Here is a 54,513-nt window from a genome sequence, read left to right on the forward strand (position 1 = left end):
GATTCACCGAAATACGCAAATGGACTGTTTGATGAACTAAGTTTTCACCAACAAAATGACTATTACAGCAGGCGCGAGATGCTGCCAGGGATCGAGAATACCTATCGAAATATAAGGTATTCACTTGAAGAGAATAAAGACTTTGGATTAGCAAATGATTTTTTCGTAGGGGAGATGGAAGCTAAGCGAAGGCAGCTAAAATGGTGGCGGCGTTGGTTACTGAGTGTACCTGCTGCATATAAAATTTTTAGCAACTATGGGACCAGCCCATTAAGAGTGTTTTTGTGGTTGTCACTTCTCACTTTTCTAAATGCTTATCACCTTTGGGATTATTCAATTTATGCTAATGAGTCACTAATTGAGATTAATACTTCAGAAGTGAATATAAGCTCATTTGACAGTTTTGAAACGCTAATGAATTCCATCAAGATCAACGTTGAAGGAATTAGAGGGGTACTAACATATTCGATACAGACTTTGACACTTCAAAAAGATAAGCTTGAAATTTTTGATAATTTACCGAAAAACTCCCCCGTTTATTTAATAAATACGCTATACGCAGTTATAGGCCCTATTATTATTGCCTTGTTTGCCGTATCAATCCGTACGCGGATAAAACGCAACTAATCGCAATATTTACAGCATTTAGAATGCGTGAAATATGAAAGTTTTTAACTTGGGGGACTGCACCCATTTGTGCACTAGCAGCATATTTTGGCACCCAAAACGTAGTACTATGTATCACTATATAGTGTCGCTCTGACGGGAGTACCACTATATATTGCTATGTAATGTGATCAGACTATTTTCAAATCCTCTCACACCGACCAATCTCTCCTATTTTTCAATGACTTACCCCACTCATTGATTGCTCATGAAATGAGCGCCCCATAATTGCCCCATAATTAAGACATTTTTCGTTCAACGAAGCGCTTTAAACAAGCCCATTCTTTTTTTGCTGAAGCCTTAGTACCATCAAGAGTCAGGAAACTGGCAAACCAACCTAGTGTTAAAATCATCAGTACAGCTCCATTCGTGTCTTTATCATCAACAACTAAAGCCATAGCAAGCATTACGCTGGCCCATATTATCGCGTGACCGAGCACTAATGGTGAATCTGACGAGGAATTACCTTCAATTTTATTTAATACTCGACATATTCTATGGATAACTTTGGCTCGGTCAGAAGACGTCTTCATTTCTGCTTCGGGGTAGCCTAATTCACTGGTCGCTTTTTCGAAAGCGAGCTGTTCATTGGTACCTGAATTTACATCTTGTTCGATAATGCAATATAAGTGGTCTTTCAATTCATCAATTTTATCTGCATCCCAAATGTTGTGAGAGACAACCTTATTACACCAATTTTCAACAGCGTTATCGAGATCAAACATACGTTATTCTCCTTTGAAAGACATAAGTAAAGTGTATAGCTGATGCCACTGCTCTTGCATCTTGAGTAATTCTTTGCGGCCTTCATCCTGCAAGGTGTAATACTTTCGCTTTCTACCCGTGTCGGCCTTACCCCAATAGGATTCAATGAAGTCGTTTTTCTCCATGCGATGTAAAATGGGGTATAGCATTCCATCAGCCCATTCAAGCAAACCGTTTGAATGCTCTTTTACCTGCTGAATAATTTCGTAACCATAACTGTCACCATTCTTCAAAATAGAGAGTATTAACGGCGTTGCCGAAGCCGCGACTAAGTCTTTTGCAATTATTGAAGCCATAGCGTCTCTTTGCATAGAAGTGTTATGTATAACTTACATAATACTTCTATGCATGGCAATGGTTATTTTTTGAGCGGGAGCTAAGCTGTTAAAACGCAGGAGAAAATAGTGGTGTTCAGTAAGTTTATATTTGATTACCCGCTATCGGTGGGTGTCCAATAATTACCGCGTTCACTAGTCAGTTGAAACGTTCCCTCAAAATTTAACTGCTTTTAGTGTTTACTTATTGTGATATAAACACTTATTGAAGCCATTGTATTAATCGTTCAGGAGTACGTAAATGGAATTAGACACCTTACTAGGATACGTTTTTTCGTATCAAATTATCTTACTTGTGCTAATTGTTATTACCCTTAAATCGTCAATAAAATTTGTACCTCAAAACCGTGCGTACATCATTGAGCGCTTTGGTAAATACAACACCACCTTGGAAGCCGGTCTTAACTTTATTGTTCCGTTTATTGATAAGGTTGCTGCAAATCGCTCTTTAAAAGAGCAGGCAGGCGACGTTCCAGAGCAATCTGCCATTACTAAAGACAACATCACGTTAAGCGTTGATGGTGTGTTGTATTTCAAAGTGGTAGACCCTTACAAAGCCACCTACGGTGTAGAAGATTATACGTTTGCGGTAACGCAGTTGGCGCAAACCACCATGCGCTCTGAACTTGGAAAAATGGAATTGGACAAAACCTTCGAAGAGCGAGACTTATTGAATACCAATATTGTGTCTGCGCTTAACGAAGCCGCTGCGCCATGGGGCGTTCAGGTATTGCGTTACGAGCTAAAAGATATTAACCCGCCGAATTCAGTGCTAGATGCGATGGAACAGCAAATGAAGGCGGAACGATTAAAACGCGCCCAGATTTTAGAATCTGAAGGTGATCGTCAAGCAGCCATTAACCGCGCCGAAGGTGATAAACAAGCCATCGTTCTTGCTGCTGAAGCCGATAGGGAAGAGCAAATACTAAAAGCCGACGGTGAAGCGCAAGCGATTATTCGTGTTGCTCAAGCAGATGCAGAAGCCATTGAAACGGTGGGTAAAGCGGCCGCAACCCAAGAAGGGCAAAAAGCGGTGCAGCTTGAGCTAGCGAAAGGCGCTATTCAAGCGAAAGAGAAAATTGCAAAAGAGTCTTCCATTGTATTGCTGCCTGATAGTGGAACAGAAATAGGTAATGTTGTGGCACAAGCAATGACGATTGCGAACACAATAGGTAAGAAGGCGTAGCCATGGACAGTATGTTTACCAACTTACCGCACTTTTTAATTGGCATAGGCTTATTATTGCTAATTATCGAAGTATTAATGGGTTTCACCACAATACTCCTGTTGACGTTGGGCATTGCAATGATGCTGGTGTCAGGTCTTATGTATATTGGAATACTCAATGAGGCATTGTTAGATGCGTTTATTGCCATCGCGATTATTGATGCAATCCTTACATTAGTGCTTTGGCGTCCATTGAAGCTACTTCAAAAAGATCGTGCTCCTAAAGAGGTAAAGTCAGACTGGATAGGAACACAGTTCGATTTAGAAAGTGACGTGGCTCCTGGGGCGCCCGGTACCGCGCGATTTTCTGGCGTGGTATGGACAGTTAAATCTTCATCGGCCATAAAAAAGGGCGCAACGGCAGAAGTGGTGAAAGTGGACGTAGGCGTTCTACACGTTCAGCCGGTGTAACTAACATAAAAAAGGGTCAGAGTTAATTCACCATTTCAAAGTACTCTGATCCTCTTATCATCTTTCCATTTTCCTCCTTCACGCTTTCCCTCCCGTCAAATACTGGCAGTGGGTGTCCACAAAGCCTCTCTCAAATTTTAACTCGATTTCCACATCTTTATTTCCGAGTTTGGTGTAAAATACGGTTATCACGCATGAGGTGTTGTTCTAGTTTATTTGTGCGAAGGCATCTGAGTATATCTAAGTATAAAGGGTGCGCTTATTTCTAATCTTGCCATCATTTTTGAACGGTGCAGGAAGTTGAACCGCTACACATCTATTCACGTTGAAAGCTAGAACCGCTGTAATATTGAACATACAAAATATGAGATTTATAAATGACGAAATTTGATGACAGAGTTAAAGAGATAATCACTAAACACCCTAACTTAACGCAAGAAGAAGCGATCAAGATTGTAACCGACAAGAACGAGCGCAAGAAAAAGAAAAGAGCGGAACGTTCTGACAAGAAATAGCCCGTTTAAAGCCTCGCTATAAAAGTGGGTGTCATAGCCGTAAAATATAAGACAATGTGTAGTTAAATTCCCACGCATCTTTAAGATTTTTGTCTAATTTGAATCTAAATAATAAAGCCCCAAACACATCTGTTAGGGGCTTTCTTTTAGCTATATAAGCGTAACACTAAAGCGGCTCGGAGAAGCTACTTACTTTTTGCATATTGCCGAGCCTATAGCGTTAACAATCTGCTGCTATGATAGATTCAAGTATGGTGATAATAACATCCGGAAGGGGTTCACCGATAATTTGTTCGGCAGCTAACGACACTTTGTAATTGGCATTTTGCCCCTGCATAACCAGGGCTGCATTTATATCGTCAGATAAATAGGGTTGTACAAGAGTTTGAATGTCTGACCAAGCGATATCTTTGCATTTCACTACAATCTTGTGTGATTGTCGCGCTTGCTTGGGGTCAAAAGCGTAGCTGTTTACTGAAAGTGCCGTCAGTATTAATGCAAATGCAACGTACTTCATTGCTGGTGCCTTACAAAGATAATTAGGGGCGTAATGAAAAGTTACACTATTGAAGCAAACAATAGCCAGTAATAATAACGTTTTTTGTTCAGTTTAAGGCAATCGTAAAAGGCGCTTTAAATTGGGGTTTTGGTTTTCCATCTGCATCCGTTTTCCTAATTAACCACGCTTGAACAGTCATGTTCACTTTGCCGTCTATTTTGTTAAAACCAATTGTCATCATGTGTTCATTCGTTCTGTCTCGCCAGTATGAAGAAAACCATCTGCCTTTCGTTGTGGTGAGCTGGTATGGCTCATCATAATAGTTAACGTTACTTTCTGGCCAATTCACATCCAGCTTGGCTTTCGGGTCGGGAAATTTCTCGGGGAAATAGCTTGGCTTAGATGAGGCAACAGAGTTCACGCCAGTAAGGTTCGATGTTGGTGATGCAACGACTTCAATAAGTTTAACGCCTTGTGTACCAATATCTACTGAGCATATACGGCCAAAGTGCACGTCGCCCGACAGTACAACAATGTCATGGCTGGCAGTAGCAAGGGCATTTAAAAGCGCGGTGTATTGTTTTTTAAAGCTTAGTAAGTTGCGTTCTAGCTTATTTTCTTGGGTGACTAAAACCTGCGGAATGACCAATACCCCAGGTGTGGTAAGTGTGGTTATCCATTCAATGAGCTCAGCAAATCCCGCTTTGTTGATAAACTGGGTTTTTGACCGTGAAGAGCGTAAATCGGCGATGCAAAAAGATAAATCGTTACCAATGGTGAAGGTTTCAATCAGCGCTTTCGTTTGCTGAATGCGCTTAACACCATCTTCAGATGCGCCTTTCCACGCGGCGCGAATTTTAGGAATTCTCAACATGTATAGGGTAGGTACTATGCCATCATAAAACGGGTAATCATTCCAATATTCGTGGTCGTCCGGTAGCATCCAGGTGCCGCCACGAGAAAGCATGCTTCCAAGTGCTTGCCAATGCTTGGCGTAGTCATCGGCAATTCTAAGTCTTACTTCGTTGGTTAGCGGGGAAAGAGAGTCAGCACCAATATCTAAGTAAACTTGGTCACCTACCATGAACTTTATGTCGGGTTTAAACACCTTGTCATTGTTTGCGTACAGCGTTTTGAAGGCTTGGGCAGTTTGGCCATAGTCTTTGTGCTCATAGAAGCAGCTGCTTAAAGAAACCGTAAAAGCGTTTATCTCGCTGGTGGGAAGTGCTAAAGGTAAGGTACTGAAATAAGCCGTTTTTAACAGAAGCCAATCGCCAGCGTAATCCAGAGCATCGCCTTCTAGTTGTTGAAAAAAAACCACTTTGTATTCTTGATTTGGCAGCAAGTTATCCAGCGTTAAAAGCACATAAAATCGCTTGCTGACGCGGCGAAAAGGGCGTTGCCATTGATCTAGCGTAATATCTACTCGGCTTATCTCGGTATTATTTATATATACAATTATACGGCTAAGCGCCGGTTTTCTTAAATAAGGGAATAAAGTGCCCGTCCAAATTTCAGCACTGTGTTCTGAAACCTTATGAGGCACTAAGCTCCAAACCGATGTGTCTGAAAGAAGATCGGGTATCTCGTTCTCAATACTGCTCCGATTGACTATTTCCATATAGCAGCCCGCGTGAGTTAGGGGTGAATTGACAGTAATGGGTTAGTGCAATCTAGTATTAATTCACCAGTTGCGTGTTTACTTTTTATACTTTGTAGTGACTAAGCGCTTTGTCTATTGATACTGCGGTGTCAGACGTAGTTTGTGCCGATTTCGATGTTTCTTCTACATAGCGTGCACTGTCTTGTGCAGACTCGCGTATGGTCTCAATATTTACACTCAGCTGTTCGGTTACCTGGCTTTGCTCTTCTGCCACACTTGCCATTTCAATATTCGTGTTGCGAATGCTATCAATTCTGTCGTTTAGATTCGTGATTTCGTTCGCGATACGTTCACACTGTGCTTCTACATCTTCTGATAATGTGGAGCATTCAGTAATTGAGGTATTAACTGAAACCACCGCATTTTGCACTTTAGAAATATTGCTCTGGATTTCTTTTATCGATTCTTGAGTTCTCACGGCCAGTTGTCTAACTTCGTCAGAGACCACCGCAAACCCCCGTCCATGTTCACCAGCCCTTGCCGACTCAATGGCCGCGTTTAGAGCCAGTAAGTTGGTTTGATCTGCAATGGCTTCAATAACAGAAAGTACACTGCCAATATTGCTAGAAAGTTGGGTAAGGTTGTCAGAATATTGAGCCGTTTCAACTAATGCAGCACGTTGTTCTTTCGCTAAATTTGATGTATTTACCACTAAGTCTCGGGTAGAGCCAGCAACCCCCGTTATTTCTACCGAAAGGGTCTCAGCGGTAGCAGCGCTTTGCGCAACAGACTGTGCAGTGGCGTTTAGCTCTGCAATAGCCGTAGCCACTTGTTCAGTTTCCATTACTTGTTTAGATACTGCTTGATTAGAGCGCCGGGAAATATCAGAAAGTTGTAAGCAACTCGACGAAATTTGCTGAGTGGATTTTCTCGTTTCACAGATGGTGGCCTGCAGTTTGTCTAACAGTTGGTTAAAGCTGTTACTGATATCATTAATTTCCTCTGTGTGGCCCGTTTCAAAACGTTGCGTTAAGTCGCCATCATCGCCAGTTAAATCGCTTATACGTCTGGTTAGTGTATTAAGTGGAGTTGAAACAGTACGGTTAATCAGCCACACCAAAATAGCAATCAGTAGGGCAGAGGCTACAAAAAGTGAAACCAATAAAATACCTAATCTAGACATAACGCGAGTGGCTACTTCATCTTTAGAGTAGCCAATTGATAGGCTATAGCGCCACGCTTCGAACGGATAAGACTGAATGTCCCAGCGTGCACTTTCATTAGCATTGGCGCTAATTTCATGTTCGCTAATATTGTCGCTGTGAGCGCGGACTCTGCCTTTATCATCTTTAAGTACCACATAACCTTTAGATAACACACTGGCATTATTAATGGCTTTAGTCAGGGTACTGATATCTGCGCTATAGCCTACATAGAGAATGCCAATCACCTCGTTAGCGTTAGTTATGATAGGGCGATATGCAGTAATGTATGGCTTACCTAATATATCAACCTGGCCAACAAAGGTTTGCTTATTGTTGATGGCTTTCATTGCCAAACCGCCTTTAGACAACAGCGTACCTGTTGCCCGCTGGCCATTAGGCTTTGTCACGTTGGTGGCTATTCTCTTATAGTCATCGCCTTCACGAACGAAAACGGTAGCAGTACCATTAACTTGCCTAGTGACTTCATCTACCAGCGCATTTGAATCATTGATCAGAGTGTCACCAAAATACAACGAGGGAGTGGAAGCTGAGTTTGTGACAATTCTTGGTTCTCCTAGGCGCTGTGTATTAGCGACCAAGACATTTAGTGCAGCATCCACTTGCTGCTTCATTAAACTGTCGGTGATATCTAGCAAGCCTAACAATTCGTGTTTTAACTCTTGCCGTTCTTCTATGGCTTGTTGCTCAATATCTGTATTGATTGAAAACCACAAATAGCTAGAGATAGCTAGCCCAGTTATAGCCACCATTAAACTGATCGATTGAATTAGAATTTTGCTAATAGTTTTTGGCTTTGTTGCAGGGGGTGTCATAACTGCCTCTTACATCTGAAATAACAATTTTAAAGCTGTGTTGTTCAACCTTGTTTTCTGAATACCTCATGGAGAGTTAGTAAGCTTGCAAGTGCGATTAAACTAACTCGTTAAGGTAATAATGTTGAACTTCTTTTAGCCCATACAGAAAATAGTGAATCAACCTTAAACGTCGTGCTTGATAGAGTATAGATGAAAGTATAGTGCCCACCCATGTTAGGAGCTAAAATTTAATATTGTTTAAAACGCCGTTGATAACCCTCCTTTGGTTGAGTAAAGTGTTTGGCAAAAATAACTAGAAAAAATCAAAGGAATGAACTGCATGAAAGCTGTTGTACTAGCAATATTTGCCTTATTTTCTGCTGAGGCATTTTCAGAAATAGAACCCCTTGGACCTGATGAAGGATACGTTGCCATAGCGCTGTATTCTAAAGGCTATTCGGAAAGCATTGTTTTAAAAGGCAATGGCTTTGGAAACAAGTTTACTTTCGGCCCGTTAAACTACTCCCAGCATATCGAAGTCATTAAAATGCCAGCAGGTACTTACTCATGGACAGAGGTATTTGAACGTACTGGTTCCTTAGAAAAAGATAATTTATTAAAAATCTATTACGATTTATCTGACGATAATTTAACCTTTTCCGTAAAACCCGGCGTGTTGAACTACACTGGCTTACTGATGATTGAAAAGCTGGGCCGTCAGCTTCAAGTAAGACAGCTAAACAGAGCATCAATTATCCTCAAAATTCTAGAGCAAGATCACCCAGGTTACATTGGCAAATTCGATGTAGTAAACGGTATTTATCCGAACGATCACTATATTGATTTTTACCTCACTCATGCATTAAAAGAGGGAGAGTAAAATATGTCACGTTTTAAAATTATACTTTTAGTCATACTTTCAAGCTTAGTGTTCATTAGCTCATCTGTTCAAGGCGAAGAAAAAGAGGCTAAGAATGAAAATATAAGCGACTTTTTCAAAGCATCTAAGTACAAGTTATTTTCAATAAACCCTTCAGGCACAGCGGTCGCATTTATAGAGCCCAAAGCAGCCACGTACGATCTTGTTGTTTATGATCTGAAACGGGGCACTATGGACGACCCGATAACGTTCGAGCGTCAGCAGCTTCAAGTTCAACATAAAAACAAGATAATGAGTTGGGAAACTCACTATAATAAAATTTATGAGCTTAAGTGGCTCTCAGATAGCTTTCTTTCGCTTAAGCAACATTCTAATGGCCGTTTTCACCGCTATGTTCTTGTTGAGTTCGCAGACAGAAGCCAGCAACCGAATCCAGCTTTTAGGCTTTCATATCTTTCCCAGAATGGTTATTGGGTTGATACACTGCCTAATCAAGAACATAAGGCTATTTTTGCCCGTTACGAACATTCTGATGATTACGATTATTACATCGACTTATTTAAGCTCGATCTTACTGAAAAGATTTCTGAGTCAAATTTTCGTAGAAAACTACGACTTAATAAAACGGGGCCGAAACTCCATAATTGGGTATTTGACAGTAAAGGTTGGCGATTGGCTGGTACACGAACTGTTGATGAAGCCACTGAGCTGTTTGCAAGAACAGGAAGCAAGCCTAGGAAATACCGTTACAAGTCTGTGTGGGAAAGTAAAAAAGGTGATGTTCTAAAAGTTGTTGGTGGTAATGCGGAAAAGCTGCTTTTGCTCACCAATCACAATAGCGACAAAATCAATTTACGTACCTTTGATATTGAAACTCAACAATTTTCTGAGGTTGTTTTTGAGCACCCACTTTACGATTTAACTGCTGCCATTAGACACCCTGAAACGAAAGATATCATCGGTGTGTCTTTTATTGAAAAAGGCATGGCGAAACAGGTTTATTTCTCTGACGACTACAGCGCGCTAACCACTAGGCTCAGTAAATCAACGGAAATCGAAGGGGTTTATGCAGTAGATATGGATAAGTCGGGGAACAATATTATTTTCGTGGCTGATGACAGCGCGAACCCAGGCCAAACTTACTATTACAATCGAACTACTGACAGTTTCAGTCACCTTATTGATTTGTATCCTTGGCTTTCCAATAAGTCGCTTAGTAAAACAAAGCTACTGCGCTTAGAAGCGGAAGATGGGGTAACGCTAGAAGCGTTCCTAACCCTGCCAAGTACCAAAAATCCTCCCTTGGTGGTTATTCCTCATGGCGGCCCTATAGGCGTGAGTGACTCGCGTCATTATTCGGGCAATATACAAGTCTTAGTTGATGCAGGCTTTGCCACACTGCAAGTTAATTACAGAGGCTCGGCAGGTTATGGAAAGGCCTTTAAGCAACAGGGGCTTCAGCAATGGGGGCGCCTTATTGAAGATGATATTGAGCAAGCTCTCGCTTACACCAAAGAAAATTACGATGTAAACCCAAACCAGGTCTGTATTGTAGGGGGCAGCTATGGCGGCTACTCAGCCTTGTACAGTGTTATTCGTTCCCCGCAGCTTTATAAGTGTGCAGCGTCTTTTGCTGGGGTCACCGATCTTGCTTTACGGTTCCAACGAAGCGATGCCCAACGGGATGACATGATGCGAGCACTGACAGAGATAATGGGCGACCCTAAAACTCAGCAAGATGAGTTATTTAAATACTCACCTTTATATCAATTTAAAGGTATTACAAAGCCTGTTTTTATTGCCCATGGAACTGATGACAATATTGTCGATATTGAGCATTCTTATCGTCTGCATTTTGCATTAAAAGACCACGGTATAAAACACAAGTGGATGGTGATGGACAATGTGGGCCACGGCTTTTCAGATCCTGATGATGCAGGGGTGTATTACAATGCACTCATTGAGTTTCTAAATTCGCAACTTAACGAAGAATAAACTTTACTTAACCATTAATTTTTACTCCAGTTTTAGCACGGGTTATCGTTATCAAGATAACCCGTGTTCTCCAGCGATTTCACTTTATCCTTTTCGATTTCATCTTTTCCCATTTTAAATCAATGCCCTTGGCAAGTGTTTTGCTTTCTTCCATTTTGCTTAACAAAATAAACCCAGTGTCTTGCAGTGAAGCCTGAAAAAAACAAAACAGAACAAAACAAATCGAGGAATGGGCATGGTGAACAATAAACTAAAACGCCGAGCGTTTATGCAAGGTATTGGCGCAGGTACGATAGCTGCATCACTTGCCGGGTGTGCTACATCATCAAATAAAACCCCAACAAACCGCGTGTTTCAGCGCCCGTTTTCTCGAAAGCCTATGGTAGCCCCGAAAATCTCCGCCAATAACATTGTGACTGAAATTGTGGGGCATCGCCCTTACAGGCCCGAAGGTTTTGTAGTGAAAAGCGAAGCATTTGGGAATAAAACATTAGTGCACAATTACGGGCATGGGGGCGGTGGTATTTCCCTATCTTGGGGCTCTTCGGCACTGGCAGTGAATGAAGTTGCTAATGTTGAAACCAAAGAAGCGGCTATTATCGGTAGCGGGGTCATGGGGTTAACCACCGCGCGCTTACTACAAGAAGCGGGCTGGAAGGTGACTTTGTATACTAAAGCTATGCCTCGCTTTACCACCTCGCAAGTGGCAGGTGGAGAATGGGGCCCATACAGTGTGCACGACCCATTAATATCTAGCAGCGTGTTTAAAACCCAATTGCAGCAAGCAGCAAAAATAGCACACAGCACCTTTGCGAAGATGGTGGGGAAGGATTACGGCATTCAATGGAAAGAGCTATATACCGCCGGAAATAAAAAGCCAGAAAGTGAAGGGGGTTTTAGACAATATTACCCTTACACAAAGGTGTATGGCCCAGAGCAGCACCCATTTCCAACCGATTACTGCACATCATCAGCCACCATGTTGGTGGAAACCACCACATTTTTAAGGCGCTTAGTGACTGATATTCGATTATCGGGCGGTGAATTTGTGATACACGAATTTACCAGCCAAGACGATATTCACTCATTAGCTGAGCCCATTGTTTTCAACTGCACTGGTTTAGGCTCAAGAGCATTGTTTAACGATGAAGGTATTATGCCAGCCAAAGGCCAGTTGGTATTGTTACCACCAGACCCTGCGGTTGATTACCTCACGGTCGGTGGCGGTTCAGACGTTTTATACATGTTCTCTAGAAACGACTATATGATATTAGGTGGAACCTTTAAACTAAACGATTGGACTACCGAGCCCGATCCTATCGAGACGGCAAGGATCATCAGCGAAAGCCAAGCTTTCTTCTCTTCTATTACTTAACAAGAATCGCTAGCAAGCACGCGAGACTTGATTTCGTGAGTCGATATCGAGAACATAAACAGAAATATGCAGTTTGAAATGACTCGCTAAAATCAAACATCTAGATTTGGAAAATACGTGAAATTCATAAGTACTTTACTGCTTGTTTTAATAGTAAGCGGCTGTCAGGCTCATCAAAATGCGCAAGAACACAGTCAAAACCAAAACCAAAACCTAGAGCAGGCTCAGCAAGATATTCAAACATCAATAAGTACTTTGTCACCGGCTTTTAAACTTATTACCTTAGGTGACACGGGCGGTATTGAAGATGGAAACCTAAGTTCGTTTTTATTACGCAGCATAGAAGACGAGAACTTTATTAGCTTAGACGCAGGCTCTTTAGTGAACGGCATTAACGTGGCGCTCGAAAACAATGCTTTTGATAGCTTAACTACCACACCCGACCCTGCGTTAAACCCAAACGGTAATATTCTGCATCATCATGTGAAAGCCTACTTGCTTAGCCATGGGCACCTTGATCACGTCGCTGGGCTTTTGATTGCATCCCCTGATGACAGCAGCAAGCCTATTTATGCGCTTTCGTCGGTAAATCAAACCATGAGCGATACTTATTTTAATTGGCAGGCATGGGCTAATTTTACCAACCGTGGCATCGCGCCAAAGTTAAATAAGTACGATGTTATCGACTTAGCGCCCGAGGAAACGGTAGAAATTAAAGATACGGCCCTTACGGTAACGCCGTTCAGCTTAAGCCATCCGTTAGAGTCCACCGCATTTGTGATTGAGCATAATAACGATATGTTTGTGTATTTTGGTGATACCGGGCCAGATGAAGTAGAAAAGCAAGGAAAGCTAGATGCAGTGTGGCGTTATCTCGCACAGCAAATGCAGCATAAAACCCTTCGAGGTATTTCCATTGAAGTCTCGTTCGACAACACACGGCCTGACAATCTGTTATTTGGCCACCTTACGCCTAAATGGTTGATGCAAGAGCTCACCAAGTTTCATGCGTTGGTGGAAGACAAAGAACAACTTAGCAATATGAAGGTTATCATTAGCCACATAAAATACAGCTTGAAGAGAGGCACAGATCCGCGAGCTGTTATTGCACAAGAATTAGAAAGTGCGAATGCACTAGGCTTTAACTTTATATTAGCGAAACAAGGGCAAGTGCTCGCGTTATAAATTGATTTTTTGACTAAATGGTCAGTATTTTTATGGAGAGCATTGTTGTTTCAGTGCTAACTCGGTATAAAAGAGTATTACTTGCACCTAGGTCTAAGAATTGAATCGACTTTTACTTACCGCAATAGCGTTCGTTAGTTACATGATAATGTCGGGGTTACTCACTCAAATTGGCGTTATTTTGAATGCTGTATCGTCTTCGCTGAATGCCACGCCGGCAGCAACCGTTGGCGTGTTTTCTTGGCTAACTGGCGGCGCGCTGTGCGGTACATTCGCATCACTATTCTTGTACGCTCGCCATTCACTGAAGCAAGTACTCATTGCTAATTACACGCTGTTTTTGGCGATTATGCTGGTATTGGTCGTGGTAGCGCCTACTACCTATTGGCCGCTTGCAATATTGCTTTGGGGGCTTGGAGTAGGCTGTGGTTGTGGCCTTGCTGGTGGGGCGGTTGTTTTATCCAAGACTTATCATGAAGCAAAAAGAGCTTCGGCATTTTTAGCCACCGACTGCGCGTTCAGTGCCGCGGGGTTTATCTTTCCCTCTTTAGCCGCCGTAATCATTGCCGCGCAAATAGATTGGGTTTACAGCTATGGGGCTGTGGGGGCGTTGGCACTAGTACTTTGGGCAACCTTATTTTTTGTTCGCTTTCCTGCCACTGAGGCCGACGATACTAATGCGGCATCGGCATTGTCACAATTCAAACGGGTATTAACCCCTAGGGTGTGTTTAATTGCCTTGGGCGTTTGTGCTTATTTAATTGCCCAAACTACTTTTCTTACTTGGTCTCCCAATTACTTACAACATACGTTCGGGGTAAGCGAAAAAGTATCGGCGCAGGCCGTTGGAAATTATTGGGGTATGTCTATTTTCGGATTAATTACCGCCGCTATTTTCGTGAATAAAATTCCGCAGCGCTCGTTATTGATGTTGGTAACCGTGTTAGCAAGCCTGATCACTTTCACATTTATGTTAGCTTCCTCTGCGGAATGGTTTTTATTTACTAGCTACCTATTTGGGTTTACCACGACCTGCATATATAAAATTGCGATATCTGTTGGTTCTCAGCAACTAGCGTCAGCGCCCGCCGTGCTCGTCACCTTTTTATTATTCAGTGGCAATGTAGGCAGCACAATTGCACCCATTTTATCTGGTTGGGTGGTGCAGTTATTTGGCGTACAAAGCGCAATTATTATGACATGGGTTGGCTATACCTTTGTGGCGCTTGTGTTTGGTTTTTGTTTATTGTTGGAAAAACGTGAGCGGCGTGCCCACGCGTAAGGAATTAAAAATGGAAAAGATTATTTTTGATACCGACCCAGGTATTGATGACGCTATGGCGATTTTATTTGCCCAGGCAAGTGCCGATATTGATTTGCTGGCTATTACAACCGGCTTCGGTAATGCGAATATAGACACCGCCACGCGTAATGCCTTGTACCTTAAAAAGCGCTTTAATTTAAGCGCAGATGTGGCCCGTGGTGCAAAAGAGCCGTTAGTTATCCCGGTAGATGAGCCTGCCGATTTTGTTCATGGTGATAACGGCTTGGGCAACGTTGATATTGATGAAACTGACTTACCGAGTGAAGTGTCACTTGCCGCTCACGATTACATTATTGAAAAGGTGAAAGCCAGCCCCGGTGAAATTACGTTAGTAGCGGTAGGGCGTATGACTAACTTAGCGCTGGCACTTCGAAAATGCCCTGAAATTATTAATTTAGTGAAGCGTGTGGTGATTATGGGCGGTGCGTTTGGTTACCATGGTAATACAGGCAACGTAACCCCGTATGCCGAAGCCAATATTATAGGCGACCCGCATGCCGCAGACGAAGTGCTTACCGCTGACTGGCCGGTAACCGTAGTAGGGCTAGATGTCACTAAAAAGGTGATAATGAGTAACGATTACTTGGCACGCCTTGCTGAGTGTTCGCCTACATATGGGCCTTTTATTTATGACATCACCCGTTTTTACGCTAACTTTCATCAACAAACAGACCAAGTTGATGGCATATACGTACACGACTCATCAGCCATTATGCAGGTGATAGCACCAGAGCTTTTTGAAACTGTTGAAGGGCCTATTCGTGTGATCACAGAAGGCCCTGCCATAGGCCATACTATGCAAAAAACGGTAGCAAAGCGTTTTCCTATCGATGAATGGGCAGATTGTCCAGCGCAATCGGTTTGTTCAGACGTGGATGTAGATGCTTATTTGGCTAAGTATAAAGACATACTTAGCCAAGCCGGCTTTTGATTAACGGGTTGCTAAGTTACTAATAAGTTTCTAGATTAACTAACGAGTTGCGCCGCCACTGCCCGGTGGCGCGCCATTAGGGTTTGGGTATCTAACCCAATAATTTGCCCTTCTTTTACTCGCCATTTTCCGCCAATCATTACCTGTTCGGCTTTATCTGCGCCACATAGTAGCAGCGCAGAGATAGGGTCGTGACTGCCACTAAAACGTAGCTCATCGAGTTTGAAAAAGGCCAGGTCGGCTTGTTTGCCCACCGCTATTTCACCTATGTCACTACGGCCTATAAGCGATGCAGAACCTTTAGTCGCCCAGCCTAGAATTAATTCTGGGGTAATTTTCGCTGCACCATATTTTAAGCGCTGTAAGTAAAGTGCTTGGCGGGCTTCATACATCATGTTCGATGCATCGTTAGAGGCAGAGCCATCTACGCCTAAGCCAATAGGCGAACCGGCTTCAATCAGTTCAAGGGTAGGGCACATGCCAGAGGCCAAGCGCATGTTTGAAACCGGACAATGCGTTATGCCTGTACCGGCCGCACCCAAGCGGCGAATTTCATCTTCGTTAAAATGAATACCATGAGCTAACCATGTTCTATCGCTTAACCAGCCCACACTTTCTAGATAATCGACGGTGCGCATGCCAAACATCTTTAAACAGAAATCTTCTTCATCTAGCGTTTCAGCTAAATGGGTGTGTAAACGCACGTCTTCATCTTTCGCCAGTTGTGCGCTGTCGGCCATAATTTCTCGAGTAACAGAGAATGGAGAGCAAGGTGCTAAGGCTATTTGCATCCACGCGCCTTCACCACGCTCATGGTAGGTGTTTATTAGCCGTTGACTGTCTTTTAGTATTGCATCACCACTTTGCACGGTGTGCCTAGGGGGCAGGCCACCTTCATCTTCACCCAAGCTCATTGAACCGCGAGTAAGCAGGGCGCGCATGCCCATACGTTTTACTGAGTCTACTTGTACGTCTATGGCATCTTCCATGCCGGTAGGGAATAAATAGTGGTGATCGGTAGTGGTAGTACAGCCAGACAGTAATAATTCAGCTAACGCCACATCGCAGGCTAGCGACAACGCATTCGGGGTAAGTTTTGCCCAAACCGGATATAAGGTTTTAAGCCAAGGAAATAACGGCTGATTAACCACAGGTGCCCATGCGCGGGTGAGGGTTTGATAAAAGTGATGGTGCGTATTAATTAGCCCCGGAAGCATCACCAATTGAGAGGCATCTTCTGTTTCATCAATAGGCGTTACTGGTGTTTGACCAGCACCAACAAGCTCAACAATTTTGCTGCCTTGCACCACAATGCCGCCTGCGGCATCTAACTCGTTACCCGTAAAAACGGCTTGCGGGTTTTTAATCCAGAGTGTTTTTGATGTAGATGAAGGCTTATCTTGAGGTTTATTTTGAGGCTTAAACAAGGGCGATAATTCAGACATAACTTGGCTCCATAAAATAATAAAAATTAAAGATGCCAGCTCAGTTATGCCCTGTCTGCTGATCCAGGGGGCGTTTGTTGTTACAAACGACTGCTAATTAACCGAAATTTCCAACGGTTAATTCAATGAAGAAGTGTAATGCTAATGCATTTTAGGTTCGATTTAAAGCGCTTCTGCGAGGTGATAATTGTACTGTTGTGGTATTACGCTAAACTTCATTTTAACTGTTACACTAAAAGCAGCAGCTTAATGAAGAGATGGAAACCACATGCCCGATAATAAATTTAGACTAGTTACTCGAAGCGATTTTGATGGATTAGTTTGTGCCGTGCTATTGAAAGATTTAGATCTCATCGATGATATTTTATTTGTGCACCCTAAAGATATGCAAGATGGCAAAATAGATATTACTGAGAATGACATAACCACTAATCTGCCTTATGTGGCGGGCTGTCATATTGCGTTTGATCATCATCTTAGTGAAACAGTTCGAAACGCGAGTGACATTAAAAATCATGTAATCGACCCTGAGGCACCTTCTGCTGCGCGAGTGGTATATGACTATTACGGCGGCGCAGAAAAGTTTCCCAGTATTTCTGTTGATATGATGGAAGCCGTAGATAAAGGAGATGCCGCGCAATTTTCCGAAGAAGAAATACTAGAGCCAACCGATTGGGTATTGATGAACTTCATCATGGATGCCCGAACTGGTTTGGGGCGTTTCCGTGATTTCAAAATTTCGAACTATCAGTTAATGATGAAATTAATTGATGCATGTAAAGATCACAGTATTGAAGAAATTTTGGAAATGGAAGATGTTGCCGAGCGTGTAGCTTTGTATCACGAGCACAATGAGCTAGCGAAAGTGCAATTGGCCAAATGTGCAACCGTTCACAAGAACCTTGTGGTGCTCGATTTAACCGAAGAAGAAACCATTTACGCGACCAACCGTTTTGTGATTTATGCGATGTATTCCGATTGCAATATCTCAATTCACAAAATGTGGGGCCTTAAAAAGCAAAACGTGGTTTTCGCTATTGGTAAATCAATCACCAACCGCACTTCAAATACAAACGTCGGTGAACTATGCCTTAAGTACGGCGGTGGTGGCCACTTGAATGCCGGTACGTGCCAAGTAGAAACTAGTAGAGCGGAAGCTGTTCTAGACGAGATAATTGACACTATCACTTCAGATGGTTAATCCATACTAATAAAACCTCGGTAGGGGTGTTGTTAAAATCATTGGCAACACACCCTGACTTTTCCCTCGAATACATATCTATAAAAACAAACAATCCAATATCTGGTTAGCGCTTATTGCATACCTATCTAGCTGTGTTTACTCTATTTTAACAATTGAGTGTAATGACTGAGATAGGAAGTAAGTATGAATTTTGCTGAATTTGCTGCATCACGTAAAAGTGTACGTGGTTTTACCAAACAAGCTGTCACTAAAGAAACCGTGGATGCCATTATTAACGCAGCGAAATGGGCTCCTTCGTCTTACAACACCCAAACGTGGAAAATTCATGCGGTAGCGGGTGATGTGCTCGATAAAATTCGTGAAGGTAATACTGAGAGAACATTAGCCGGTACGCCGTACGTCAGAGACTTCCCTTACAAAGAAGACTATGACGGCGTTCATAAGCAACGACAGCGTGATGTTGCCATGCAGCTATTCGATGTAATGGGCATAGCTAGGGAAGACAAAGAAAAACGTATGGATTGGATGATGCGTGGTTTTAGGCAGTTTGATGCGCCCGTGTCATTGGTATTAACTTACGATAAAGCCCTAGAGCCTGCAGGTATCACGCAATTTGGTTTAGGCTCTTTAGCTTACGGTATTGTATTAGCAGCTTGGGATTTAGGGCTTGGTTGCGTAATTAACGGCCAAGGCATAATGCAATCTGATGTAGTGCATAAACATGCGCAAATACCAGACTCTGAAGCCATTATGATTTGTATTGCGCTAGGGTACCCAGATGAAAACTTTGCTGCTAACGAGGTAAGATCGGTACGTGCCGACAACGAAGAATTCGTCACGTACCACGGTTTTTAGTTCTAAATTAAACGTAAATTACGTCTCTAGCTAATCTTTGACGGCTAGCAATTGACGGCCAGCAATTGATGAGTAGCAATCGGCGGTTAATCTTCGTTAGTAATCACACCGTAGGCCGCCGTTCCCCATAAAGGTACTGTCGACAAGCTATGTTTATAACTTCCTGATGTTTCTTTTGTAGAATACGAAAGATACATCAAGGTTTGTGACTTGGCGTCGAATATGCGTCTTACTTTCATGTTCTTAAAGAAAATGCTCTTCGATTTTCTGAATATGATGTCGCCCGAATCGGATTTGTCGATATCTCTTAGCATTTGTGCGGTAATTTCACCGGTTTGACGACAAGCTATAGAGCTATCGGAAGGGTCTGACACATCTAAATTCGCTTCAATACTAGAGATATGGCAAGTCACGCCTGTTACGATAGGGTCTTGCATGGCGTCTAACTTAATATCCTTTGTGGTGAATACGCCTAACGACACATCTCCTACTTCATTATCGCTGCACGCGGCTAAGCTGGCTACCGCGACCATCACGGCAATTATCTTTTTCATTTTTATATCCTTTTAAAGCACGTTCTAATAGTGCATCTACCACTAATACGGTATTCAGTTAAAAAACGATTTTTTATCCCCAAATGATACAAGCACTCTAGCATAGGTGGTGCATAGTTTTATTGATTCACTTAAGCTTATTCACAATCAGCTCTGCCACCTGATCACAAAAATCGAAACCTGAATAGTCTGGATTGAACCCACTAATATACGGCACAGCCATAACAAAGTAGCGCTCGTTAAGACTACCGTTGGCTAAAATGGGTTGAAAGTCATCGTTAATAGCAAAACCACCTGTTTCTAAATAGTATTCGTTGTCGGAGCCTTTGCATACGCTATTAGGGGTCTCTACTAGATGCTTTTTACCTTGATACTTATCTTTAAACCTCACTTTAGCGACTAATGGCTCGGCACCTGCAAACATAGATTTAAAAGGGAATGCGTCTATTGGCAGTGACTTCTGCCCAGTGCAATCGATAAAAGTTTTATATGTGTTTACAGTAGGCTTATTGTCCTCGTCTTTAAAATGAAATTGAAAATCGCCATCACCTTCAATTTCTAAGCGGCTGCTGCTATCAACAGCAATGATATCGAGTACGCCGCTATCGTGCAGGGCAAGTAACTGGGCCGCGGACGATTGCGGAATATTCGCAATCATAAGGCCAATAAGAGGCAGAAGGTGATTGCGTAGTCGTAGGGTATCTTCTGCACTAAAGTACTTAGCTGGGTGGTTTATCGTGAAGCTTAATAATGCGAGGGCTTCTTTCCATTGCAATGTGCTCTGTTGTTTAATCGACTGCTCGGCTTGCAGGTACTCAATTTTAAATAAGGTGAAGGGCTCATACGCTTTACGAGAATCAAGCATCCATTGGCAAAACGACTCTATGTTTTTGTTCGCTATTTTTTGATAAAAAACAGTGTCCAGTTTATTTAATGCCGCTTTGAAGTTTCGCTCAAAAATAAAATCTAAACTTAAGAAACCATCGTTATCAGCCCTATGTTGAGCAATTTCTTGCTCGCTTAGCATGCCTTCATCAGACACTAGCGGGTCGTCTAAGTGAAAGCGAATATTCGGCAGTAAACCCTCTAACGAGTGCATGATTATCTTGAAATCTGGTACGTTGTCGAATAAACGGTATTTTAATTGGTTATCAGTTTGATAAAACTCACCATTAGCTTCGCTTAACGTACGAATAGCATCAATAGCGGTAAGGGAACTGCCTTTAAGCGCTATTGTATGGTTATATTTTTGCTGCAACTTAGTGGGCGGGTAGGGAGAATCAAAATACCCTTTTACTTTACCTTCGTGGGTCTTGGGCCAAATATGACCAGTACAGATCGCCACCTTATCGAATCCTGTTACCCATCCCGTGTCAGTTAATATGTTAGTGCCAGTGCGACTGTCGGTGTTTGTAGGCTCAGGGCTCTTTTGGCGCTCAAGGCTGTTATTACGCTCAGGGCTGTCTACACGCTCAGGGCTGTTTTCATCTGCAGTGGTGGGTTTAATGTCCAAAACGTTGCACTGAAGATGCACGTTAACGTGTATCCCTGCTGCACGGCATCTGCCAATTAATTCACAAAATTGGGCCTGTAAATATTCCCCAAAGAGCAACCGGGGCACCACGTGTTTTTCATGCAGTTTAGTTTTTTCAATTTGATATTTAGCGAGGTACTCGGAGCTTTGCTGACGCAACCATTCAAGCAGGGTTTCATCAAACGGAGCCAGTTCATCAGATGAAATATTGGTAATATGTTCCCACGACGCGCCATCTTTACTGTAAGGCATGCCTTTGCCCAGGGCGGTATTACGCTCAAAGATATCGAAGGTTAAATGAGGCGATGCTCTGCCATTTACACTCTCGGCATCATCAAGCTGCTTGTCAAAAAAGCGCAATGCTTTTTTAAGAATAGAAAGGGCGCTGGGGCCGCCACCAATTAACGCAATCCTTGTTTTTGTCATCATCATCCTACCCTTAATAAAGCACGAACAAAGCACGCTATTTATTAGAAACGTATTATTTCCACGGTGTTGTCGAGCCTGTATTTCAAGCACCTAACGCAGGCTATTCACATTGGCAAACACGGGGAATAAGTTAGCTAGTCATCATAAATAAGCAGGTTATATGCCTTATTTTCAAGCTGCATTGTACTGGCTTTTTACTCGGCTGTAGGGGGGCGGTTAAACAGTACTGATTTATATCAGGGTTGAATCTGGCTTCGACGTTCAATATTGACTGGATGGTGGGTAATACGTGGTGGATTACTGATTTATCGGCAGCACAATGTCAACGCTTAAGCCGCCATCGGCAGGGCGAGTCATTTGTAATCTTCCACCATGTTTTTCAATGGCTTTTTTCGCAATGCTCAGCCCTAGTCCGAATCCTGATGTATGCATTTGGTTGCCTGCACGGTAGAAAGGTTGAAGCAACTTTTCTATTTCCTCACTATCAACACCAGGACCATGGTCGCGCACGGTAATTACAGCCGTGTTACTCCGTTTTTCCGTGCTCACCTCAACCAATTCACCGCGAGATGAATATTTACAAGCATTGCCGATAATATTTTCCAATGCCTGATGAAGGGCTTCTGCATAACCTGAAATTGTCACATTAGGCTCGCAGTTAAGGGTTAGTGGAATGCCCGGGTAATGCACTGCCATATCATCGGCTATACGTTCACACAGTGCGTTAATATCGCACGCTTCTGGGCTTGGGTTACCTTTTTCTAACTTTGAATAATCCAAAATCTGTTGAATAAGTGCATCCATACGAACGCAATCATTATGAATTTGCTTTACGTGACGACTATCTGGCGTGTGCTGCTCGATAATAGCTGCCGATGCTTGCAAACGAGCCAGTGGCGCGCGAAGTTCATGAGATACATCATGCAACAGTTGTTGCTGATTGGTGGCAGCTTGATGCGTTTTATTGACCATAAAGCTAATATCAGCGGCTAAGTCGCCCAGTTCATCACCACGAGTCAGAATGGCTTTAGGCAGCGTAGCAACTTCTTGTTGGTCGGCATAACGGCGACTAAACGCACCTAAGAAGTTAATAGGGCGTACGATCCCCCAACTTAATAGCGCACTGACAATGGCAGAGGCAATAAAGATAAAAACGAACTGCAATGATTGAAACCGGTAAAGTACTTGTTTATAGTTGCGAGGCGCCTCTGGCAATCGGGTTTCAACGCGATAGGGTAGTGCAGATAGGCCATATACTAATTTTACTGTGCGATCCCTTTGAGGCACCTTGTTCATACGATAGTGATAGATGGTTCTACCCGTGTTATCTGATATCTGCATAGCAATGAGATCGCTACGATGTCTGACATTATGGCTTATCCAGTCTTTTATCTTGCCTTTGGGTACGTTCCCGCTAGCTAAGTCTTGCTCATAACGCCATACAATGCGCTCGGCTTGGCTAATTACACCATTAAAGTAACGCTGACTATATTCGTCAGACGTATATTTGCTAACCAGTACATATCCCGTGGCAGTCATCACGAGTAAGCTAGCGACCCAGAATGTAAGGAATATTCGCCAAAACAGGCGTTTAAACCCAAACGTCTGTTTTATTGAATGCCAAACCTCTGAATGCTTCATGCTATACCTTACTGTTGTGCTGGTGGGGTTAGCATTTGATAACCCACACCACGAACCGACTTAATCACGTCGTTTATACCTACCGCAGTCAGCTTCTGGCGTATTCGGCTTACGTGTACATCCATGGCACGGTCATAAGCTTCAAGCGGCCGATTAAGCACTTCTTCTGTCATTTCTTGTTTTGTGATGGTTTGCCCAACGCGTTCCATTAACAAGCTTAGCGCATTGAACTCTGCGCCCGTTAAAGGCAGGGGAGTGTTATCGACAAGCGCCGTTCTCGCGCCGCTATCAAGCACAATGCCGTGAAGTTCAGCATGCACAACCGTTTGGGTTGGCGCATTGCCATTTTGGGTCCGGCGTATAATGGCGCGAATACGCGCGCCAAGTTCCCGCGGGTTACAAGGCTTCGCTAGGTAATCGTCGGCGCCCATTTCTAAGCCAAGAATTCTATCTATGTCATCACCACGACCGGTAAGCATAAGAATAGGCGTCTGTTTTTTAGCGCGCACATTTCGCAACACATCTAGGCCTGACATACCGGGCATCATAATATCTAACACTACCGTATCGAACTCATCGCTTTGCAATAAGCGGGCAACGGCGGCATCGCCACTATTTAAGGTTTCAACTGCAAAGCCGTCGGTTTGCAGGAATTCACTGAGTAGCGCGCAAAGTTCTGCGTCGTCATCTACCAGTAAGATTTTGTATTTTTCATTTTCCATAAAATAGAGATTAACCGTTTTATTTTGAGGACTTTTCAACTTTACCGAACTTTACACTAGCTTAACCCTACTTATCGAATCGTTTATGCATACTTAGCTCCGTTGATGAAACAAAACGTTTCCCCCATGTCATGCAGCATCATGACCAAAACAAGTAGGAATATTAAGATGAAAAAATTAATTGCCGGTGTTTTATTGAGTGCATGTATCGCCACGACTGCTTATGCAGGTGGTAAACATTCTGATGACCGTAAAGGTCCTGACTTCTTCCCCATACACAAAATGACGAAAGTGCTAGATTTAACTGACGAGCAGCAAGATGCGCTAAAAGCACTGAAGGCCGAACTTAAAGCGGAGCGCAAAGCAAACCGCCCAGAGAAAGGCAGCGAAGATTCGTTTAGAGCGCAATTTAAGGCACTCGATCCGTCAGACGCTAATTACGAGCAAGACCTAAATGAACTTGCAAACCTAAAAGCCGAAAAAGCGAAAGCACGTTTCCTTAAAATGGCCGATGTACGTGTCAAAGTAAGCGAAATTCTAACCGACGAACAGCTAGAAAAGTTCGAATCGATGAAAGAAAAGCGTGGCAAGCGCGGCGACAAGCGAGAAAGAAACAGTTAGTCGTAACATAGACAATTGTTTTTAATAAAAGCCCCCGCAGTTGGAAAGCCCAACGAGCGGGGGCTTTTTCGTTGACGGCTTTCTATATTCAGTAAAATAAAACTCGGTGTTTTTATTATTGCAGTGTCGTAGGTTGTTGAACTTGCGCGTAGGTGAAAATAGATGAAGGCGCGTTGGCAACCTTTTCTAGTGCCTTTCGGTCTGTGCTTGATGGAATAGACGTTAAGCCCATCCATGTGTTGCGGCGATTATTTTTCGCGCCATAAAGCGCAGTATCAGCAAAGCCTATTGTGGTTTGCCAATCAAAAATATCATAATGCTGTTGAGAAAGCGGGTAAGCCGCATAGCCAATTGAACAGGTAACATGCCTTTGTGTACCTTCTGAAAGTTGGAACGCACGTGAACCTACAATATCCACTACTCGCTCAGCCATCACATAGGCATCTTCTCTAGGGGTGTTATGGACGACGACAAGAAACTCTTCACCTCCCCAGCGTATAAGGTAATCAGTTTCACGAAATATATGCTTTAAGCGATTTTGTGTTTCTACTAAAACCTTATCACCAGCCTGGTGTCCATAAGTATCGTTGATGTTTTTAAAGTGGTCTAAATCGATAACGAAGAACAGTATATCGTGCTGGTTTTTGGGAATAGAATAGGTTTGTGCACAGTTTTCGTAATAACGCTGCACGAGAGCAATGTCGCGCTCAATGTGTTGTGCTAAATAGCGTCTGTTGTGTAACCCGGTCAGGGGGTCAGTCAAGCTAGCCTCTTTCAGCGCAGTGGCTTGCTCTTTTAGTTGTTTATTCGCGGCCAACAATTCAGCCGTTCTCGCGTTTACGAGCTTTTTTAAAAATGCCTGACGTTGTCTATGGTGTCTTACTCCCAATAAATGACCTAGGTAGACGGCGATACATAAAAATACAATAGCCACAAATTTTGCTAGCAGGGTTTGATACCACGCTGGCATAACAAGTAACTGCCGATGCAATGCATTTTTTTCCCACAAGATCCCATCGTAAGAGTACTCAATTTGCAAAGTATAGTCGCCAGGTTGTGGCATAGTAATAACGGCTAAACGTTGCTCAGCATTTGCCTGAACCCAGTTTCCATCCAATCCTAATACGCGATAGCGATAGTGGGTATGTTCAGGGGTAAGATAATCAAGCGCGGCAAATTCGAAAGTAAGTCGTTTTGCTAACGGAGGAACGGTTAAATCAGTCGCAGTTAGCCCCAGTGATTCAATGCTATCGTCCTGATTAACCAACGTTATATCAGTAAGCACTATGGGAACAGTCGGCCTCGAAAACGTAAAATTAGCACTGTCAATAATGGTTAAGCCGTTAACGCCCCCAAAAACAATGTCGTTCTCACCTGTCGTTGTCGCCGCTGAATGTGCATAAGGCGCATTGGCCATACTTGGTGCGGTAGCTGCGCGGGTGACATCAAAGGTATAGCGGTTTATTGCCGCAATGCCTCGAGTCGTACTCACCCAAATATGATCTGCATTTTCACCTGCGATAGCAGCAATATTATTGCCAGGTAAGCCATTAGCGCTCTCTATTTGAATCCAATCAGCTTGTTGAGGTTTAACAAATACACCTGCAGAGCCCGTTCCGACCCAAAGGTAACCTTTTTCGTCAACGAATAAACTTGATATATATTGTTGTTTTAAAATGGGGTGAGTAATTTGGGTTGTCGCTAAATTGATAGTTTGGCCCATGTGAATATCGCCCTTTACCAATCCTTGCCACGTGCCAATCCATAAGCGACTTTCATCAATGGCCAATGAGGCGATACGTCTCTCGTTAATACTGTTAGCAAATTCGATTTGTTTTTCTGTACCCTTGTGTCGCACCCATAAGCCGTCTGTGCCGCCTAGCCACAAACTCGTCTCGGTCGATAAAAAAGCAGTGGTAAATGTTGAAGGTTTACGTATACCGACTGCCAGTGGAAAGTTTTGTTTAGTGGCAGAGTCAATTTTCACTGTTGCAAAGTTGCTTGAAGCATATACATCTCCATCTTTAGCGGCATGTAAGGTTTCTACGGGATTTTCTGATGTTTCCCACAGCTGCCCTGTTTTGCCATTTATAGGAGATAGTATTTCGATTCCGGCGTTACCCGTGCCCACTAAAAGTTCGCCATCATGAGACTGCACCGAATGTACCTTTCGGTTACCCAAGCTTTTATCAATATTTGCACCACCAAAAATGTTAATTATCGATTGGTTATTGGCATCAAAAATGTTCAGGCTGTGCCCAGCGCCAATCCATACTAGCCCCTTGCTATCGGTAAAGGTAGACCAAACATTGTCGTCAGCAAGCGAGGCAGGTTGCAGTGGATTGTGCGAAAACTGGCGGATTTCATGAGTCTTAATATTCACTTCTATTAAGCCTTGGCCAAAAGTGCCAAGCAGCACCAAATCAGGTTTGATTTCGCTCATTGTGAAAAGCCAAGGCGATGTCGTGTTACCTAACGCGAATGGGCGAAACGGTGCATCGTCATTTTTGACAAACAAGCCTTTGTCGGCAGTACCTACCACGAGGGAGCCTGAAGCGGTCGAAAGAATACTACTGATACGAGGTTGCTTATAACTGCCAACTTCTACCAGTTGAGGAGAATGTTCTATGCCGCTAGTGGCGATATGAACAAGCGGGAAATGAAACAATCCTTGTTCAGAGCCAACCCACAACTGCTGCTTGTTATCTACATGAAGTGCGTGGATCCTCGCTCTATTAGGCAGTTCAAACCCCAATAGTTTTTTCGTTGTATCATTAAAAATGAACAAGGCTCTATCTGATGTAAACGCAAAAATTTTATTCTTGGCAACCGAGGTGACGTTAAGGTGAAGGATTGAAACTTTCGAAAGTAAACTTTCTTCATAAGCAATGAGTTGAAGTTTTTCTTGGTGTAAACGGTAAAGGCCTTGTTGAGTGCCTACCCATACTTCACCATTGTCTGTAGCAAAGGTGGCTTGAATTTGCGGCGAAGGCGTATCGCTTTGCTTATTTTCAAATGTTACCGCTTTCAATGACTGGGAATCCCACCGCCATAATCCTTTGGAATCAACCAACCAAATAAACCCGTCTTTAGTTTCCAATACCGAAAGGATAGGGCCGTCAATGAGTGAGGTCTCGGCTAGAGGCGTATAAAACGTAGGCTGATGAAGCGTATGCCAGCTGGTGGTAGCTAACACGGGGATACAGAAGAACAATGACAGCACCGATAAAGCGCGACACAAATTATAAACTCTAGTTAACAAAGTAGCGCACCACGTTAATCGTTACTATTAACCCAATGCATAGTGATGCACTAAATCATTTTTGTATCTTGAGAATAAAGCGTTGTTATTCGTGTTGCAACGAGAAAGAAGCGGTAACAGGGTTAACGAAGGCTACATTGAATAGGCGCTGGTTTGCGTAAAGATTACACATCATCCGTTAAATCGTTACACCTGTTCAAAGGTAGCGGTAATGTTTAAATATTCGAAATCCTATTAATTTATATATTTCATGTGGTTATAGCTAGTTAAGCACTAGTGGTGCAAATTATGCTCCTCTTAAAAATAAGTCGTAATGCACGCTCGTCTAACAATTACACGTTTACGGGTTTCAGTCATACGAATTTTAAGCAGAGAAGGAGAACGCTATGAAAAAGCTTACATTAACCGCCATGGTGGGTGCAGTCTCACTAGCCTTGAGCGCAAGTAGTTTCGCCGGTCATCATGAGGATGAAGGGAAAAAGATTATGATGAATAATCTTAAAACAGGCGAAGCTATCGGTAGCGTAATGGTAAGTAGCTACGATGATGATGGTGTGGTCTTTACACCGAAGTTATCAGGGCTTACACCAGGTATTCACGGTTTTCATGTACATGAAAACGGCGATTGTTCAGCAGCGATGAAAGATGGCAAAAAAGTGTTAGGCGGTGCTGCGGGTGGGCATTTCGACCCTGAAAATACGGGTAGTCACAGTGTACCTTGGTCTGAAGAAGGTCATGAAGGTGATTTACCAACTTTGTATGTTGACGAAAATGGTAATGCCACACAGCCTGTTTTCGCACCAGAATTAGAGCTTGAAGACATCGAAGGGCGCGCCATTATGATTCATGCCGGTGGCGATAATTACTCAGATTCTCCGGCCAAACTTGGCGGTGGCGGCGAGCGAGTGGCTTGCGGTGTAATCGGTAAATAGCGTACTGAAACTGGTATTATCATTTAATAATATTGTTAATTAAAGCGGCAGAAATGCCGCTTTTTTTGTGTTTGGGCTCTAGCAAAAGTTTAAGACGGCAAGCTTGAAAAGGGAAAGTTAGAGATAAGCAGGCTTGCGTTTTACGTCAATGCATTATTGAATACGGCATACGCTTTTAAGGAGAGATAAGGTGTTTGCAGATAAGTTCATGTTTAGTGTGCTAAAGCCAATATTAGCTGTATTAATAGTGATGGTCTCAACCAATGCTATGAGTGCAGATGACATTTCAGAGGTTGTGGGGGAAATGAGTGGTGAAGCCTTGCTTGCCCAGTATCCCGCCTTCATGGACGAATATAAGTCGTATCAACCTAGTGACGCTGAAATTAAAGCAGTATCTGCTTTAGAAGACGATACGCTACTCATATTGTTTGGCACATGGTGTCATGATAGTGAAAGAGAAGTGCCCCGACTTTTAAAAACACTAGATGCTAGCGGGTTAGATGTGCCTCAATTTACTTTATTTGCCGTTGATAGGAAAAAGAGCGATCCGGAAGGGGTGGCAGAAAAGCATGGGCTTAAATATACGCCAACCTTCATATTAATGCGCGATGGTGAAGAGATAGGGCGAGTGGTAGAACGTGCAGAAACCAGTTTAACCCAAGATTTACAGGCGTTAGCGGCAGCGGCCGAGTAAAATAGCGGAAAAAGAATTAATGGATAAAGAGCTAACGGATTAGGTGGGATTACATAAAAGAAGCAGCAGGCTTTCGTTAGCCTGCTGACTTATCCGCTATATTTTTTACGTTAGCTTAGTTCAAGAACTAAGCCCTGAAGCTACAAGTAAATAGCAGCGTGAAAAAGACGACTACTTCAACGTGTACTCAAGGGTGATTTTCGTATCTAAAAGCTGCGAGACTGGGCAGTTATCTTTTGCTTCCTGAGCAATTTTAGCAAATTCATCTTCGGTAATACCTTCAACGCTAGCTTCTAGGCTTAACGCTGACTGGCTAATCTCATAACCATCGTCTGTCTTATCTAAACTGATTTTAGCGGTAGTATTTAACTCTCCGTCATCATAGCCTGCGCCTGATAATGCAAAAGATAAGGCCATGGTGAAGCAGCTAGCATGCGCTGCACCAATGAGTTCTTCGGGGTTGGTGCCTTTGCCATCTTCAAATCGTGTATTAAATCCGTAGGGTTGATTAGATAATGCGCCTGTTTCGGTAGAAATACTGCCTTTGCCTTGTTTGCCTAAAGGTTTGTATGCCGCACTGCCTGATTTAACTATGCTCATTTACTATTTCCTTACGTTTTTGACCAAACTGGTTATACAGTTTGAAGTTTAAAAACGTAACGATGCAAGTGCTCTGCCGTTATCACTTATTTTCTGCAAGCCAAGGCCATGCGGGCGTTGGCGATAAAGTGATAATAGTAAGCGCCATTGGAGTAGTACGTTAATAGTCGTGTTATCACGTTTAGGTTACAGGGCTAAATGAAAATTTTACCCACAATTTTAATGAGACTGATAATGAAAGTTTCTAAGGCTTAATCCGTTCTGTATTTGTGAGCCGTATATTTTGTCTTCGATAGTTAATTTTAAGGTTAATAATGAAATCTATTTTGCACGCGTTATTGTTAAGCACGTTTATCGCTGCGCCAATTGCCACTGCTGACGAGACTGTTCTGGCTGGTGGATGTTTCTGGTGTATGGAATCTGATTTTGAAAAATTAGAGGGCGTAACCGATGTGGTCTCGGGTTTTACCGGAGGAACCGTGCCCAACCCTACTTATAATGGTAACCATAAAGGGCATTATGAAGCGGTGAAGATAACTTACGATGAAAGCAAAATATCGTATCGAGAGATACTCGACCACTACTGGGTGAATATCGACCCCTTCGATGCAAGAGGGCAATTTTGTGATAAAGGCCCCAGTTATTTAAGTGCTGTGTTTGTGGCAAGTGAAGAAGAACGTGCCATTGCACAAGACACTAAAAATGCGGTAAAGGCGCAATTTCCAAATCAAACAGTGGTTACGCCTATTTTAGATTCATCAACGTTTTATCCTATTAAAGGTGATGAGATAGGCCATCAGGATTTTTATAAGAAAAGTCCTGTGCGTTATAAGCTTTACCGCTGGAACTGTGGTCGCGATCAGCGCTTAGAAGAGATTTGGGGTGAGAAAGCGACCGGTAAGTCTTAGCCGTTCTCCTGTTGTCATCAATATTATGCAATGCTGCAGTAAAGTTAAACACAGGTCTGCTTTGTGCGGCATTGCAGAGTTTTTATTTTTATCTCGTAATTTTTTCTTTATAGTTAATTAAAAGTATATGTAGTCGTTGTTTAACCCTAAGTGGCGATGAAATAACCAAAACGGCTGGAAGTAGTACATGAAAAAGTACGGTGTAGTAGGGCTTATCTTGCTGTGTTTGGGATTTTTACCTTACTTTAGTGTGGCTGCACAAAAACAGAAGCCGCTGCCGCTAGATAGCGATACGCTATTAACCACTGGTGCAAGCTACTTCCCTTATGTCGATAAAAATGCGCAAGACGGTGGTTGGTCTGTTTCCTTAGTAAAAGCTGTTTTCAAGCACATGAATACTCCCATTTATATTGACATTTTACCGTGGCAGCGCGGTTACAAGTGGGCGCTTGAGGGCAAGTATCAAGGGACATTCCCTTATGTTTATACCGACGAGCGAGCTAAGTCGTTTATTTACTCTAAACAAATTAATTCAATTCCCGTACGTATTTATACCTCTAAAGAAATGAAAGTGAATACATTGGATGATGTGACAGGGGCTCGCCTGTGTTTGCCCTATGGCCATAGCTTGAGTCGTGAGCAGTCGGCGTTTATCAAAGCTTATAAACTTTCTGTTCAACGAGCGGTTGATGCAGGAGGGTGTATTGTTCAAGTATCAAAAGGGTGGGGCGAAGTAGGCTTTACTAACGGTTATCTGCAAGACGATCACAATTCAGAGCTCTTTGAGGTATTGGAGAATGTTAATATTATCGACATTCCTGTGGCCACTATTCCGCTTTATTACATTGTCTCTAAAGAGCTTGAAAATGCGCAAGCGCACATCGATAAATTTAATGCTGCATTAGCGTTTATTGAACAGTCCGGCGAGCGCCGCCAAATAGATAAGCAGTTTGAAGCCATAGCCAATCAAAAATAGCGCTGGATGAAAAAAGCTTTCAGTAATTAAGTGTTATCACTTCGCTCAATTTATCTGATTATGCGCAATAGGTATCGTCTTCAATCGCTGAAAACCACTAATTATATTGCGTGTTGGCTAATTTTAATTGACTGATATTTATGATTATCCGCATGCTAATAGCGTGATAAAGTGGGTCGAGGTAGTGTTAAGGGCAAGTATAAGGAAAGAGGGGCGATATGGTCATCGATGGTGTAGTGCTAGCAGGTGGGCTTTCAAGTCGAATGGGGGAAGACAAGGCGCTTTTGAAACGAGATGAGCGCGATATGCTTACTTACACAGCGGATTTAGTTTCTTCGTTATCTATTGAACGTTTATTGATTAGTCGAAATGAAGCTACCACCATTGGTTATCAGCCTAATGATGCTGATGGCGATGCTTATAACTGTGCTCATAAATCCGCTTATAATTGTGCTCATAAATTTGAGGTGTTCAATGATGTAGTGGCCGGTGTTGGGCCTCTGGGCGGAATATATTCTGTTGCTATTCAAAGCAAAGCTGATGCATTGATTATCACGCCCGTCGATTTGCCTTTATTGCGCACAGAAGATTTAGAGCAGCTTATTAACGAAGGCTCCAGCGCGAAACGGCCCGCGTATTTTTCTCATCACTACTTGCCTTTGTTTTTGCCGTTGACTAAAGAGGTTCGTCAGTACCTTGATGATGTTGTTAAAGGCAAAGTGCCCCAACGCTCAGTCAATACAATGTGTACAAATTTTGGTGCAATTGAAGTAACACCTAAAAATAATTCGCGGCTAACCAATGTGAATACTCCAGCACAATGGGATGCCGCAAAAAAATTGCTATCACTGGCCGGAAATTAACGACACTTTAACGAACATGACGTACTTGTTAGTGTGTTTAATAATCAGTTGGCTTATGATTTAAACGTTTATTATCAGAGTGCTCGAACTAACGAGCTTGTGCTAGAGCGCTAGTTAGACAAAGTTTATCAATTACATCAAATTCAATATTGCTCGTTCATACACTTAAGGGTTAACACAATGCTTAGTATCTGTTTACCGCGCGCTAAATCTTTTATGAAGATAACTAGCTTGTGCATTAGTAGCGTCGTTGTTTCTTTCTCGGTGAGTGCTGCAAATATCGCAAGTGCTGAAGGCACCGAGGGCCAAGCTAGCGTTAAAAACCAAGCCTCAACGAATAGTCAATTTCCTCAGGATTTACCTTCATCCAGTCTGGTAAACGTTGAGCGTTACCCTGAAGCAAATGTTACCCACCCAGTACCTCAATTTAGTGTAGACGCTAGCTGGCCTACCATGCCGAAAACGATGATAATTGGCCAAGTACCAGGGTTGTCTGTAGATAAAAACGATAACGTATGGTTGCTACACCGCCCAAATTCACTAAGTAAACTCGATGTGGGGCTTACCAACAATATGGGGCTATGCTGTGAAGCAGCTCCTCATGTTTTACAATTTTCCCCACAAGGTGACTTATTGAATGCGTGGGGCGGACCTGAAATCTCACCTTCAATAAACGGCGAAAACCAGTGGCCAGCAACTGTCCATGGATTATATGTGGATGATGAAAACACGGTATGGTTAGGTGGAAATGGTGATGGGGATCACGTGGTACTCAATTTCACTGAAAAAGGCGAATTCATTCGCCAGTTTGGTACCCGTGGAAAAACCGATGGTAACTTAAGTAAATCAACGTTAGGCAACCCTGCCGATATTTTTCATAACACCCAAACCAATAAAGTTTTTATTGCCGACGGATACATTAATAAACGGGTGACAGCGTTTAACACAGATGCCAATGAGTTTGACCAATTATGGGGGGCATACGGCACTGCACCTGGCGGCGGCACGCGAGAAGGCGCATTCGATGTTTCTCAAGCCACCGCAAATGCTGGTGCTACTAGTACACAAGCGCAAAATTTTGGTGATATTGTGCATTGTGTTACCCAAGCAACTGACGGCAGAATATATGTATGCGACAGACGGAATAATCGAATTCAAGTATTCAAAGCTGATGAAAGCGGTACGGTTAATTTCGTGCAAGACGTGATAGTGGCTGGCGAAACCGGCGGCTTAGGGACAGCTTCTGATATCGCGTTTTCGCCCGACAATAAATACATGTACGTGGCCGATATGATGAATGGCCGTATTTGGATTTTATTACACGAGAACTATCAAGTGTTGGGCAGTTTTGGTCGTCCTGGTCGCTACCCAGGTCAGTTTACTTGGCTGCATAGTGTGGTAGCTGACAGCGAGGGTAATCTGTACACCTCAGAAGTCAGTACTGGTCGACGAGTGCAAAAGTTTGTATTAACAGGCTTTGAGACTAATTAATAGCGCTAGGTCCAAGCATTGGGCCCAAGCGTTGGACGCAAGCGTTGGGCACTAGCGTAGGACATAATCGCTAAGCCAGATAATAATAAGCAGCAGTAATAAGGATAATAATGGCTCAACAGCAAAGCGTTAAATCACACCGCGTGAAAGTTAGGGGTAGTACAAGGTTAGGCCTTTGGTCTTGTCTATTAAATGTAGTGCTATTACGGTCGGTGCCATTACGTTCGGTGCTAGTACGGACCGTGTTATCGAGCGCATTGCTATTAAGCGCTGCGGCTGATGCGAAAACAGAGGTAGCTGAGAATAATCAAAGCCTAAGCAGTTCTGCAGCCTCAAGCCAAAACGTAAACTTAAGCCAAAAGATAAACTTGAGTTCGGGTGCCAAAGGGGTGCTAGAAAAGCCTAGTTGCACCGCTAAAAACGATTCAAATGTTAATGTAAAAGGCGCAGTACTGTTAATTCACGGTTGGGCAGGGCAAAAAGACGAAGTAGGCGATTTATATAAAGATTTGGCTCATCAGTTAAGTACGCATTGCATAGCCTCTGTTAGATTTGATGTTCGAGGTGAGGCTGAGCGTGAAGCAAGTAACTATACACTATCGAGTACCTTTAAAAGCCGCGTAGAAGATGCGCAAGCCGGGCTAGATTATTTGCAAGCGCAATATCCCAGTACAATGCTGGTAGTGGTAGGGTTTAGTTTAGGTGGTGCTACCGCTATGGAGTTAGTCAGCACGCACCCTAAAGCATTTGAAGGTATGGTGCTTTGGTCTACAGCGCTAAACCCGAATGAAGTCGTTACAAATACGCAAAACTACAAGGAAGTAAGGCAAGCGCTAGAAGAGGGGCAAAGCACGATAAAAAGCTGGGTTCATTTGACCCTGACCCGTAAGCACGTAGTGGGAATGTTAGGTTACAACCCTATTCGCAATTTAGGTGATTTTGAAGGGAAGCTATTAGCGATAAGAGGCTCGAACGACTATTTACCTGCCCACGAAAAAGTCATTTTTGAGGCAAGTAATGCGGTTAGTGAAGATGCCTACTACCTAGGTGGGGCTGATCATATATTCAACGTTTATGAGCCGGATAAGAGCAAAAAAGAAGAGGTGCTGGATTTATCTGTTAATTGGATCAAGTCGCTTTTTAATTAACGCGTGTTGCGCTTTCAATGACTGGCTGAAAACACAGATGAGATAACATAAGTCGGTTAACGGCGGGTGTATAAAAACCGCCGTGTTAAATACTAAGTGTTATGGTTCAAAAGATATTCTATTAACGCGTTTTCGGGCAATGGTTTAGACCAGAAATAGCCTTGGCCAATGTCGCAGCCAAGTGACAGTAGCTTTTGCAAGGTTTCGTCATCTTCAATCCCTTCCGCAACCGTCTTTAAGCCTAAACTGGCTGCCATATTGATAATTGCACCTACCAGAGACTCATCGTGCTCAGAGAAACACAACGGGCTAATAAAAGATCTATCTACTTTAAGCTTTGAGGCGTTAAAGTTTCGAAGATAACCTAAGTTAGAATAACCAGTACCAAAGTCGTCGATGGCAATGGTAATACCAAGCTTACTTAGTGAGGCAAGTTGCTTTTGTATCTGCTCGGTTTCATCAATCAACAACGATTCGGTTAACTCTAGTTCTAGCGCTTCTGGAGGTAAGCCCGCTTCGTACAATGCGCTTTCTATGGTGCGTTGAAGCTGGCCGTCTTTAAATTGCATCACCGATAAATTCACCGCAATACGTATGTCAGAATGTCCCTGCTGGCGCAATTGGGCACAAAATTGGGCACAAAATTGGGTGGCTTGGCGTACTACCCAGCTACCTAGTTGATTAATTAAGCCGCTATTTTCCGCCAAGGGGATGAATAAGTCTGGTGGGATCATACTGCCATCAGGTTGAGGCCAACGTAATAGCGCTTCTAAGGTGTTAATGTTGCCACTCTTTAAATCTACGATAGGCTGGTAGTGAAGCTCAAATTGTTGTTCGCTTAGCGCAGGACGCAGAAGTTGAAGCATCTTAAACTTGTTTTCGCTGGCTTTGTCTAAGCTCTCATCATAATGGTGGTAGGTATTGCGACCATCCTGTTTCGCTTTGTACATGGCGATATCGGCTTTGCGGCACAACTGCTTAAAATCAGTGCCATCTTTTGGCGCGCTTGCTGTACCTAAAGAGGCTGAAACCGTGACTTGATTTTGAAATATATCAAAAACAGACGCGCATTGGCCAATCAGAGAATTAGCGAGGGACGTCAACTCATTGCTTTGAGGATTGATAGGGGCAATAACTAAAAATTCATCGCCACCGAAGCGGATGAGATATTGTTTAGGTAACAGTATCTCGGTTATCTGTTGGGTAAGTAGTTTAAGTAATTGGTCGCCCGCTGCATGGCCTAAGGCATCGTTAATAGGCTTGAAATTATCTAAATCAATAAACAGAATTGCTAATGACAGCCCATTTTCTTCACACTCGCTTAGCGATAAGTTAAATAGGGTTTCACCGTAAAGTCGGTTAGGTAAGTTTGTTAGGCTATCGTGGTGCGCTAAATGCTGAATCTGCGTGCGACTTTGCGCCACTTTTATATTTTCGCCCTGAAGCGATGTCATCAAATCTTTGATATCACGAACTAAAATGTAAACACTAAAACCGGTGACGATAAATATCACTAGTGTGAAAATTAAATGCTCCCAGCTTGTGGAAGGAATATGGGGGGTAATAACACCTTGTAGCGACAACCCGACAATCAGAACACACTGCAAAGTCACGAAAGAAAGTAGCGTTAAAAACAAGCCCACACCGCCTAAAATAGCAGCGAAGATTATCAGGGTGGGATAACCCAAAATAGCTAGGTCGAATAACCCTGCACCGGTTGCCGCTAGCGCGAACAACATAGTAGATAGTGACACCAACAGGGTAGAAGCTGAGGCAAGTAGTTTATGTTTATAAGCGAATACAAACGCAGCAATTAAGCAGGTAAGGCCGGCGGCAATAATAATAAAGGTAATATTTCGAGCCACAGAAAGCGACGCCACCAGTCCGAGGGCAGACACGCCACAAATTTGCATGAGTCTACGGCGACGTATTTGGTTAAACGCGTCTTTATCTATGGTTAACGAAAAATTTGGAATTGTGAGCTCTTTTAGTAACTAAAGGCCGTGGGAGATGTATTTATAATAGCTCACTTTTCCACTAAGGAAGATTAATTCCAGCGCTCGTATTTATACCTTAAGCTGCCTCCAGACACTTATGTGCAAGGTCAGAATGTGTTATCGATGGTCTTGAACCATTTCTTATTCATTCACTCACTCTCTCACTCAGTTCAATATAGTAGCCACATCTTTTGACACTTTGTCATACTCAACCGATTCTATAAAACCTATTGAGAACGTTTTAGGTGTATTCAAAAACTTGTTTTTATCTTGGCGACCAAATCCGAGTACGGTCATGTGAGGACGGCTTACGTAATTATCGGGATGGGTATCATCATCATGATTTAGCAAGAAAATCATTCGGGGAGATGATTCATCGCCAAAGGCATACCATTCAGGGCTGGGCAAATCGCCTTTGTGTGAATCATTTATTGGGTGGCGTATGTCAGTAGCAGAATTAAACCAAAAATCGGTGTCATCCATAGTGCCGCCAGGCACCCCTTCATATTGCACCCAATAATGATAACCGGGGCTTACTGTTGTCATTGTGAAATCACAGTGGGTAGGGTAGAAATCCCATTGGCCTACCCATTTTCCATTTGCTGAAGTAAATGCTATACGAACATGGTTCTGATGCTCGATAAGCACTTCACCATTGGCCTTGTTGGTACCAGCATTCATAGCATGAAAATAACTACCATCTTGCTTATGAATGGCATTTGGAAAGCCGCGGTATTCCCCTTTGTGGCCAGAGCCTTTGATGTTGTTAAAACCAATCCAGTCTACCCCGTCTTTATCGAGCATACTCGATAGCCCGCCACCGTGCTTTTCAAGATAGTAAGTCGCCGACGGGGTTGAAATAATATAGGCAGGTACAGGCCCAGCCGACTCATCCATTCCCTCAGTTAAGCTTACCTTGCCACTTTGATGACTCATTGAACAACCTAAAAGCAATAGTGAAACCAACGTCGTGCCTAACCATTGCGCTAATGTTTGTAGATTTGATGAACACACGAAAGGTTGGTTTCTTAATGCGGCAAATAGCGTCATTCTAAGCATGGTTTTTACTCAACGATGAAGTGGCAGTAGTAGGCTCTTTTTTGGCACTGTGTTTAAGCAGTAAACCTATGGCTAGCATAATGACAGCACAACCTAAAAACATAAGCCGTCCCCACAATGGGTTGGGAATAAGCATCATAACGAGCATGCCTGCGCTCATGATAATAACCATCACACCCAGTTTATTGCGTTGTTGGCGGTCGTAGTCATCTTGCTCAAAATCGGCTATCACCGGTGTTTCTACATCTTTAAAAAAGCGCTCGGTCTCCGCTTTATGCGTGTCTTTTTCGGGGTTATAAAATAAGGAGGTTGCACAGAAGAAGCCGGCGGTAATCACCAGTTGAGCAACAATAATAAGCATTAGATTAAGATCGATTGACTCACGACGAGTAAGCGCTTGTTCTAGCCCAATCCAGCTAGCAAAAAGCTCAGGAGTGAATACATTCATCATTAACCAGGAAACCGTCAGGCCTATAGCCACAGTAACCCAAGGTGCCCACTGGGGCGTTCTTTTGATAAAAAGGCCAAATATTAAGGGAATGAGCAGGGGAACTTGAATCATGGTAGACACGTTCATCATTAGCTCAAATAAACTCAGCTCTTTTAATGATTTGAAGAACAGTGCAACAGCAATGACTAAGATACCACTAATAAAGCTGACCAAACGGCTAACGTTCAACAGGTGCTTGTCTGATACTTGTTTCTGTTTTTTCAGTAATAACGGCTGGTATAAGCTTCGAACAAAAATTCCCGCATTTTTGTTAAGCGCTGAGTCCATAGATGACATCGAGGCAGCAAATAGACCAGCGAGTAATAAACCTACGGTACCCAGCGGCATGGCATTTCGGGTAAACACAAGGTACACCGCATCGCCCGCTTTGTTACCCAGCTCTGGATAGGCGGTAGCTGCATCAGGATAAAGAATGGCCGATGCCCAAGGGGGGATGAACCATACAATACTGCCCACACCCATTAAGACCATGGCCAGCAATGCCGCTTTACGTGCGTTTATGGTGTCTTTTGCGTTTAAAAACCGAAACGAGTCGTTTAGGTTCATGATGGTGATGAGTTGCTTTGCCAAAAAGAAAACAAAGGTACCAACAAGCAATAGGCCGTAGTTCATGTCGGGGCCCATCACAAAATCGACGGGGAAATCGGTTACCAGTGCAACAGGCCCACCTACTTTTACGAGGGCTACAATGGCGCAGGCTATTGAGATAATTGCCACAATGAGGGTTTGTACAAAATCAGACGCTACCACGCCCCATGCACCAGACAATACCGATACAAACAGCACGGTAAGACCGGTGGCAATAATGGTAATACTAATATCAGTATCAAATACGGCGCTAGAGAAAACACCAAGCGCGTTTAACCACACGCCAGCGTTTATCATACTTAATACAATCAGTGCCCATGAGAAGAATTGCTCATTCTGGCTTCCGAAGCGACGTTTAATACCTTCAGTAGGGGTGTCCACACGCATTTGCCTAAAGCGCGCCGAAAAATAGAGCCAGCCACAGAAATAAGCAAAGGTATTAGCGAAGAATACTAGGCTTATAGCAAAGCCATCACTAAAGGCTTTCCCTGCTGCGCCCGTAAAGGTCCAGGCAGAAAACTGTGCCATAAAAGCCGTTGAGCCTACCATCCACCATAACATTCTACCGCCACCACGAAAGTAATCGCTGGTGGAGTTTTTCGCCATCGATTTAAATGCAAAACCGATCCCGAGGATCAGGCAGAAGTACCCTGCAATAACCAGATATTCATACACCATGGGACACCCTTTTATTACAGTTGGCTAACGTCTATCCAATTATCGTTTCGACGAATAAGATCGATGAGTTGCTGGTATTGCGCGCCTTCTTTAAAGGTTTGATAAGGCAAAATATTTTCACCTTTCACATCGTTCACTAATTCGCGAATTAAATAGCGCCAATTGCGTTCGGTGTCACCTTCGCCTTCGGGCGTATTGTCTATGATGTCTTGCGGTAGCGGCAGCTCAGTCCATTGTTTATTTTCGTCATAGTAATAAAGGGGGCCACAGGCGTAATGACCTTTAATGTAGATAGCACCTTTGCTACCGTAAACAACAATATGGTCTTCGTTAAAACGTGGTTGTAAACCGCCATGTTTGAACAACACAGAGACAGGCTTTGCTGCGAGTTCACTGCTTAACTGTGCAAGTACGGTGTACGACCACTCTACATTCGAGTCGCCCCATTTGAGGGTTGGGTCGGAAAGGTCGCTAGGTATAAAGTCGCGGCGCTTCTTGAAATTATGTACCCCTTCAACAATAGGGGCTTTACCCAAATCATCCCGAACTTCGCCCATAATGGATAATATTTCTTCGCCCACAATAGAGGTTACAATTGAAAGCTTATGGGTAAAGTTGTTATTTAAGCGCCCGCCACCGTCTTCTTTGCGGTGAGACCAGCCAAAGGGAATGTCACGTTCTAAATTGAAATGAGAAATGCACTCTACTTCTAGTGGCTCACCAATCATTCCTTGCTCCACTAAACGTTTGGCATGAATGACGTGTGGCATATAGCGAAAGCTTGAAGCAAACGCAGTTTTAACCCCTTTCTCTTTAGCCAATTCATACAGCTTTTTAGCTGAATCACCGGTGGTAGAAAGTGGTTTGTCACTGAATACATGGCAGCCAAATTCAATAGCTTGAATAATGGGCGTTTCGTGGGCGCCGCCGGGGGTGGCAATAGAGACAATGTCTGGCTTGCAGTCTTTAAGTGCTTGTTGCCAGTCAGTGCTGAAGTAAGGAATTGAAAGCTCTTTCGCTACACTTTCCACTACGCTAGGGGTTCTCCCCACTATGCCAACTACCTCTGCACCTGCATACCTAAACGCTTCTGCATGTCCTTGGCCTGCAAATCCAGTACCTTGAATTAATACCTTGATAGGGTTACTCATATTCTTTCCTTTGTCGTATCTGTTGTTGCAGCGCAATATCTCATTACCAGTTCCACACCGTACCGTCTTCTAAACGGCTCACGGGTAAATAAGAGCGTTTGTAGGGGTATTTTTGCGCTGCAGATTCATCAAAATCTACGCCCAAACCGGGTGCGTCTAAAATGGCAACCGTACCGTTTTTAACTTCATAGCGATGGGGGAATATTTCGTTAAGTTGCTCATTTCCAAACCCAACAAATTCCTGAATGCCAAAGTTAGGCGCCCAAATATTCAAATGCATATGGGCAGCAAAGCATATTGGAGATAAATCTGGTGCCCCGTGAGGCGCGGTTTTCACGTTGTAGATATTGGCAAAGTCGGCAATACGACGCAGACCGGTTATACCGCCAGCATGGGTAGCAGCTGCACGTATATAATCAATAAGCTGATCTTGAATCAGGTTTTTGCATTCCCAGATGGTGTTGTAGGTTTCACCAATGGCCAGTGGGGTAGTGGTGTGATGCCTAATCACCTTATAGTTTTCTTGGTTTTCAGCCACTGAAGCGTCTTCAAGAAATAACAGGTTATAAGGTTCTAATAGTTTACCCAGTCGCGCAGATTCAATAGGCGTTAATCGGCTATGCACATCGTGAAGTAAATGAACGTTGTTGCCTAAGCGAGCACGAGCTTGCTTGAAAAGGTCTTCCACCATAGTAAAGTATTTTTGTGTAGACCAAGGTTCTTCTGGGGGAAGCGGGCGGTTGCCTTGTAATTCAAAGTAATCTTTCTTATCACCAAGCACGCCGTAGGTCACCTCTAATCCAGGAACTGCGGCTTGCAAACGTACGGCTTTAAATCCCGCATCAATATGCGCTTGCGCTTTATCAATAGTGTCTTCAATAGTGTCGCCACTAGCGTGTGCATACAAGGTAACTGCCGTACGGCTTTTTCCACCCAGTAATTGATAAACGGGCATATTAGCGGCTTTGCCTTTTATATCCCACAGTGCCATATCAATTGCCGCAATGGCGGCCATATTTATGGGGCCTTTACGCCAATAAACGCCTTTATAAAGATATTGCCAAATATCCTCTATGTCATGTGCATCGCGGCCAATTAAACATGGTGCAATATGCTCTTCAAGGCAGGTGACTACCGCCATTTCTCTGCCATTTAACGTTGCATCGCCTATACCGTAAATACCGCTATCTGTCATGACTTTTACGGTAACGAAATTGCGTCCCGGGCTGCATACAAATACCTTAATTTCTTCAATCTTCACCAGTCTTCCCTCTGCTTTAAATGAAAGAATAAAACGTTTTAGTAAAACGTTTTAGTTGACTAAAGCTAGCATACGAACGCATAATGTCAACAAGTTGTTAACAATGGTGCGATAAGCTACAGGTTTTTCGCAGAAGCTATGCAAAAAGTGAAATTGGCGGATGTGGCGCGCTTAGCCAAAGTGTCGAACAGTACAGTATCTCAGTACATTAATGGGCGTTTCGACTATATGTCGAAGGAAACCGAGCTTCGAGTTCGGGCGGCTATTAAAGAATTAAATTATACGCCTAACCGCTTTGCTCAAGGCTTAAAAACTACCAAAACCAAGACAATAGGGGTGATTGTTCGGGATATTACCGGTTTTGATACCAGCCGAACCATTCGCGGTGTGGACGACTTCTGTAAAAAAGAGAATTATAACGCACTCATCTACAACACGGATTTTGATCCCGAGGTAGAAGCCAAATCGTTAGAGGCGTTATTTCAGTTGCAAGTAGACGGAATAATTATCGCCTCATCAGGTAAAAACAATGGCCTTATTGAAGAGTATATTCATAAGGGCTTGCCTATAGTACACGTGCAATTAGAACATGACGGCAGCGAGAAGAACCTTGTTTTATCTGATTACCGCAAAGCCGCTTTTGATGCGACAGACTATTTAATCAAATTAGGGCATGAACGAATTTGCTTTGTGACGCAGGAATACCAGAACGTTAAATCGAGGAATGAGCGTTATTTAGGTTACACCGATGCACTCGAAAAGCATGGTATTCAATACAATGAAGCGTTAGTGCAGTACTGGCAACGAGAAACAGGGTTTGAACACTCGCCAAAGGCAATTCTTCAATCAGATGCTGCGCCTACGGCGTTTTTTACTCAGCATCTCGCTATTACTACCGAACTTTTAGCGCACTTAAACCAAGAAGGGGTAAGTGTGCCTGACGATGTTTCTTTGTTAGGTTTTGATGATGTTCCCATGACGGAGTTTTTTAAAGTACCGGTTACGGTAGTAAAGCAAGAGCCTTACATTATCGGAAAGGAAGCTGCCCAGCTTCTTCTTGAATTAATAGAAGATAAAGACAGGCATTCACAAAAAATTATGATTTCTTGTTCAGTAACGCAAAGAGAATCTTGCGCTAGCCCGAAGAAAAAAGGGGGGCAGTAAACGCGAGAGGAATAGGTGAATTTTGCTGTGGGGCGTAGGGTTTACTTGATACTTAATGGCAAATAAAAAAGCGCTTTCAATATGATTAAAAGCGCTCTTGTTGCAAAATTTTATCTAGTTAGAAGCTACCGACTACGGTGACAGAGTCATTCGCTAAACTCTCATCCACAAAGCCAATAGTGTTTGGGTTATCAGCAACAAGTTGCAGCATTTCTTCTTGTGTAGATACCTCTTCAGGAGGCGTTCCTTGGCCAGTAAAAACTAATTTAGACCAAAATGCAGAATATTGGCTTTCTGACTTTCCTAATACGCCCGTGTTGAAGGCACCACGAACATCATTACCTTGCTCAAATGTCAAAGGAAGTGCTTTGCTACCGTCAGGAAATGCTTTCATTTTGCCAAGGTAGATTCTTTTCACCGCATCGGCGTCAATACCCGAATTATTTTTTGCACTAACGATAATTACGTTTGCTGCACTTACAGGAAGTGCACACATTAAACTAAGTAATAGGACCGCTTTCGCTTTCATTTTCATTATTCCTTAAAATACTAAATCTAAAGATACTGCTATTGCAGGGGGGCGATTGCTCTATCGTAAGGCGTTAGTCGATAGCGCCGTTGCGTCTGTGTCGTCGAATCCAGCTTGTATCCTGCTAGGCGCGATAATTACGTATTAATTCTTCGAACTTAGAATAGTATAAGTTCAGTATATTAGCAGTGAAAGTTTATGCAAAATGTTAAATCCTCCATACTGAACGTTAATGTGCCTACTTTTACCTTTTACCTTTAAAAAATAAACAAAGATGCAGACTTCCACTACGGCATACCCAGAATAAATACCTAAAACCGAATACCTCACATAATTACCTGAGTGTTATTATGGAGATATGAGCCTTAATACCATAATAGGTGAAGTTTTCGGGAACTTCCATTAATGACAAGCTAAGCGTGTGTCCAAGAAGTTTATGGATTGGTGTATTATCAATAATTAGCGCATGTGGAAAGGATAATTGTTGTTGCCACAGTTGTTTAAATTTAGCATCGCCAGGAACGAGTTGATTCATAAAATGGGCAGATATGGCTAAACCAAACAAAAAGGGGCCAGTTCGAACAGTGCAAATAGCCTGCGCGAAATGTAAAACCCCAATTTTTAAATACCGTAAAGGTGGTAAAGGAGCATTAGTAAAGTGTTTTAAGGAGCGTATTGTTGAAAACTATACCACCACACCTTGCCAATGCCCGGGCTGTGAGCAGCCCTTTGCTCGAGAAACTCTCGTGCGGGGCGCTCCTGCTTATAAAATAATTGGCGGAAAAGTGACTATGAAATAGTAAAACTCTCGTTATTTGCCAACGCTAGTTTCTATGGTTGGCACTACCGACATGCCCACCCGTAAATCTTCAATATGTTCTTGTGCCCCGTCTAAACCAATGCGTATGGGGAGGCGCTGAACAATCTTTGTGAAATTCCCTGTCGCATTGTGTGGGGCAACTGCAGAGTAACTGACATTACTTGCTGGTCCTAAACTGGCTACCTTACCCTTTAGGGTGATACCCGGTAAGGCATCGACTTCAACGTTTACAGTTTGGCCCGCTTTAATATGTGCCAATTGCGTTTCTCGGTAGTTTGCCGTGATATATAAAGTATTACTAGGGACGACTACCATCAAAGGTTCCCCTGTATTTATGAACTCACCAACCCGCGCTAGTTTCTTCCCAATGATACCGTCTATAGGGGCATAAACCTTTGTGTAGGACAGTTTAAGCGTTTGAGTGTCAAGATCTGCTTCGGCGAGTTCAAGCGCTGCTCGGGCCGCGTCCAAACTTGCTTCAAGTACCTGGGTTTGCTGCTGTGTAAAGGTTAATTCTGCTTTACTTTTCGCTACGTTAGCCTGAGCAATAGTAAGTTGAGCATCCGCTTGTTGTAGTGCTTGCTTACTACCTGAACCATCTTGAGCGAGGTTGCTGAAACGAGTTTGATTCGCTTTTGCTAAGGCCAGCGCGGCTTTACTCGCTTCATATGTTGCCTCTGCTTGTTCAATCTTTGTGTGTTGTTGAGATAATTTCGCTTTAATACTCGCGAGGTTCGCATTAGCACTATGGGCTTTCGCTTTGCTAGCGGCAACGGCTAGCTTAACATCATCATCTTCAATTAAAACCATTAGGTCACCTTGTTTGACCTGCTGATTTTCCTCGACTAAAACGGCTTTAACCGTCCCTGATAACTTTGCACCCACCGAACTGAAGTCGGCTTCTATATAAGCGTCGTTTGTGGTTTGGAAGGTGCTGTTAGATTCTGGTTCATTTAAATAAACTACAGTGCCTACTGCTAAGACGACAAGTACGCTAGCGATAGTCAATTTGATAGGGCGGGGTAATGCCATAATTTGTTATCCTTGCTAAAAATGATTAATTGGTTACAGGTGAGCTGGGCGCTGGCACGTGAGTCATACTGAGCACTATGGGGATCAGCAGGCATGCAAGCACACCAAATAGACGGTAAATATCGGCTATTGATAGCGTAAGCGATTGCTGAGCGAAAATGTGTGACAACTCTGCAGGGTTCAGTATGGGTAAATATGAACTTGATGTTGACGCGTGCCCGATAAGCGTATCTGTATGCAAACTGCCGCGCTGCGTCAAAAGGTGGCCTACTAATGCGCCGCCTAACAATGTTCCTAATACCCGCAACGTATTGATAATACCTGAGAAGTAAGGGCCTTCGTGTGGTTGAACCACGCTTGTCATCAGAAACAGCATAGACACCACCGCCATAGGTTGCCCAATGGCTTGCAAAATTTGCGTTACTAAAAATTGATCACGGTTCCAGCTGCTGGTAATACCGGCACCTATGAAACACGCGATACCAATAGTTAATAAACCTATTGCGAACACAACACGCGCATCAACCCACTTTTTATATAGCAGTATGGCTACCACAGAACCCAACACTAGCTGAGGCAGGGCGATGATCAGTGCAAGTTGAGACGATTGGAGTACTCGATAATCTTGTACTGCAGTTAAAAAGTTCATGGGTAGTACCGTCGCTGACATGAACACAATTAATAATAGGGTAAAGATGAGCGATCCTAATCCTAAATTTCTGCGTCCGAGTAGTCGCAAACTTATAAAAGGAGTAGGGTGGTACCACTCGGTAATAAGATAAAGAGTGAGCAATGCGCCCCCATTTATTAATGCTAGGGTGATTAAGGTGGAATTGAACCAGTCTAAACGTTCCCCTTGTGTAAGAGCGATAGTTAGCAGCGCCATGCCAATTACACCTAAGCCCATGCCTAGCCAATTCCCTTCTTTAAATCGCCCATACTTGGTAGCTTCCTTCGGAGCCCCCCAACGTACCAACGCAATAGCCACAAAACACAGCGGGATAACTTGCCAATATATAAGGCGCCAATTGTTTACCTCATCAGTCCATTGTCCGGTTAACCAAATAGCAATATTAGGCGAAAATGTCGCTGTCATGGCGTATAGCGCTAGCCCATGCAAACGTATATGCAGCGGCAATGCTTTTAACGCCATCATCATCAATAGTGGAACAAGAGCCCCACTGGCTACGCCTTGAACGAACCTGAGCGCGATAACCAGTGATAAGTCATTGACGAAGGGCAAGGTAAGCGCAATCGATGCGATAATTAACACCATGTAGGTGTGAAAACGACGAACCGAAAAGGTAATGGCAAACCATGTCGCAAAGGGGGTAATGAGTATTTCCCCGGCTAAATAGCTGGTAGTTATCCATGAGCTACCATCTACACCAAAGCCGAGCGCGCCACGCACATCCACTAGCCCCAAGGTGCCAACTCTGTTGTTAAGACCAGCCATCATCGCACTGATAAATATACCCAGTAACGCTGCGAGAATTTTGGTGGGTGGTAAAGCTGGTTTACTCATCGCTCACCTCTACTGCGTTCCAGCCACCGCCCAACGATTTATATAAAGACACCAAGCTTAAGCTTGTGCTGGTCACACTTTCACTAAGTGCAAGTTGGCTATCGAGTAAATTGCGCTGTGCGGTTAGTACATCAAGATAGTTTCCCGCACCTTGTTCAAAACGGCGTTCTGCAAAGTGAAGCGCCTGTTGATAGCCATGATAGGCTTTTTCAAGGGCGTCATGATGGCTTCGCATTGACGCTAATCCATCGAGGGCATTGTCTACTTCGTGCCACGCATTTAATACGGTTTTTCGGTAGGCGATAGCCGCACTTTTTTGCGCTTCCTCAGTTAGCTTTAAGCGTTGTTCGAGCTTCCCACCCTGAAAAATAGGCAAGTAAATGGCAGGGCCCACACTAAAAAACTGGCATCCCATGTGGCTAAGTCGCCACTTTCAAATGACTCGAACCCCGTGCGGCCAACTAAGGTAATGCGCGGATAGAAGTTAGCTTGTGCTACCCCAATATCAGCAGTGGCCTTATGAAGCTTAGCTTGGGCAGAGAGCACATCAGGGCGTTGTTGCGCTAACTCACTGGGTATGCCAATGGGAATGGTATTAGGTAGCGAAGGTTGGGGCATGGCATAATAAGCAGTGCATCGAGTGCGTGCGGCGATTCGCCAAGCAAGATAGCAATACTGTTCATTTGCGCTTCCACCGTGGCTAGCTGAGCCTCTGCCATCGACATATCATAGCGCGTAGCAAAACCATTGTTAGCTTGGTTACCAACCAGTTTTAGTTTATGCGCTGCAATAGCTTTATTGTGTTGCACGATCTGTAATTGGCTTTGCGTACCTCTAAGTTGTAGATATTGGTGGGCAACTTCGGCCATCAAGCTAACCTTAAAGGCTTCTCGGTCTAGAAGTGTTGCCTCTAACTCAGCCATAGCACCTTCTTCGGCACGCTTGATATGACCCCACAAGTCGATTTCCCAGCTTGCATCGAAGCCTGTTTGCCAGTAGTTGTTTCCACTGTCTTTAGCGCCAAGCGCTGCAAATTTACTATTGTCACTAATATCTTCACGGGTGTAATCACCAAAAAAAGATACTTGGGGCAGTTTATTGGCCTTGGTTATTCCTAAGCGTGCTCGGCTTTGCTCAATGCGACTCGCGGTAAGTTGTAAATCCAGATTGGCGTGCTCAGCTCGCTCGGCAAGTTCAGTCAGGATAGGGTCATTAAAATGCGACCACCATGAAGAGGAAATCATGGTATTAGAGACATTATATTGCTGAACGTAGTCTCTATTATTCTCTATATCCGTTATTGAATAAGCTTCTTCAGGAATAGTAAAGTTTGGACCTACTGTGCAACCAGCAAGAAGCGCAATGCCTACAGAAAGAGTCAGACTTTTAAGCCTAGGGGCTGTTTTGAAGTAGTGGGTGCGCATAACAATAGAATCTCTTGGTTATTACAAATCATAAAATCGAACCGAACTTATCGGTACAGTTTGAGGTCGTAAGAAAATCGACTCACTAGTTAATAGTGAATCGATTTTCAGGTAATTCGTGGTCTTTTAAACTTAGTGTTATTAATTCTCAGACAAATTCTTGGGAAGAGAATAATATTGAACTGTACCGCTCAGTTCGGTACTATAAGGTTGAATTGAAGATTTGTCAATAACGTTTAGGGTTGGGTAGTGCACAATGACGATAGCAAATGAACAAGAAAACGTAGCACAAGCGCTTGGTAAGACACTAGGCGCAAAGGCCCTCACGGTTTTACAAGCGGCAAGAAAGGTATTTTTAGCCCATGGATTTTCTAATGCTACCACTGACATGATTCAGCGAGAAGCGGGAGTATCTAAGTCTACGGTTTACGCGCATTTTGCCAACAAAGAAACCCTTTTCAGTGCGGTTGTACAGACCGAATGCTTTTCCACCTCGACTAGTATGCGTACCATTCGATATAAACCCGGACAGTTACGTGACGTGTTACACGAGGTGGCTAACGTGTACTTGAATGTTGTTCTATCTAAATCAGGGGCAGCATTAGCGCGTATGGTAATTGCAGAGGTAGAGCGTTTTCCGAATTTAGGTAAGATTTTCTATGAATCTGGCCCGCGAGCGAGCATTAAGGTTGTCGCAAATATTATGGGTTCAGCGAATGAAGCAGGGGATCTTGAGCTCGGGTCATTAACGAGTGAAGAAGCAGCAAGGATATTTATTGGTTCAGTGAGAAGTGAGTTACAACTCTATTATTTAACTCACCCAGATGATATGCCTACAAAGGCTCAAAAAGATCAGTGGATCACGTTTATTGTCGATACCTTTACGCGAGCTTACGGAAAGGCCGCTTAGTGTAGAACGAAGATTCATACCTCCTGTTGTACTTAGTAATACGTGCAACAGGGGGCGTATGATTTTACCTATTGAATCTGCTGATTATTTACATTGCCGCTTGTAACTTGCTGTACAGCGTATCTTTGAGTACTGCGCGGTCATGCTTCATTTGATGCAGAGTTTCGTCGCTGGTTGGCCCGCCTTTTAGCTCCAGCTTGCGGATTTCTTCATCTAACCCGTTGTATTGTTTAGTCTCGCTGGCAAACGTACTGTCGCTTTCTACAAGTTTTTCAATAACGGCTTTGTATTCTGGAAAGTCAGATTGTAACGAGTGGTTTTCACCTAACATAATATGCTCCTAAATTTTTTGTTCACTAAAATGTTTCAAGTAGTATTAGTTAATATCTTGTACGGCAACAACGAGATCATTCCAATTACGTTGATTTTCCATATCGTATTCCATTCCTTTAATGTCTGCTTCGTTAAATCGTTTAACGGCAGGGGTTTTACTGGTTGCTTGATATAGCCAGTAAGCTTCTGCACGTAACGCTTCATCTATAGGTTTATCGATAGATTCATATACAGCTTGTTTGCAGGCATTAATCGATTCTGCGGGAAACAGCGCAATGCGTTTGGCAAGGGCATCTACATATGGGCCTATTTCATCAGGCTCCAGCGCTTTATTAATGGTGCCGTAAGCTTCGGCTTCATCGGCGCTAAAATCACGGGCACTTAAAATTATTTCTAGAGCTCGGCCAAGGCCTGTTTGACGAGCCATCCGAGATGCGCCACCACCACAAGGCAGTATTCCCATGCCTACTTCCATCTGCATTAACTTGTATTTGCCGCGAGCGGCGAAACGCATATCGCAAGCTAGAGCAAATTCATGACCACCACCTCGGGCAAACCCTTCTAATTTCGCGATTGTGGCCTGTGGCAATTTACTAATACGCTCTAATACCACTTGAAGGTCGAGCAATTTCACATCGCTGCGAGCTACCGCTTCGGTTGACATATCTTTTAGAAGGTTAGTGTCATAGTGACAAACCCAAATTTCCGGATTAGCTGATTGGAACACTACAACCTTGACGGTGCGATCGCGCTCTAGGCGCATAGCAAGACCCATTAGGTCTTCTAGCATTTCTTGGCCCTGAACATTAACGGGGCCGAAATCGAAAGTGACGGTAAGTATTGCACCGTCTTGCTTTGCGGTAAAAGTGGTATAGCCGTTATACGCCATGATAGTTTCCTCTGATTGCTTTAATTGTTAATTCATTTTTTAGTTGTGGTTAACTTGCCAATAAGAGATTAACAGCGATGGACGGGCTTAATAATCGGTAAACCTGTGGATACAGTTTATGCATTTTATTGAAGATAGGAGTTGGCGTAAGCGGTGAATTCCCGCTACATCTTGAAGTTATGAGAAAGGAATAGGAGGCGGAATACGTGTATAACACGCTGAATGCACTAACTATTAGGCTGGACATCTCTCGTAACAATTTCTAAAAAAATTTGCGACTAGTCAGGTTGCGCGCCTCGATAAACCTGATTATGCTCCCCCGCGATTATACATGGGGCAATGCTCCGGCTTCAGGAACTCAGTTCCCTCTCTACATGGAATTATAATATATGAGACGAATCATAACGTTGTTTAGTTGTGTTTTGGCGCTGTTAACGACTCAAGTGTTAGCAAAAGACGTTGAATACCGCTTACCATCTTCCGTAACGCCAACCTTTCAAGACATTCATTTAAACCTGGATCCCGACGCACCACACTACTCTGGTTCTACTCGTATAAACGTCACAGTTAATACGGTAACCAAAAGAGTAGGCTTTTATCAGCAAGATCTTGCGATCACTCACGCCGAGCTTATTCAAAACGAGCGTGCAATAGCACTTAATGTTGAAGAAGGCGAGTACAACATTAATTGGGGTATGGCTGATGCTGACATTGCACCAGGCAAATACACCCTTGTAATCGACTTCGAAGGCAAGGTGAATACCTCATCTGATGGTATGTATTTATCTCGTTTTGAAGAAACAAACTACCTATTTACGCAGTTTGAAGATATGCATGCACGTAAAGCATTTCCTAGCTTCGACGAGCCCGCTTTTAAAATAGCGTACCAAATGACAATCACAGCGCCTGAAAAACAAGTGGTGGTATCGAATACGCCGGTTGAGAGCCGCGATGTTAGCGAAGGCATGCAAACGGTTAAGTTTGAAAAAACCAAACCTATGCCAACCTACTTAATTGCTTATACCGTAGGGCCGTTTGATAGCGCAGAGTTAGAAGGCTTGTCGGTACCTGGTAAAATCTACGTGCCTAAAGGCTATGCAGATAAAACAAAATTTGTGGTGAAACATACCCCTGAAATTTTAGCCACGCTAGAAGACTTTTTCGATATTAAATACCCTTACAAAAAACTCGATTTTGTTGCAGTGCCTAACTTTACGCACGGTGCGATGGAAAACGTAGGGCTAATTACTTATCGCGACAGCTTATTATTATTAGAAGACGAGCCGGGTTTAACAGAACGTAAAGGCCCGCTTAACGTTATTGCACATGAATTGGCACACCAATGGTTTGGTAACTTAGTTACCATGGCGTGGTGGGACGATTTATGGCTAAACGAAGCGTTTGCCTCGTGGGCTGCCAGCTATACCATGATGGAGCTGTACCCAGAGCTTAATTTTGCCGATCGTATCGTGCAAGAATCTGCGTTCGGTGCCGATGCTAGCCCTACCGTTAAACCGGTGAAAAAAGTGGTTCGTACCCAGCCTGATGTAATGGATGGCTTGGGGCTTAACTACTCAAAAGGCGAGTCTATTTTGCAAATGATAGAGTCGTTAATTGGTACTGAGAAGTTCCGTGAAGGTGTACGTAACTATATGAACACCCATGCATGGGGCAATACGGTTGCTGACGACTTATGGGCTGCTCTTGATGGTGTATCAGACATTAATTTAAGTGCCATGATGAAAGCCTATTTAGAACAGCCTGCTTACCCACTTATTTCTATAGACGATAACGGCACTATTACGCAGGAACGTTTTCATTACGCAGGCGCAACCGTAGAAGCACAAACTTGGGCTGTTCCACTTAAACTTACTTACAAAGTAAATGGCAAGATAAAGCAAGAAGTGGTGTTTATCGATAAAGCCAAAACCACATTGCCTCAACTTGCTGAAGCTGACTGGGTTTTCCCTAACGACAACGCAACAGGCTATTTCCGCTGGGCAATTACAAGTAAGCAACTTGCTAACTTACTTAGCGATTTAAATGTGCTTAATAACCGCGAAAAGAAAAATGTGTTGTATAACATGCAAGCATTACTTAACGCGGGCAAGGTAAGTATTGATAGCATAATGCCAGTATTAACTGCATTGGCGAAAGACAACGACCCTGTTGTTAAACGTGCCGCGGTAGGCGTTTTGGGTGAGTTTGACTACTTAATTAACGACGACAATAGAGCGAACTATGCTGCGTTGTTGAACCAAGAGTACTTACCTTTATTAAATGAGCTTACCCTTGAGCAAACTAGTGGCGAAGCGGAGAGTGTTATTAGCCTACGTAATCAGCTTTATAGCCTGCTCGGAAACAGAGCAAACAACGAAGCACTGATTAAAAAGAGTGAATTGATAGCCAAGCAATATATTAAAGATAGCAGTGCAGTTCCTGCGGGTATTGCTGACACCGCGATAGGTATCACCACGAAGTATACTGAAGATGATCTCTACGATACGTTGGTGGCCGCATTCAAAGAAGCGCAACTACCCAATGTTAAACGTACCTTGCTTTATTCCATGCGCTACACTGATGAAGCCACGGCAAACAAAATGCTAGATTTAGCATTAACCGATGATATTACGCCAGCCAACACGCTTTACATGTTGGTAAGAGTATCGCGTAATTTAGAGCTCAAAACTGCCTTGTATAAATGGTTAGACAAGAACCTTGATGCCTTGATTGCAAAGATGCCTGATTACCATGTATCTCGTATGCCTGAGTTTGTATCTACTACCTGTAGTGCCGAAAACTTAGATATGGCTAAAGCGTTTTACACGCCAATCAAAGATAAGCATGAAGGTATGGCGCGTAGTTTCGACATTATGTTGGATGAGTCGAACCAATGCTTGCGCTTAAAAGCGACATATCAAGAAGACTTTAATAAATTCTTAGCCAAATATGGAAACTAAACATAAGAATTAATTAATATCTTTATAAATCAACAGTATTACTGTGATTAATCGTAAGCTGTCTCTTATACA

Annotated in this window: 49 protein-coding genes; 24 read left to right on the forward strand and 25 right to left on the reverse strand. The window is 43.2% G+C overall.

Annotation, left to right across the window (positions count from 1 at the left end; translation table 11 throughout):
- Window positions 1-627 (forward strand): hypothetical protein (locus tag C7Y69_RS21580; RefSeq protein WP_185864173.1); only part of this gene is annotated, 627 nt, incomplete at its 5' end.
- A gap of 278 nt (window positions 628-905) precedes the next feature.
- Here C7Y69_RS21580 and C7Y69_RS12995 read toward each other — a convergent pair.
- Both C7Y69_RS12995 and C7Y69_RS13000 read right to left on the reverse strand, forming a co-directional pair.
- Window positions 906-1,391 carry a hypothetical protein gene (locus tag C7Y69_RS12995; protein WP_013783573.1) on the reverse strand — a complete coding sequence of 162 codons (486 nt, stop codon included), beginning with the start codon at window positions 1,389-1,391 and terminating at the stop codon, window positions 906-908.
- A gap of 3 nt (window positions 1,392-1,394) precedes the next feature.
- Window positions 1,395-1,727: a PadR family transcriptional regulator gene (locus C7Y69_RS13000; protein WP_013783574.1), complete on the reverse strand. Its 333-nt coding sequence runs from the start codon at window positions 1,725-1,727 to the stop codon at window positions 1,395-1,397.
- A gap of 280 nt (window positions 1,728-2,007) precedes the next feature.
- Between C7Y69_RS13000 and C7Y69_RS13005 the strand changes: the two genes are divergently transcribed.
- The 3 genes from C7Y69_RS13005 (at window position 2,008) to C7Y69_RS21585 (ending at window position 3,919) form a co-directional block, all read left to right on the forward strand.
- Window positions 2,008-2,952, forward strand: a complete 945-nt coding sequence (locus C7Y69_RS13005; protein WP_013783575.1) for a slipin family protein — start codon at window positions 2,008-2,010, stop codon at window positions 2,950-2,952.
- A 2-nt stretch (window positions 2,953-2,954) separates the two neighbouring features.
- Window positions 2,955-3,404 (forward strand): NfeD family protein, encoded by a 450-nt coding sequence (locus tag C7Y69_RS13010; protein WP_126873004.1) that lies wholly within the window; start codon window positions 2,955-2,957, stop codon window positions 3,402-3,404.
- 377 nt (window positions 3,405-3,781) lie between these two features.
- Complete coding sequence (locus C7Y69_RS21585) at window positions 3,782-3,919, forward strand: hypothetical protein (RefSeq protein ID WP_013783578.1); 138 nt, start codon at window positions 3,782-3,784, stop codon at window positions 3,917-3,919.
- A 220-nt stretch (window positions 3,920-4,139) separates the two neighbouring features.
- On the opposite strand, the gene C7Y69_RS13015 is transcribed toward C7Y69_RS21585, so the two are convergent.
- The 3 genes from C7Y69_RS13015 to C7Y69_RS13025 all read right to left on the reverse strand — a co-directional run bounded on the left by C7Y69_RS13015 (window position 4,140) and on the right by C7Y69_RS13025 (window position 8,059).
- Window positions 4,140-4,436 (reverse strand): hypothetical protein, encoded by a 297-nt coding sequence (locus C7Y69_RS13015; protein WP_013783580.1) that lies wholly within the window; start codon window positions 4,434-4,436, stop codon window positions 4,140-4,142.
- An 88-nt stretch (window positions 4,437-4,524) separates the two neighbouring features.
- Window positions 4,525-6,039 (reverse strand): hypothetical protein, encoded by a 1,515-nt coding sequence (locus C7Y69_RS13020; protein ID WP_260563510.1) that lies wholly within the window; start codon window positions 6,037-6,039, stop codon window positions 4,525-4,527.
- 85 nt (window positions 6,040-6,124) lie between these two features.
- Window positions 6,125-8,059, reverse strand: a complete 1,935-nt coding sequence (locus C7Y69_RS13025) for a Cache 3/Cache 2 fusion domain-containing protein (RefSeq protein ID WP_013783582.1) — start codon at window positions 8,057-8,059, stop codon at window positions 6,125-6,127.
- A gap of 322 nt (window positions 8,060-8,381) precedes the next feature.
- Between C7Y69_RS13025 and C7Y69_RS13030 the strand changes: the two genes are divergently transcribed.
- From C7Y69_RS13030 to C7Y69_RS13055, 6 genes are all read left to right on the forward strand, one after another.
- On the forward strand, window positions 8,382-8,921 hold the full coding sequence (locus tag C7Y69_RS13030) for a hypothetical protein (protein WP_013783583.1): 540 nt from the start codon (window positions 8,382-8,384) through the stop codon (window positions 8,919-8,921).
- 3 nt (window positions 8,922-8,924) lie between these two features.
- Window positions 8,925-10,916, forward strand: coding sequence for an alpha/beta hydrolase family protein (locus tag C7Y69_RS13035; RefSeq protein WP_126873005.1), 1,992 nt, complete (start codon window positions 8,925-8,927; stop codon window positions 10,914-10,916).
- A gap of 235 nt (window positions 10,917-11,151) precedes the next feature.
- Window positions 11,152-12,291, forward strand: coding sequence for an FAD-dependent oxidoreductase (locus tag C7Y69_RS13040; protein WP_126873006.1), 1,140 nt, complete (start codon window positions 11,152-11,154; stop codon window positions 12,289-12,291).
- A 117-nt stretch (window positions 12,292-12,408) separates the two neighbouring features.
- Window positions 12,409-13,476, forward strand: a complete 1,068-nt coding sequence (locus tag C7Y69_RS13045; protein ID WP_126873007.1) for an MBL fold metallo-hydrolase — start codon at window positions 12,409-12,411, stop codon at window positions 13,474-13,476.
- A gap of 100 nt (window positions 13,477-13,576) precedes the next feature.
- Window positions 13,577-14,758: an MFS transporter TsgA gene (gene tsgA / locus C7Y69_RS13050; RefSeq protein ID WP_208805874.1), complete on the forward strand. Its 1,182-nt coding sequence runs from the start codon at window positions 13,577-13,579 to the stop codon at window positions 14,756-14,758.
- A 10-nt stretch (window positions 14,759-14,768) separates the two neighbouring features.
- Entirely contained in the window at window positions 14,769-15,731 is a 963-nt protein-coding gene (locus C7Y69_RS13055; RefSeq protein WP_126873008.1) for a nucleoside hydrolase, read from the forward strand.
- 35 nt (window positions 15,732-15,766) lie between these two features.
- On the opposite strand, the gene C7Y69_RS13060 is transcribed toward C7Y69_RS13055, so the two are convergent.
- Complete coding sequence (locus C7Y69_RS13060; protein ID WP_208805873.1) at window positions 15,767-17,176, reverse strand: 8-oxoguanine deaminase; 1,410 nt, start codon at window positions 17,174-17,176, stop codon at window positions 15,767-15,769.
- Between the two features lie 268 nt (window positions 17,177-17,444).
- On the opposite strand from C7Y69_RS13060, the gene C7Y69_RS13065 reads away from it, so the two are divergent.
- Both C7Y69_RS13065 and C7Y69_RS13070 read left to right on the forward strand, forming a co-directional pair.
- Window positions 17,445-18,377 carry an exopolyphosphatase gene (locus C7Y69_RS13065; RefSeq protein ID WP_126873009.1) on the forward strand — a complete coding sequence of 311 codons (933 nt, stop codon included), beginning with the start codon at window positions 17,445-17,447 and terminating at the stop codon, window positions 18,375-18,377.
- A 186-nt stretch (window positions 18,378-18,563) separates the two neighbouring features.
- Complete coding sequence (locus tag C7Y69_RS13070; RefSeq protein ID WP_126873010.1) at window positions 18,564-19,235, forward strand: nitroreductase; 672 nt, start codon at window positions 18,564-18,566, stop codon at window positions 19,233-19,235.
- An 86-nt stretch (window positions 19,236-19,321) separates the two neighbouring features.
- Here the strand turns inward: C7Y69_RS13070 and C7Y69_RS13075 are convergent, their stop codons facing one another.
- The 4 genes from C7Y69_RS13075 to C7Y69_RS13090 all read right to left on the reverse strand — a co-directional run bounded on the left by C7Y69_RS13075 (window position 19,322) and on the right by C7Y69_RS13090 (window position 24,115).
- On the reverse strand, window positions 19,322-19,789 hold the full coding sequence (locus C7Y69_RS13075; protein WP_126873011.1) for a CreA family protein: 468 nt from the start codon (window positions 19,787-19,789) through the stop codon (window positions 19,322-19,324).
- A gap of 127 nt (window positions 19,790-19,916) precedes the next feature.
- Window positions 19,917-21,749: an FAD/NAD(P)-binding protein gene (locus C7Y69_RS13080; protein ID WP_126873012.1), complete on the reverse strand. Its 1,833-nt coding sequence runs from the start codon at window positions 21,747-21,749 to the stop codon at window positions 19,917-19,919.
- A gap of 300 nt (window positions 21,750-22,049) precedes the next feature.
- Window positions 22,050-23,393, reverse strand: a complete 1,344-nt coding sequence (locus tag C7Y69_RS13085; protein ID WP_126873013.1) for a sensor histidine kinase — start codon at window positions 23,391-23,393, stop codon at window positions 22,050-22,052.
- Window positions 23,394-23,401: 8 nt separating this feature from the next.
- Window positions 23,402-24,115, reverse strand: coding sequence for a response regulator transcription factor (locus C7Y69_RS13090; protein ID WP_013783596.1), 714 nt, complete (start codon window positions 24,113-24,115; stop codon window positions 23,402-23,404).
- A 168-nt stretch (window positions 24,116-24,283) separates the two neighbouring features.
- On the opposite strand from C7Y69_RS13090, the gene C7Y69_RS13095 reads away from it, so the two are divergent.
- Complete coding sequence (locus tag C7Y69_RS13095) at window positions 24,284-24,736, forward strand: Spy/CpxP family protein refolding chaperone (RefSeq protein ID WP_013783597.1); 453 nt, start codon at window positions 24,284-24,286, stop codon at window positions 24,734-24,736.
- A 115-nt stretch (window positions 24,737-24,851) separates the two neighbouring features.
- Here C7Y69_RS13095 and C7Y69_RS13100 read toward each other — a convergent pair whose 3' ends face one another.
- Complete coding sequence (locus tag C7Y69_RS13100; protein ID WP_126873014.1) at window positions 24,852-27,998, reverse strand: ligand-binding sensor domain-containing diguanylate cyclase; 3,147 nt, start codon at window positions 27,996-27,998, stop codon at window positions 24,852-24,854.
- A 386-nt stretch (window positions 27,999-28,384) separates the two neighbouring features.
- Here C7Y69_RS13100 and sodC point away from each other — a divergent pair, with 386 nt between their 5' ends.
- Both sodC and C7Y69_RS13110 read left to right on the forward strand, forming a co-directional pair.
- Window positions 28,385-28,930: a superoxide dismutase family protein gene (gene sodC / locus C7Y69_RS13105; RefSeq protein ID WP_126873015.1), complete on the forward strand. Its 546-nt coding sequence runs from the start codon at window positions 28,385-28,387 to the stop codon at window positions 28,928-28,930.
- A gap of 190 nt (window positions 28,931-29,120) precedes the next feature.
- Window positions 29,121-29,624 (forward strand): thioredoxin family protein, encoded by a 504-nt coding sequence (locus tag C7Y69_RS13110; protein ID WP_126873016.1) that lies wholly within the window; start codon window positions 29,121-29,123, stop codon window positions 29,622-29,624.
- A 171-nt stretch (window positions 29,625-29,795) separates the two neighbouring features.
- Here the strand turns inward: C7Y69_RS13110 and C7Y69_RS13115 are convergent, their stop codons facing one another.
- Window positions 29,796-30,224: an OsmC family protein gene (locus C7Y69_RS13115; protein ID WP_013783601.1), complete on the reverse strand. Its 429-nt coding sequence runs from the start codon at window positions 30,222-30,224 to the stop codon at window positions 29,796-29,798.
- A gap of 314 nt (window positions 30,225-30,538) precedes the next feature.
- Here C7Y69_RS13115 and msrA point away from each other — a divergent pair, with 314 nt between their 5' ends.
- The 5 genes from msrA (at window position 30,539) to C7Y69_RS13140 (ending at window position 35,610) form a co-directional block, all read left to right on the forward strand.
- On the forward strand, window positions 30,539-31,132 hold the full coding sequence (gene msrA / locus C7Y69_RS13120) for a peptide-methionine (S)-S-oxide reductase MsrA (protein WP_126873017.1): 594 nt from the start codon (window positions 30,539-30,541) through the stop codon (window positions 31,130-31,132).
- 187 nt (window positions 31,133-31,319) lie between these two features.
- Window positions 31,320-32,108 carry a substrate-binding periplasmic protein gene (locus C7Y69_RS13125; RefSeq protein WP_126873018.1) on the forward strand — a complete coding sequence of 263 codons (789 nt, stop codon included), beginning with the start codon at window positions 31,320-31,322 and terminating at the stop codon, window positions 32,106-32,108.
- Window positions 32,109-32,326: 218 nt separating this feature from the next.
- Complete coding sequence (locus tag C7Y69_RS13130) at window positions 32,327-32,971, forward strand: molybdenum cofactor guanylyltransferase (RefSeq protein ID WP_126873019.1); 645 nt, start codon at window positions 32,327-32,329, stop codon at window positions 32,969-32,971.
- Between the two features lie 216 nt (window positions 32,972-33,187).
- The gene (locus tag C7Y69_RS13135; RefSeq protein ID WP_244360717.1) at window positions 33,188-34,462 is read left to right on the forward strand and encodes a beta-propeller fold lactonase family protein; all 1,275 of its coding nucleotides are present in this window, start codon (window positions 33,188-33,190) and stop codon (window positions 34,460-34,462) included.
- 110 nt (window positions 34,463-34,572) lie between these two features.
- A complete protein-coding gene (locus C7Y69_RS13140) occupies window positions 34,573-35,610 on the forward strand; it encodes an alpha/beta hydrolase (protein ID WP_126873021.1) in 1,038 nt (345 codons plus the stop codon).
- A 92-nt stretch (window positions 35,611-35,702) separates the two neighbouring features.
- Here the strand turns inward: C7Y69_RS13140 and C7Y69_RS13145 are convergent, their stop codons facing one another.
- The 5 genes from C7Y69_RS13145 to manD form a co-directional block, all read right to left on the reverse strand.
- Window positions 35,703-37,508 (reverse strand): putative bifunctional diguanylate cyclase/phosphodiesterase, encoded by a 1,806-nt coding sequence (locus C7Y69_RS13145; protein WP_260563511.1) that lies wholly within the window; start codon window positions 37,506-37,508, stop codon window positions 35,703-35,705.
- A gap of 264 nt (window positions 37,509-37,772) precedes the next feature.
- Window positions 37,773-38,657, reverse strand: a complete 885-nt coding sequence (locus C7Y69_RS13150) for a hypothetical protein (protein ID WP_126873032.1) — start codon at window positions 38,655-38,657, stop codon at window positions 37,773-37,775.
- A gap of 1 nt (window position 38,658) precedes the next feature.
- Window positions 38,659-40,443, reverse strand: a complete 1,785-nt coding sequence (locus C7Y69_RS13155) for a sodium:solute symporter family transporter (RefSeq protein WP_126873022.1) — start codon at window positions 40,441-40,443, stop codon at window positions 38,659-38,661.
- Window positions 40,444-40,457: 14 nt separating this feature from the next.
- Entirely contained in the window at window positions 40,458-41,594 is a 1,137-nt protein-coding gene (locus tag C7Y69_RS13160) for a Gfo/Idh/MocA family protein (RefSeq protein WP_013783609.1), read from the reverse strand.
- Between the two features lie 43 nt (window positions 41,595-41,637).
- A complete protein-coding gene (manD, locus tag C7Y69_RS13165) occupies window positions 41,638-42,855 on the reverse strand; it encodes a D-mannonate dehydratase ManD (protein WP_013783610.1) in 1,218 nt (405 codons plus the stop codon).
- Between the two features lie 138 nt (window positions 42,856-42,993).
- Between manD and C7Y69_RS13170 the strand changes: the two genes are divergently transcribed.
- Window positions 42,994-44,019, forward strand: coding sequence for a LacI family DNA-binding transcriptional regulator (locus C7Y69_RS13170; protein WP_126873023.1), 1,026 nt, complete (start codon window positions 42,994-42,996; stop codon window positions 44,017-44,019).
- Between the two features lie 118 nt (window positions 44,020-44,137).
- Here the strand turns inward: C7Y69_RS13170 and C7Y69_RS13175 are convergent, their stop codons facing one another.
- On the reverse strand, window positions 44,138-44,515 hold the full coding sequence (locus C7Y69_RS13175) for a phosphate ABC transporter substrate-binding protein (RefSeq protein ID WP_126873033.1): 378 nt from the start codon (window positions 44,513-44,515) through the stop codon (window positions 44,138-44,140).
- A gap of 581 nt (window positions 44,516-45,096) precedes the next feature.
- Between C7Y69_RS13175 and C7Y69_RS21875 the strand changes: the two genes are divergently transcribed.
- Window positions 45,097-45,348 carry a hypothetical protein gene (locus C7Y69_RS21875; protein ID WP_013783613.1) on the forward strand — a complete coding sequence of 84 codons (252 nt, stop codon included), beginning with the start codon at window positions 45,097-45,099 and terminating at the stop codon, window positions 45,346-45,348.
- An 11-nt stretch (window positions 45,349-45,359) separates the two neighbouring features.
- Here the strand turns inward: C7Y69_RS21875 and C7Y69_RS13185 are convergent, their stop codons facing one another.
- From C7Y69_RS13185 to C7Y69_RS21890, 5 genes are read right to left on the reverse strand one after another with little or no spacing between them, the layout of a single operon-like run.
- A complete protein-coding gene (locus C7Y69_RS13185) occupies window positions 45,360-46,400 on the reverse strand; it encodes an HlyD family secretion protein (RefSeq protein WP_013783614.1) in 1,041 nt (346 codons plus the stop codon).
- 25 nt (window positions 46,401-46,425) lie between these two features.
- Window positions 46,426-47,925, reverse strand: coding sequence for an MFS transporter (locus tag C7Y69_RS13190; RefSeq protein WP_013783615.1), 1,500 nt, complete (start codon window positions 47,923-47,925; stop codon window positions 46,426-46,428).
- The gene (locus tag C7Y69_RS21880) at window positions 47,918-48,301 is read right to left on the reverse strand and encodes a TolC family protein (RefSeq protein ID WP_250636033.1); all 384 of its coding nucleotides are present in this window, start codon (window positions 48,299-48,301) and stop codon (window positions 47,918-47,920) included. Before C7Y69_RS21880 ends, C7Y69_RS13190 begins: the two co-directional genes overlap by 8 nt.
- Entirely contained in the window at window positions 48,262-48,543 is a 282-nt protein-coding gene (locus tag C7Y69_RS21885) for a TolC family protein (protein ID WP_250636034.1), read from the reverse strand. Before C7Y69_RS21885 ends, C7Y69_RS21880 begins: the two co-directional genes overlap by 40 nt.
- On the reverse strand, window positions 48,489-49,349 hold the full coding sequence (locus C7Y69_RS21890; protein WP_260563512.1) for a TolC family protein: 861 nt from the start codon (window positions 49,347-49,349) through the stop codon (window positions 48,489-48,491). Before C7Y69_RS21890 ends, C7Y69_RS21885 begins: the two co-directional genes overlap by 55 nt.
- A gap of 256 nt (window positions 49,350-49,605) precedes the next feature.
- On the opposite strand from C7Y69_RS21890, the gene C7Y69_RS13200 reads away from it, so the two are divergent.
- Window positions 49,606-50,259, forward strand: coding sequence for a TetR/AcrR family transcriptional regulator (locus C7Y69_RS13200; protein WP_126873024.1), 654 nt, complete (start codon window positions 49,606-49,608; stop codon window positions 50,257-50,259).
- An 88-nt stretch (window positions 50,260-50,347) separates the two neighbouring features.
- On the opposite strand, the gene C7Y69_RS13205 is transcribed toward C7Y69_RS13200, so the two are convergent.
- Both C7Y69_RS13205 and C7Y69_RS13210 read right to left on the reverse strand, forming a co-directional pair.
- Complete coding sequence (locus tag C7Y69_RS13205; RefSeq protein WP_126873025.1) at window positions 50,348-50,590, reverse strand: YdcH family protein; 243 nt, start codon at window positions 50,588-50,590, stop codon at window positions 50,348-50,350.
- 45 nt (window positions 50,591-50,635) lie between these two features.
- Window positions 50,636-51,481, reverse strand: a complete 846-nt coding sequence (locus C7Y69_RS13210; RefSeq protein WP_126873026.1) for an enoyl-CoA hydratase/isomerase family protein — start codon at window positions 51,479-51,481, stop codon at window positions 50,636-50,638.
- Window positions 51,482-51,870: 389 nt separating this feature from the next.
- Here C7Y69_RS13210 and C7Y69_RS13215 point away from each other — a divergent pair, with 389 nt between their 5' ends.
- Window positions 51,871-54,441: a M1 family metallopeptidase gene (locus C7Y69_RS13215; RefSeq protein ID WP_126873027.1), complete on the forward strand. Its 2,571-nt coding sequence runs from the start codon at window positions 51,871-51,873 to the stop codon at window positions 54,439-54,441.
- The last annotated feature ends 72 nt before the right edge of the window (window positions 54,442-54,513 follow it).

Source organism: Alteromonas sp. KS69 (assembly GCF_003989595.1).
GTDB lineage: Bacteria > Pseudomonadota > Gammaproteobacteria > Enterobacterales > Alteromonadaceae > Alteromonas > Alteromonas naphthalenivorans.

What these genes read in the sequence shown, in the direction of transcription:
- C7Y69_RS12995 (WP_013783573.1), bottom strand. Translation starts at nt 1,391, where the DNA reads ATGTTTGATCTCGATAACGCTGTTGAAAATTGGTGTAATAAGGTTGTC.
- C7Y69_RS13000 (WP_013783574.1), bottom strand. Translation starts at nt 1,727, where the DNA reads ATGGCTTCAATAATTGCAAAAGACTTAGTCGCGGCTTCGGCAACGCCG.
- C7Y69_RS13005 (WP_013783575.1), top strand. Translation starts at nt 2,008, where the DNA reads ATGGAATTAGACACCTTACTAGGATACGTTTTTTCGTATCAAATTATC.
- C7Y69_RS13010 (WP_126873004.1), top strand. Translation starts at nt 2,955, where the DNA reads ATGGACAGTATGTTTACCAACTTACCGCACTTTTTAATTGGCATAGGC.
- C7Y69_RS21585 (WP_013783578.1), top strand. Translation starts at nt 3,782, where the DNA reads ATGACGAAATTTGATGACAGAGTTAAAGAGATAATCACTAAACACCCT.
- C7Y69_RS13015 (WP_013783580.1), bottom strand. Translation starts at nt 4,436, where the DNA reads ATGAAGTACGTTGCATTTGCATTAATACTGACGGCACTTTCAGTAAAC.
- C7Y69_RS13020 (WP_260563510.1), bottom strand. Translation starts at nt 6,039, where the DNA reads ATGGAAATAGTCAATCGGAGCAGTATTGAGAACGAGATACCCGATCTT.
- C7Y69_RS13025 (WP_013783582.1), bottom strand. Translation starts at nt 8,059, where the DNA reads ATGACACCCCCTGCAACAAAGCCAAAAACTATTAGCAAAATTCTAATT.
- C7Y69_RS13030 (WP_013783583.1), top strand. Translation starts at nt 8,382, where the DNA reads ATGAAAGCTGTTGTACTAGCAATATTTGCCTTATTTTCTGCTGAGGCA.
- C7Y69_RS13035 (WP_126873005.1), top strand. Translation starts at nt 8,925, where the DNA reads ATGTCACGTTTTAAAATTATACTTTTAGTCATACTTTCAAGCTTAGTG.
- C7Y69_RS13040 (WP_126873006.1), top strand. Translation starts at nt 11,152, where the DNA reads ATGGTGAACAATAAACTAAAACGCCGAGCGTTTATGCAAGGTATTGGC.
- C7Y69_RS13055 (WP_126873008.1), top strand. Translation starts at nt 14,769, where the DNA reads ATGGAAAAGATTATTTTTGATACCGACCCAGGTATTGATGACGCTATG.
- C7Y69_RS13060 (WP_208805873.1), bottom strand. Translation starts at nt 17,176, where the DNA reads ATGTCTGAATTATCGCCCTTGTTTAAGCCTCAAAATAAACCTCAAGAT.
- C7Y69_RS13065 (WP_126873009.1), top strand. Translation starts at nt 17,445, where the DNA reads ATGCCCGATAATAAATTTAGACTAGTTACTCGAAGCGATTTTGATGGA.
- C7Y69_RS13070 (WP_126873010.1), top strand. Translation starts at nt 18,564, where the DNA reads ATGAATTTTGCTGAATTTGCTGCATCACGTAAAAGTGTACGTGGTTTT.
- C7Y69_RS13075 (WP_126873011.1), bottom strand. Translation starts at nt 19,789, where the DNA reads ATGAAAAAGATAATTGCCGTGATGGTCGCGGTAGCCAGCTTAGCCGCG.
- C7Y69_RS13080 (WP_126873012.1), bottom strand. Translation starts at nt 21,749, where the DNA reads ATGACAAAAACAAGGATTGCGTTAATTGGTGGCGGCCCCAGCGCCCTT.
- C7Y69_RS13085 (WP_126873013.1), bottom strand. Translation starts at nt 23,393, where the DNA reads ATGAAGCATTCAGAGGTTTGGCATTCAATAAAACAGACGTTTGGGTTT.
- C7Y69_RS13090 (WP_013783596.1), bottom strand. Translation starts at nt 24,115, where the DNA reads ATGGAAAATGAAAAATACAAAATCTTACTGGTAGATGACGACGCAGAA.
- C7Y69_RS13095 (WP_013783597.1), top strand. Translation starts at nt 24,284, where the DNA reads ATGAAAAAATTAATTGCCGGTGTTTTATTGAGTGCATGTATCGCCACG.
- sodC (WP_126873015.1), top strand. Translation starts at nt 28,385, where the DNA reads ATGAAAAAGCTTACATTAACCGCCATGGTGGGTGCAGTCTCACTAGCC.
- C7Y69_RS13115 (WP_013783601.1), bottom strand. Translation starts at nt 30,224, where the DNA reads ATGAGCATAGTTAAATCAGGCAGTGCGGCATACAAACCTTTAGGCAAA.
- msrA (WP_126873017.1), top strand. Translation starts at nt 30,539, where the DNA reads ATGAAATCTATTTTGCACGCGTTATTGTTAAGCACGTTTATCGCTGCG.
- C7Y69_RS13125 (WP_126873018.1), top strand. Translation starts at nt 31,320, where the DNA reads ATGAAAAAGTACGGTGTAGTAGGGCTTATCTTGCTGTGTTTGGGATTT.
- C7Y69_RS13130 (WP_126873019.1), top strand. Translation starts at nt 32,327, where the DNA reads ATGGTCATCGATGGTGTAGTGCTAGCAGGTGGGCTTTCAAGTCGAATG.
- C7Y69_RS13135 (WP_244360717.1), top strand. Translation starts at nt 33,188, where the DNA reads ATGAAGATAACTAGCTTGTGCATTAGTAGCGTCGTTGTTTCTTTCTCG.
- C7Y69_RS13140 (WP_126873021.1), top strand. Translation starts at nt 34,573, where the DNA reads ATGGCTCAACAGCAAAGCGTTAAATCACACCGCGTGAAAGTTAGGGGT.
- C7Y69_RS13150 (WP_126873032.1), bottom strand. Translation starts at nt 38,657, where the DNA reads ATGACGCTATTTGCCGCATTAAGAAACCAACCTTTCGTGTGTTCATCA.
- C7Y69_RS13155 (WP_126873022.1), bottom strand. Translation starts at nt 40,443, where the DNA reads ATGGTGTATGAATATCTGGTTATTGCAGGGTACTTCTGCCTGATCCTC.
- C7Y69_RS13160 (WP_013783609.1), bottom strand. Translation starts at nt 41,594, where the DNA reads ATGAGTAACCCTATCAAGGTATTAATTCAAGGTACTGGATTTGCAGGC.
- C7Y69_RS13170 (WP_126873023.1), top strand. Translation starts at nt 42,994, where the DNA reads ATGCAAAAAGTGAAATTGGCGGATGTGGCGCGCTTAGCCAAAGTGTCG.
- C7Y69_RS13175 (WP_126873033.1), bottom strand. Translation starts at nt 44,515, where the DNA reads ATGTGTGCACTTCCTGTAAGTGCAGCAAACGTAATTATCGTTAGTGCA.
- C7Y69_RS21875 (WP_013783613.1), top strand. Translation starts at nt 45,097, where the DNA reads ATGGCTAAACCAAACAAAAAGGGGCCAGTTCGAACAGTGCAAATAGCC.
- C7Y69_RS13185 (WP_013783614.1), bottom strand. Translation starts at nt 46,400, where the DNA reads ATGGCATTACCCCGCCCTATCAAATTGACTATCGCTAGCGTACTTGTC.
- C7Y69_RS13190 (WP_013783615.1), bottom strand. Translation starts at nt 47,925, where the DNA reads ATGAGTAAACCAGCTTTACCACCCACCAAAATTCTCGCAGCGTTACTG.
- C7Y69_RS21885 (WP_250636034.1), bottom strand. Translation starts at nt 48,543, where the DNA reads ATGCCCCAACCTTCGCTACCTAATACCATTCCCATTGGCATACCCAGT.
- C7Y69_RS21890 (WP_260563512.1), bottom strand. Translation starts at nt 49,349, where the DNA reads ATGCGCACCCACTACTTCAAAACAGCCCCTAGGCTTAAAAGTCTGACT.
- C7Y69_RS13200 (WP_126873024.1), top strand. Translation starts at nt 49,606, where the DNA reads ATGACGATAGCAAATGAACAAGAAAACGTAGCACAAGCGCTTGGTAAG.
- C7Y69_RS13205 (WP_126873025.1), bottom strand. Translation starts at nt 50,590, where the DNA reads ATGTTAGGTGAAAACCACTCGTTACAATCTGACTTTCCAGAATACAAA.
- C7Y69_RS13210 (WP_126873026.1), bottom strand. Translation starts at nt 51,481, where the DNA reads ATGGCGTATAACGGCTATACCACTTTTACCGCAAAGCAAGACGGTGCA.
- C7Y69_RS13215 (WP_126873027.1), top strand. Translation starts at nt 51,871, where the DNA reads ATGAGACGAATCATAACGTTGTTTAGTTGTGTTTTGGCGCTGTTAACG.